55 protein-coding genes (2 of these 55 cut by a window edge) are annotated in these 57,191 nt (G+C 69.5%); 29 read left to right on the plus strand and 26 right to left on the minus strand.

The window, feature by feature from the left end; translation table 11 throughout:
- The 3 genes in view from mptB to A5757_RS07960 are tightly spaced (at most 5 nt apart) and all read left to right on the plus strand, a layout consistent with a single transcriptional unit that may run on beyond the window.
- Positions 1-1,519, plus strand: the 3' portion of a protein-coding gene (gene mptB / locus A5757_RS07950) for a polyprenol phosphomannose-dependent alpha 1,6 mannosyltransferase MptB (RefSeq protein ID WP_066831051.1). The gene continues 191 nt to the left of window position 1, outside the view; only the last 1,519 of its 1,710 coding nucleotides appear in the window; its start codon lies off the left edge, out of view; it ends in the stop codon at positions 1,517-1,519.
- Positions 1,520-1,524: 5 nt separating this feature from the next.
- Complete coding sequence (locus A5757_RS07955; protein ID WP_197497299.1) at positions 1,525-2,448, plus strand: ABC transporter ATP-binding protein; 924 nt, start codon at positions 1,525-1,527, stop codon at positions 2,446-2,448.
- Positions 2,445-3,215, plus strand: a complete 771-nt coding sequence (locus A5757_RS07960; protein WP_066831055.1) for an ABC transporter permease — start codon at positions 2,445-2,447, stop codon at positions 3,213-3,215. The genes A5757_RS07955 and A5757_RS07960 overlap by 4 nt, the downstream gene beginning before the upstream one ends.
- On the opposite strand, the gene A5757_RS07965 is transcribed toward A5757_RS07960, so the two are convergent.
- Positions 3,183-3,812 (minus strand): hypothetical protein, encoded by a 630-nt coding sequence (locus A5757_RS07965; protein ID WP_066831057.1) that lies wholly within the window; start codon positions 3,810-3,812, stop codon positions 3,183-3,185. The two genes, A5757_RS07960 and A5757_RS07965, sit on opposite strands and share 33 nt — an antisense overlap.
- An 89-nt stretch (positions 3,813-3,901) precedes the next feature.
- Between A5757_RS07965 and A5757_RS07970 the strand changes: the two genes are divergently transcribed.
- The 4 genes from A5757_RS07970 to A5757_RS07985 all read left to right on the plus strand — a co-directional run bounded on the left by A5757_RS07970 (position 3,902) and on the right by A5757_RS07985 (position 8,201).
- Positions 3,902-4,495, plus strand: coding sequence for a TetR/AcrR family transcriptional regulator (locus A5757_RS07970; protein WP_066832255.1), 594 nt, complete (start codon positions 3,902-3,904; stop codon positions 4,493-4,495).
- Positions 4,496-4,515: 20 nt separating this feature from the next.
- Positions 4,516-5,544, plus strand: a complete 1,029-nt coding sequence (locus A5757_RS07975; protein WP_066831060.1) for a heme A synthase — start codon at positions 4,516-4,518, stop codon at positions 5,542-5,544.
- 833 nt (positions 5,545-6,377) lie between these two features.
- Positions 6,378-7,352 (plus strand): quinone oxidoreductase, encoded by a 975-nt coding sequence (locus A5757_RS07980; protein ID WP_066831063.1) that lies wholly within the window; start codon positions 6,378-6,380, stop codon positions 7,350-7,352.
- Positions 7,353-7,400: 48 nt separating this feature from the next.
- Complete coding sequence (locus A5757_RS07985; RefSeq protein WP_066831066.1) at positions 7,401-8,201, plus strand: DeoR/GlpR family DNA-binding transcription regulator; 801 nt, start codon at positions 7,401-7,403, stop codon at positions 8,199-8,201.
- Here A5757_RS07985 and A5757_RS07990 read toward each other — a convergent pair.
- Together A5757_RS07990 and A5757_RS07995 are read right to left on the minus strand one after the other, a co-directional pair.
- Complete coding sequence (locus A5757_RS07990; RefSeq protein WP_066831069.1) at positions 8,184-8,927, minus strand: inositol monophosphatase family protein; 744 nt, start codon at positions 8,925-8,927, stop codon at positions 8,184-8,186. The two genes, A5757_RS07985 and A5757_RS07990, sit on opposite strands and share 18 nt — an antisense overlap.
- Entirely contained in the window at positions 8,924-9,739 is an 816-nt protein-coding gene (locus A5757_RS07995; RefSeq protein ID WP_066831072.1) for a BtpA/SgcQ family protein, read from the minus strand. The genes A5757_RS07990 and A5757_RS07995 overlap by 4 nt, the downstream gene beginning before the upstream one ends.
- A 152-nt stretch (positions 9,740-9,891) precedes the next feature.
- On the opposite strand from A5757_RS07995, the gene A5757_RS08000 reads away from it, so the two are divergent.
- The 7 genes from A5757_RS08000 (at position 9,892) to arfB (ending at position 16,754) form a co-directional block, all read left to right on the plus strand.
- Complete coding sequence (locus A5757_RS08000; protein ID WP_066831074.1) at positions 9,892-11,379, plus strand: FGGY-family carbohydrate kinase; 1,488 nt, start codon at positions 9,892-9,894, stop codon at positions 11,377-11,379.
- A complete protein-coding gene (locus tag A5757_RS08005; RefSeq protein ID WP_066831075.1) occupies positions 11,376-12,152 on the plus strand; it encodes an SDR family NAD(P)-dependent oxidoreductase in 777 nt (258 codons plus the stop codon). The genes A5757_RS08000 and A5757_RS08005 overlap by 4 nt, the downstream gene beginning before the upstream one ends.
- Positions 12,153-12,215: 63 nt before the next feature.
- Positions 12,216-13,532, plus strand: a complete 1,317-nt coding sequence (locus A5757_RS08010) for an ABC transporter substrate-binding protein (RefSeq protein ID WP_066831077.1) — start codon at positions 12,216-12,218, stop codon at positions 13,530-13,532.
- Between the two features lie 37 nt (positions 13,533-13,569).
- Positions 13,570-14,436 carry a carbohydrate ABC transporter permease gene (locus tag A5757_RS08015; RefSeq protein WP_066831080.1) on the plus strand — a complete coding sequence of 289 codons (867 nt, stop codon included), beginning with the start codon at positions 13,570-13,572 and terminating at the stop codon, positions 14,434-14,436.
- Complete coding sequence (locus tag A5757_RS08020) at positions 14,433-15,248, plus strand: carbohydrate ABC transporter permease (RefSeq protein ID WP_066831082.1); 816 nt, start codon at positions 14,433-14,435, stop codon at positions 15,246-15,248. Before A5757_RS08015 ends, A5757_RS08020 begins: the two co-directional genes overlap by 4 nt.
- Positions 15,249-15,265: 17 nt before the next feature.
- A complete protein-coding gene (locus A5757_RS08025; protein ID WP_066831085.1) occupies positions 15,266-16,315 on the plus strand; it encodes an ABC transporter ATP-binding protein in 1,050 nt (349 codons plus the stop codon).
- Positions 16,316-16,325: 10 nt separating this feature from the next.
- Complete coding sequence (gene arfB / locus A5757_RS08030; RefSeq protein ID WP_369815922.1) at positions 16,326-16,754, plus strand: alternative ribosome rescue aminoacyl-tRNA hydrolase ArfB; 429 nt, start codon at positions 16,326-16,328, stop codon at positions 16,752-16,754.
- On the opposite strand, the gene A5757_RS08035 is transcribed toward arfB, so the two are convergent.
- Entirely contained in the window at positions 16,751-17,680 is a 930-nt protein-coding gene (locus tag A5757_RS08035; protein ID WP_066831088.1) for a heme o synthase, read from the minus strand. The two genes, arfB and A5757_RS08035, sit on opposite strands and share 4 nt — an antisense overlap.
- Before the next feature lie 163 nt (positions 17,681-17,843).
- On the opposite strand from A5757_RS08035, the gene tkt reads away from it, so the two are divergent.
- Genes tkt through A5757_RS08070 form a run of 7 tightly spaced genes read left to right on the plus strand, consistent with a single transcriptional unit; the run spans position 17,844 to position 26,177 of the window.
- Positions 17,844-19,934 carry a transketolase gene (gene tkt / locus A5757_RS08040; protein ID WP_066831097.1) on the plus strand — a complete coding sequence of 697 codons (2,091 nt, stop codon included), beginning with the start codon at positions 17,844-17,846 and terminating at the stop codon, positions 19,932-19,934.
- Between the two features lie 20 nt (positions 19,935-19,954).
- Positions 19,955-21,073, plus strand: coding sequence for a transaldolase (tal, locus tag A5757_RS08045; protein WP_066831099.1), 1,119 nt, complete (start codon positions 19,955-19,957; stop codon positions 21,071-21,073).
- A 5-nt stretch (positions 21,074-21,078) separates the two neighbouring features.
- A complete protein-coding gene (gene zwf, locus A5757_RS08050; protein ID WP_066831103.1) occupies positions 21,079-22,605 on the plus strand; it encodes a glucose-6-phosphate dehydrogenase in 1,527 nt (508 codons plus the stop codon).
- A 31-nt stretch (positions 22,606-22,636) separates the two neighbouring features.
- Positions 22,637-23,548, plus strand: coding sequence for a glucose-6-phosphate dehydrogenase assembly protein OpcA (gene opcA / locus A5757_RS08055; protein WP_066831105.1), 912 nt, complete (start codon positions 22,637-22,639; stop codon positions 23,546-23,548).
- 35 nt (positions 23,549-23,583) lie between these two features.
- Positions 23,584-24,318: a 6-phosphogluconolactonase gene (gene pgl, locus A5757_RS08060; protein WP_066831108.1), complete on the plus strand. Its 735-nt coding sequence runs from the start codon at positions 23,584-23,586 to the stop codon at positions 24,316-24,318.
- A 36-nt stretch (positions 24,319-24,354) separates the two neighbouring features.
- Positions 24,355-25,782 (plus strand): HNH endonuclease signature motif containing protein, encoded by a 1,428-nt coding sequence (locus A5757_RS08065; protein WP_066831112.1) that lies wholly within the window; start codon positions 24,355-24,357, stop codon positions 25,780-25,782.
- Positions 25,783-25,805: 23 nt separating this feature from the next.
- Positions 25,806-26,177, plus strand: a complete 372-nt coding sequence (locus A5757_RS08070) for an ATPase (RefSeq protein ID WP_066831115.1) — start codon at positions 25,806-25,808, stop codon at positions 26,175-26,177.
- On the opposite strand, the gene ppc is transcribed toward A5757_RS08070, so the two are convergent.
- From ppc to A5757_RS08100, 6 genes are read right to left on the minus strand one after another with little or no spacing between them, the layout of a single operon-like run.
- On the minus strand, positions 26,174-28,945 hold the full coding sequence (gene ppc, locus A5757_RS08075; RefSeq protein WP_066831118.1) for a phosphoenolpyruvate carboxylase: 2,772 nt from the start codon (positions 28,943-28,945) through the stop codon (positions 26,174-26,176). The two genes, A5757_RS08070 and ppc, sit on opposite strands and share 4 nt — an antisense overlap.
- Positions 28,946-28,993: 48 nt before the next feature.
- Positions 28,994-29,227, minus strand: a complete 234-nt coding sequence (secG, locus tag A5757_RS08080; RefSeq protein ID WP_066831121.1) for a preprotein translocase subunit SecG — start codon at positions 29,225-29,227, stop codon at positions 28,994-28,996.
- Positions 29,228-29,258: 31 nt separating this feature from the next.
- Positions 29,259-30,044 (minus strand): triose-phosphate isomerase, encoded by a 786-nt coding sequence (tpiA, locus tag A5757_RS08085; RefSeq protein WP_066831124.1) that lies wholly within the window; start codon positions 30,042-30,044, stop codon positions 29,259-29,261.
- A complete protein-coding gene (gene pgk / locus A5757_RS08090; RefSeq protein WP_066831126.1) occupies positions 30,041-31,273 on the minus strand; it encodes a phosphoglycerate kinase in 1,233 nt (410 codons plus the stop codon). Before pgk ends, tpiA begins: the two co-directional genes overlap by 4 nt.
- 5 nt (positions 31,274-31,278) lie before the next feature.
- Complete coding sequence (gene gap, locus A5757_RS08095) at positions 31,279-32,298, minus strand: type I glyceraldehyde-3-phosphate dehydrogenase (RefSeq protein ID WP_066831128.1); 1,020 nt, start codon at positions 32,296-32,298, stop codon at positions 31,279-31,281.
- Positions 32,299-32,344: 46 nt separating this feature from the next.
- Positions 32,345-33,043, minus strand: a complete 699-nt coding sequence (locus A5757_RS08100; RefSeq protein ID WP_066832260.1) for an ABC transporter substrate-binding protein — start codon at positions 33,041-33,043, stop codon at positions 32,345-32,347.
- Between the two features lie 23 nt (positions 33,044-33,066).
- Between A5757_RS08100 and A5757_RS08105 the strand changes: the two genes are divergently transcribed.
- Positions 33,067-33,786 carry a class I SAM-dependent methyltransferase gene (locus A5757_RS08105; RefSeq protein WP_231983918.1) on the plus strand — a complete coding sequence of 240 codons (720 nt, stop codon included), beginning with the start codon at positions 33,067-33,069 and terminating at the stop codon, positions 33,784-33,786.
- A 6-nt stretch (positions 33,787-33,792) separates the two neighbouring features.
- On the opposite strand, the gene whiA is transcribed toward A5757_RS08105, so the two are convergent.
- From whiA to uvrC, 4 genes are read right to left on the minus strand one after another with little or no spacing between them, the layout of a single operon-like run.
- Positions 33,793-34,770: a DNA-binding protein WhiA gene (gene whiA, locus A5757_RS08110; protein ID WP_082929378.1), complete on the minus strand. Its 978-nt coding sequence runs from the start codon at positions 34,768-34,770 to the stop codon at positions 33,793-33,795.
- Positions 34,767-35,789 carry a uridine diphosphate-N-acetylglucosamine-binding protein YvcK gene (yvcK, locus tag A5757_RS08115; protein WP_066831133.1) on the minus strand — a complete coding sequence of 341 codons (1,023 nt, stop codon included), beginning with the start codon at positions 35,787-35,789 and terminating at the stop codon, positions 34,767-34,769. Before yvcK ends, whiA begins: the two co-directional genes overlap by 4 nt.
- Positions 35,786-36,694, minus strand: a complete 909-nt coding sequence (gene rapZ, locus A5757_RS08120) for an RNase adapter RapZ (RefSeq protein WP_066831136.1) — start codon at positions 36,692-36,694, stop codon at positions 35,786-35,788. Before rapZ ends, yvcK begins: the two co-directional genes overlap by 4 nt.
- Positions 36,687-38,732, minus strand: a complete 2,046-nt coding sequence (uvrC, locus tag A5757_RS08125) for an excinuclease ABC subunit UvrC (RefSeq protein ID WP_066831138.1) — start codon at positions 38,730-38,732, stop codon at positions 36,687-36,689. Before uvrC ends, rapZ begins: the two co-directional genes overlap by 8 nt.
- Before the next feature lie 72 nt (positions 38,733-38,804).
- Here uvrC and A5757_RS08130 point away from each other — a divergent pair, with 72 nt between their 5' ends.
- The gene (locus A5757_RS08130; protein ID WP_197497290.1) at positions 38,805-40,769 is read left to right on the plus strand and encodes a gamma-glutamyltransferase family protein; all 1,965 of its coding nucleotides are present in this window, start codon (positions 38,805-38,807) and stop codon (positions 40,767-40,769) included.
- Entirely contained in the window at positions 40,766-41,230 is a 465-nt protein-coding gene (locus A5757_RS08135; RefSeq protein WP_066831140.1) for a GNAT family N-acetyltransferase, read from the plus strand. The genes A5757_RS08130 and A5757_RS08135 overlap by 4 nt, the downstream gene beginning before the upstream one ends.
- Here A5757_RS08135 and A5757_RS08140 read toward each other — a convergent pair.
- From A5757_RS08140 to A5757_RS08155, 4 genes are read right to left on the minus strand one after another with little or no spacing between them, the layout of a single operon-like run.
- Positions 41,216-41,677: a PH domain-containing protein gene (locus tag A5757_RS08140; RefSeq protein WP_066831143.1), complete on the minus strand. Its 462-nt coding sequence runs from the start codon at positions 41,675-41,677 to the stop codon at positions 41,216-41,218. The genes A5757_RS08135 and A5757_RS08140 overlap by 15 nt on opposite strands.
- Positions 41,674-42,156, minus strand: a complete 483-nt coding sequence (gene ribH, locus A5757_RS08145; RefSeq protein WP_066831146.1) for a 6,7-dimethyl-8-ribityllumazine synthase — start codon at positions 42,154-42,156, stop codon at positions 41,674-41,676. The genes A5757_RS08140 and ribH overlap by 4 nt, the downstream gene beginning before the upstream one ends.
- On the minus strand, positions 42,153-43,469 hold the full coding sequence (locus tag A5757_RS08150; protein WP_066831149.1) for a bifunctional 3,4-dihydroxy-2-butanone-4-phosphate synthase/GTP cyclohydrolase II: 1,317 nt from the start codon (positions 43,467-43,469) through the stop codon (positions 42,153-42,155). The genes ribH and A5757_RS08150 overlap by 4 nt, the downstream gene beginning before the upstream one ends.
- A 60-nt stretch (positions 43,470-43,529) precedes the next feature.
- On the minus strand, positions 43,530-44,162 hold the full coding sequence (locus A5757_RS08155) for a riboflavin synthase (protein WP_066831152.1): 633 nt from the start codon (positions 44,160-44,162) through the stop codon (positions 43,530-43,532).
- A 67-nt stretch (positions 44,163-44,229) separates the two neighbouring features.
- Here A5757_RS08155 and A5757_RS08160 point away from each other — a divergent pair, with 67 nt between their 5' ends.
- On the plus strand, positions 44,230-44,937 hold the full coding sequence (locus A5757_RS08160; protein ID WP_066832268.1) for an LppX_LprAFG lipoprotein: 708 nt from the start codon (positions 44,230-44,232) through the stop codon (positions 44,935-44,937).
- Entirely contained in the window at positions 44,937-46,583 is a 1,647-nt protein-coding gene (locus A5757_RS08165; RefSeq protein WP_066831156.1) for an MFS transporter, read from the plus strand. The genes A5757_RS08160 and A5757_RS08165 overlap by 1 nt, the downstream gene beginning before the upstream one ends.
- 1 nt (position 46,584) lies before the next feature.
- Here the strand turns inward: A5757_RS08165 and A5757_RS23130 are convergent, their stop codons facing one another.
- The gene (locus tag A5757_RS23130) at positions 46,585-46,746 is read right to left on the minus strand and encodes a hypothetical protein (protein ID WP_156618247.1); all 162 of its coding nucleotides are present in this window, start codon (positions 46,744-46,746) and stop codon (positions 46,585-46,587) included.
- Between the two features lie 275 nt (positions 46,747-47,021).
- Here A5757_RS23130 and A5757_RS08170 point away from each other — a divergent pair, with 275 nt between their 5' ends.
- From A5757_RS08170 to A5757_RS08180, 3 genes are read left to right on the plus strand one after another with little or no spacing between them, the layout of a single operon-like run.
- Positions 47,022-48,221 (plus strand): 4-hydroxybenzoate 3-monooxygenase, encoded by a 1,200-nt coding sequence (locus tag A5757_RS08170; RefSeq protein ID WP_066831159.1) that lies wholly within the window; start codon positions 47,022-47,024, stop codon positions 48,219-48,221.
- Positions 48,222-48,229: 8 nt separating this feature from the next.
- Positions 48,230-49,069 carry a 2-amino-3,7-dideoxy-D-threo-hept-6-ulosonate synthase gene (locus A5757_RS08175; RefSeq protein ID WP_066831162.1) on the plus strand — a complete coding sequence of 280 codons (840 nt, stop codon included), beginning with the start codon at positions 48,230-48,232 and terminating at the stop codon, positions 49,067-49,069.
- A 17-nt stretch (positions 49,070-49,086) separates the two neighbouring features.
- Positions 49,087-50,262, plus strand: a complete 1,176-nt coding sequence (locus A5757_RS08180) for a 3-dehydroquinate synthase II family protein (RefSeq protein WP_066831165.1) — start codon at positions 49,087-49,089, stop codon at positions 50,260-50,262.
- On the opposite strand, the gene ribD is transcribed toward A5757_RS08180, so the two are convergent.
- The 7 genes in view from ribD to A5757_RS08215 are tightly spaced (at most 52 nt apart) and all read right to left on the minus strand, a layout consistent with a single transcriptional unit that may run on beyond the window.
- A complete protein-coding gene (gene ribD / locus A5757_RS08185) occupies positions 50,263-51,282 on the minus strand; it encodes a bifunctional diaminohydroxyphosphoribosylaminopyrimidine deaminase/5-amino-6-(5-phosphoribosylamino)uracil reductase RibD (RefSeq protein WP_066831168.1) in 1,020 nt (339 codons plus the stop codon). It abuts the gene before it with no gap.
- Positions 51,279-51,956, minus strand: coding sequence for a ribulose-phosphate 3-epimerase (gene rpe / locus A5757_RS08190; RefSeq protein WP_066831171.1), 678 nt, complete (start codon positions 51,954-51,956; stop codon positions 51,279-51,281). The genes ribD and rpe overlap by 4 nt, the downstream gene beginning before the upstream one ends.
- A gap of 5 nt (positions 51,957-51,961) precedes the next feature.
- A complete protein-coding gene (locus tag A5757_RS08195; RefSeq protein ID WP_066831174.1) occupies positions 51,962-53,335 on the minus strand; it encodes an RsmB/NOP family class I SAM-dependent RNA methyltransferase in 1,374 nt (457 codons plus the stop codon).
- A complete protein-coding gene (gene fmt / locus A5757_RS08200) occupies positions 53,332-54,267 on the minus strand; it encodes a methionyl-tRNA formyltransferase (protein ID WP_066831177.1) in 936 nt (311 codons plus the stop codon). The genes A5757_RS08195 and fmt overlap by 4 nt, the downstream gene beginning before the upstream one ends.
- A 20-nt stretch (positions 54,268-54,287) precedes the next feature.
- On the minus strand, positions 54,288-54,824 hold the full coding sequence (locus tag A5757_RS08205; protein ID WP_066831180.1) for a LemA family protein: 537 nt from the start codon (positions 54,822-54,824) through the stop codon (positions 54,288-54,290).
- On the minus strand, positions 54,818-56,644 hold the full coding sequence (locus A5757_RS08210; RefSeq protein WP_066832270.1) for a DUF2207 domain-containing protein: 1,827 nt from the start codon (positions 56,642-56,644) through the stop codon (positions 54,818-54,820). Before A5757_RS08210 ends, A5757_RS08205 begins: the two co-directional genes overlap by 7 nt.
- A gap of 52 nt (positions 56,645-56,696) precedes the next feature.
- Positions 56,697-57,191: the end of a primosomal protein N' gene (locus A5757_RS08215; protein WP_066831183.1), read on the minus strand. Its footprint extends 1,500 nt past the window's final position; 495 of the gene's 1,995 nt are visible here — the last part of the coding sequence; its start codon lies beyond the right edge, outside the window; its stop codon occupies positions 56,697-56,699.

Below are 57,191 nucleotides of genomic sequence, written 5' to 3' on the forward strand. Positions count from 1 at the left end.
CGGCGCAGGCGCCCGCCCGGTGGTCCAGGACCCGACCTTCGGCGTCCGGCTGCTCAACCTGCCCTCGCGCATCCAGACGGTGTCGCTGACGATGACCACCACCGGCGCGGTGATGATGGCGCTGGCCTGGCTGATGCTGGGTCGCTTCGCCCTCGGCCCCCGCCGCATGTCGCGCAGCCAGGTCGACCGCACCCTGCTGCTGTGGGCGCTGCCGCTGCTGATCGCGCCGCCGATGTACAGCAAGGACGTCTACTCCTACCTCGCGCAGAGCGAGATCTCGCTGCAGGGCCTGGACCCGTACGAGGTCGGCCCGGCCACCGGGCTGGGCCTCGACCACGTCTTCACCCTGTCGGTGCCGAGTCTGTGGCGAGAGACACCCGCGCCCTACGGCCCGCTGTTCCTGTGGATCGGCCAGGGCATCTCGGCGATCACCGGCGAGAACATCGTCTGGGCGGTGCTGTTCCACCGGCTGATCGTGCTGCTGGGCGTCGGGCTGATCGTGTGGGCGACCCCCCGGCTGGCGCGCCGCTGCGGTGTCGCTGAGGTCAGCGCGCTGTGGCTGGGTCCCTGCAATCCCCTGCTGTTCATGCATCTGGTCGCGGGTATCCACAACGAGGCGCTGATGCTCGGGCTGATGCTGGCCGGTACCGAGTTCGCGCTGCGCGCCATCGACTCGACGCGTCGGCTGATCCCCCGCCCGCTGCACTGGCCACGCGACCGGGCAGACTGGATCCGCTGGTATCCGCTGGCGATGCTGCTGGCCGGCACGGTGCTGATCGCGATGTCGAGCCAGGTGAAGCTGCCGTCGCTGCTGGCGCTCGGATTCGTGGCGATGGCGCTGGCGTGCCGCTGGGGTGGCACGGTGAAGGCGTTCATCCTCGCGAGCGGTTCGCTCGGCGCGGTCGCCCTCGCGGTGATGGCGCTGATCGGCTGGGCCAGCGGGCTGGGCTTCGGTTGGCTGTTCACGCTCGGCACCGCCAATGTGGTGCGCAGCTGGATGTCGCCGCCGACGCTGATCGCGCTGGGCACCGGACAGGTCGGCATCCTGCTGGGCCTGGGCGACCACACCACCGCGATCCTCGCCCTCACCCGCGCCATCGGCGTCAGCATCATCGCCGTCCTGGTCAGCGGTCTGCTCATCGCCGTGCTGCGCGGCAAGCTGCACCCCGTCGGGGGCCTCGGCGTCGCCCTGGGCGCGACGGTGCTGCTGTTCCCGGTGGTCCAGCCCTGGTATCTGCTGTGGGCGATCATCCCGCTGGCCGCCTGGGCCACCCGGACCGGATTCCGCAGCGCGACCATCGCGATCACGCTGATCGTCGGCATCTTCGGGCCCACCGCCAACGGTGACCGCTTCGCGCTGTTCCAGATCGTGATGGCGACGCTGGCCAGTGCGGTGATCGTCCCGCTGCTCATCGGGTTGACCTGGCGGCGGCTGCCCTGGCGACCGCTGCCCGAGAGCACGGTTGCGCCACCGCGGAACCGGGCCGCCGTGCCGGGCGAATACGCTGACTCTTCGTGACCTCCATGTCGGACCCCGTCGTGCGCCTGCGCGGCGTCACCAAGCGCTACGGGTCGACGACGGCGGTCGCGGGTCTGGACCTCGACGTCCACCGTGCGGAGGTGTTCGCGCTCCTGGGGCCCAACGGCGCGGGCAAGACCACGACCGTCGAGATGTGCGAGGGCTTCCTGCGCCCGGACTCCGGCAGTATCGAGGTCCTCGGCCTGGATCCCACCGCGCACAACACGAGGGTGCGGGAACGCGTCGGCGTCATGCTGCAGGGCGGTGGCGGCTATCCGGCCGCGCGTGCCGGCGAAATGCTCGACCTGGTCGCCGCCTACGCCGCCGACCCCCTCGATCCGGCCTGGCTGATGGAGACGCTGGGGTTGCGTGACGTCGTGCGCACCACCTACCGGCGACTGTCCGGCGGTCAGCAGCAGCGGCTGGCGCTGGCCTGCGCCGTCGTCGGGCGTCCGGAGCTGGTGTTCCTCGACGAACCGACCGCGGGGATGGACGCGCACGCACGGATCGTGGTGTGGGAGCTGATCGACGGGCTGCGCCGCGACGGCGTCACCGTCGTGCTGACCACCCACCAGCTCACCGAGGCCGAGGAGCTGGCCGACCGGCTGATGATCATCGACCACGGCGCGCCGGTGGCCACCGGCACTCCGGCCGAGCTCATGCGCAGCGGCGCCGAGAACCAGCTGCGGTTCAGCGCACCTCCGAAGCTGGACCTGACGTTGCTGGTGACGGCGCTGCCGGAGAGCTATCGCGCCACCGAGACCGCACCGGGTGAGTATCTCGTCGAGGGGCACGTGGACCCGCAGGTGCTGGCCACCGTCACCGCGTGGTGCGCACGGCTGAACGTGCTGGCCACCGATATGCGGGTCGAGCAGCGCAGCCTCGAGGATGTGTTCCTGGACCTGACCGGACGGGAGCTGCGCTCGTGACCAGATTCGCCCCGGGCACCTTCACCCCGGACCCGCGGCCGGCGCCGGTGCCGAAGATGCTCGCCGCGCAGTTCGGCCTGGAGTTGCGCCTGCTGCTGCGCAACGGCGAACAGCTGCTGCTGACGATGTTCATCCCGATCACGCTGCTGATCGGGCTGGTGGTTCTGCCGCTGGGCGATTACGGGGATGACCGCGCCGGCACCTTCGTCCCCGCGATCATGGCGCTGGCCGTCATCTCGACCGCGTTCACCGGCCAGGCCATCGCGGTCGCGTTCGACCGTCGCTACGGAGCGCTGAAAAGGCTTGGCGCCACGGCACTTCCGGTGTGGGGCATCATCGCCGGAAAATCGCTCGCGGTGGTGGCGGTGGTGTTCCTGCAGTCGGTGCTGCTCGGCGCGATCGGACTCGCGCTCGGCTGGCGGCCGGAGGTCGGCGGACTTGCGCTTGGCGCGGTGATCATCGCCCTGGGCACTGCCGGTTTCGCCGCGCTCGGCCTGCTGCTGGGCGGCACCCTGCGCGCCGAGATCGTGCTCGCCGTGGCCAACCTGCTGTGGTTCATCTTCGCGGGCCTGGGCGCGCTGACCCTCGGCGGGCCTGCGGTACCCGCGGCCGTCGCGTGGGCGGCGCGGCTCACCCCGTCCGGTGCGCTGACCGAGGCGCTGACCCGCGCGATGGAGCTGTCGGTCGATTGGTTCGGCATCGCGGTGCTCGCGGGCTGGGGTGCGGTCGCGGCGCTAGCCGCCCTGCGCTGGTTCCGCTTCACGTGAGCACAGCGCCGGCAGCAGATACTCGAGCTGGCCGACCTCCTCGATGTTGTGCCGCACCCACGCCCGCAGTTTCTCGTCGTGCATCTTGGCCAGCACCGCACGGTTGACCGGCGCCAGCAACTGCGACCGCGCGCCGAGATCCATCACGGTCACGTAGTGAGCGCCGTCGGCGCCGGCCGACCAGGTGTGCTCGAGCTGGAACACCACGATCCCGGCCACGCGCTTGACGAGCCGGATGCCGGTCTCATCGAGCTTCTCCACCCGGGCCACCTCGTCGATGGTGAACTCCGGCCGCCCCCCGAAGGCCTCCACCATGCGGAAGCGGGCGCCGTCGGCCGCACCGCCGCCCGGGGCAGGCCGCGCCAACTCCCAGCGGATGTGGTCGATCGGATGCCACGCCAGGTAGCGGTCGATCACCTCGCCGCCATAGGAGATCGTGCCGCCGAGGTGGGTGAACCAGTCGAGCAGCATCGCCGGGGTGACACCGGCGAGCGGCCGGTGATCGATGGTGACGCGGCGGCGGTGCCGGGCGGGCGCACTCACCCGGACCGTCGCCGTGTCGACGGAACGTAGCGGATACAGCACCGGACGTGCCATGACAGACCTCCAAGATACGTTTGCGTTTCTTATGGCTTACGCTAAACTCCGACGCGTAGATACGCAAGCGTTTCTTGAAAGGTGGCGTGATGGCCCGTCGGCGAGGCGAGGAACTCGATGCCGCGATCCGGGCGGCGGTGTTGCGCCTGCTGGCCGACCACGGACCGGCCGGCGTCACGATGGAGGCCGTCGCCGCGGCCGCCGGGACCAGTAAACCCGTGCTCTACCGGCGCTGGCCCGACCGCGCCCACCTGCTGCGCGACACGCTGATGGGTATCGCCACCACGGCGATCCCGCACACCGACACCGGCTCGTTCCGTTCCGACATGCTCGCCGTCCTGCGCGGGTGGGCGGCATTGTTCACCGGCCCGGATGCCGCCCTGTTGCGCGCGGCGGTGGCCGCCGCCGCCCACGACCCCGAGCTGACCACCGCGTTCCGGCGGGATGTGATCGGGTGGCGCAAACAGGAAATGGCCGCGCTGCTGCGGCGCGGCGTCGAACGTGGCGACGTGCGGGCCGACGTCCCCGTGGAGATCGCGCGGGAACTCGGACAGAGCGTGTTGTGGCACCGGCTGCTGATCACCGGCGACCCGATCACCGACGATCTGGTGGTGGCACTGGTCAACGAGGTCCTGGTGCCGTTCGTCTCCCCTACTACATCCCCTACTACGGCCGGTAGTTGAGCTTCCTCTACGATCGACCCGTGGCCGTCGGACGACTCTTCCTGCGGCTGGTCGACCGTCTCCCGGAGCCCAGCCTGCGGACGCAGCGCGCGATCGCCGCGGCCGTCATCCTCACCCAGGGCGGTATCGCCGTCACCGGCGCGATCGTCCGCGTCACCGCGTCGGGGCTCGGTTGCCCCACCTGGCCGCAGTGCTTCCCCGGCAGCTTCACCCCCGTCCCCCACGCCGAAGTGCCCGGCATCCACCAGGCCGTCGAGTTCGGCAACCGGCTGATCACGTTCCTGGTGGTGTTGACGGCCGCGGCCGCGGTGCTGGCCGTCACCCGCGCGCGGCGGCGCCGCGAGGTGCTGGGCTATGCGTGGCTGATGCCGGTGTCCACGGTGGCGCAGGCGGTGATCGGCGGGATCACGGTCCTGACCGGGCTGCTCTGGTGGACGGTGGCCATCCACCTGCTGGTGTCGATGGCGATGGTCTGGCTGGCGGTGCTGCTGTACGTCAAGATCGGCGAGCCGGACGACGGTGTGCCGGTGCGGCAGGCCCCGAAACCGTTGCGGCAGTTGACCGCCCTTGCCGGTGTGGCGCTCGCCGCGGTGCTGGTCACCGGAACGCTGGTGACCGGCGCGGGCCCGCACGCCGGGGACAAGAGCGTCGAGGAACCGGTGCCGCGGCTGATGGTCGAGATCACCACCCTCGTGCATCTGCACTCGTCGCTGCTGGTGGCCTACCTCGGACTGCTCGTCGGGCTGGGCTTCGGATTGCTCGCGGTCCGCGCTCCGCGGCCGGTGCGCCTCCGGTTGGGGGTGCTGATCGCGTTGACGGCCGCACAGGGTCTGGTGGGTGTGGTCCAGTTCGTCAACGACGTGCCCGCGGCGCTGGTGGCCGTCCATGTGGCTGGCGCGGCCGTGTGCACCGCGGCCACCGCGGCGCTATGGGCCTCGATGCGACAGCGGACCGAGCCCCAGCCGCTCGAGCGCGACCTCGACCGCGACGGCGAAGTCGCGCTGGCGCAGCGCCCGGGTGTCGGCGTCGAGCTGCCGCCAACCCAGTGACGGTTCGACGAGTTCCACCTCGAGCACCCGCGGATCGTCGTATCCGCCGATGACGTCCACCCGCGCGTAGAGCAGATCGGTGACGCCGATGCCGATCGCGTCGGCGGCCGCGTCCAGGGCCGCGTGCCCGACGTCCCACAGCTCGAAGTCCGGCTCGGCGGGTGAGAGCGTTTCGGCGGCGAAGACACCCGACTCGTCGAACACCGGCGTGCCCTCGGCGGGCAGGATCGCCGCCTTGGTGAACGCGTGCGACTGCTTACCGCCTAGGAACACCAGCGCCGTCTCACCGTCGGCGATACGCGGGTCGTACGGCTGCACCACCACCGCCCCGCCGCGCGCCTGCAGCGTCGCGGCGTGCGCGGCCGCCGCCTCGGCGTCGGCGAAGCGTTGCGCCCCGACAGACCCCATCCCGATCGCCGGCTTGACCACCACCTCGCCGGCCGGGATCTCGACGGGCTGGCCGGCCTCGACGATCCGCGTCGGCACGATCGGGACGCCGCGGCTTTCCAGGTCGAGCAGGTAGTGCTTGTCGGCGTTCCACGCCACGACGTCGGGTCCGTTGAGCAGCTGGCGCACCGCGCGCGTATAGGCCAGGAACTCCTCGAGGCGGTCGATGTAGTCCCAGGTCGCCCGCAGGATCACCACGTCGGCGTCGGCCGTGGCCGGGTCGTCCCAGGACAGCCACCGGGCGTGCAGCCCGCGGGTGGCCAGCGCCTCGACCAGCCCGTCGTCGTCCCCGTCGCTGCGCGGCAGCGCCGGACAGGCGGCCAGCACGATCTTCGGATGGAACACGTCCGGGCGCGCGAGCCTCATGGTCGGCAATGATAGAGCTCATGTACGCCATCGAAGTCGCCGAGACGGGCGGTCCCGAAGTCCTCAACCACGTCGAGAAGCCACAGCCCACCCCTGGTCCCGGGCAGGTGCTGATCAAGGCCGAAGCGATCGGCGTCAACTTCATCGACACCTATTTCCGGTCCGGCCAGTATCCGCGGGAGACCCCGTTCATCGTCGGCAGCGAGGTCTGCGGCCGGATCGAGGCCGTCGGTGACGACGTGCCGGCGCTGCAGGTCGGCGACCGGGTGGTCACCGACAAGGCGCTCGGGGCGTATGCCGAATACTGCGTGGCGCCCGCCGATTTCGTCGCCTATGTGCCCGAGGGGGTGGCGTCCGATGCGGTGGCCTCGGCGCTGCTCAAGGGGATGACCGCGCACTATCTGATCAAGTCGACCTATCCGGTGCAGCAGGGCGACTTCGTGCTGGTGCACGCCGGCGCGGGCGGGGTCGGGCTGCTGCTGACCCAGTGGGCGACGAGTATGGCGGCCAAGGTGATCACGACGGTCTCGACGCCCGAGAAAGCCGAATTGTCCCGGCAGGCGGGCGCATTCGAGGTGCTCGACTACCCCGACGATCCGCAGGAGTTCGGCGCGAAGATCCGGGAGCTCACGGGCGGCAACGGTGTCGCGGCGGTCTACGACGGGGTGGGCGCCGCCACGTTCGACGCCAGCCTGGCCAGCCTGGCGGTACGGGGGACGCTGGCGCTGTTCGGTGCGGCCAGCGGTCCGGTACCGCCGGTGGATCCGCAGCGGCTCAACGCCGCCGGGTCGGTGTTCCTCACGCGGCCCAACCTCGCGCACCACACCCGCACGGCCGACGAATTCTCCTGGCGGGCCGGGGAGCTGCTCGACGCCATCAACTCCGGCACGCTCACCGTGACGGTCAGCGAACGCTATCCGCTGGCCGACGCGGCCCGCGCGCACACCGATCTGCAGGGCCGCAAGACGGTCGGCTCGGTGGTGCTGGTGCCGTGATCTTGTGATCGATGTGAGAAATTCACATCGGTGACCTAGGCTCGGGGGGTGGCCGCCGGTCTGAATGCACACGCGCGACGGTCGGCGATCGCCGCCCGTATCCAGGCCGACCGCGAGGTCGACTTCGCTTCGCTGGCCGAGGAATACGGCGTTTCGGAGATGACGATTCGCCGTGACATCGAGCGGCTCGAGGATCAGGGCATCGCGCGGCGGGTGCTCGGCGGGGCCATTGCCTACGGCGGCAAGAGCACCGAACCGTCGTTCGCTGCCAGGGCCGCCGAGGCGGCCGACCAGAAGACCCACATCGCGGCCGCCGTCGCCGATCTGGTCGCGCCGCAGGAAACGATCATCCTCGACAGCGGCAGCACGGTGCTGGCGGTCGCGCGCGCTCTCAAGGGCCGGGAGCTGGGACTGACCGTGATCACGCCCAGTGTGCTGGTGGCCGTCGAATTGGCCGACGAACCCGACACCACGGTCCTGCTGACCGGTGGCAAGGTGCGACCCGGCGAGCTCAGCCTGATCGGCGCCGAAGCCGAGGACTTCTACCTGCGGTACAACTGCGACACCTACGTGATGGGCATCGCCGGAGTGGACGGGCGTCGGGGGGCCTCGGAGTACCACCGCGAGGAGGGCAACGTGAAACAGGCCGCGATGCGCTCGGCGGACCGGGTCATCGTCGCGGCGGACGCCACCAAGCTGGGCCGGGTGCAGTTGATCAACGTCGCGCCGGTCTCGGGGATCTCGGTCCTGGTCACCGATGGGTCGCCGACCCATCCGACCGTGACGGCGCTGCAGCGCGCCGGCGTAGACGTGCGGTGCGTGAACGCCCGGTCAGCGCCAGTGGGCTGACATCGCGTCGCGCCCCGGACCCGGGCGCGACACCGTCGCCCCGGCCTCCGCAGCGATCAGGGCGCCCGCCGCCCAGTCGTGAACGGCCAGATCGTCCTCGAAGAAACCGTCCAGGCTGCCCTGGGCCAACAGGCACAGATCGATCGCCGCCGCCCCGAACCGGCGCATGTCGGTGTACCCGGTGAGCAGCCCAGCCAGCTCGCGCACCTGACGCGCACGGTGGTCCGGATCGTACGACAACCCGGTGCCGAGCACCCGTGCCGAAGTCGGCGCCAGCCCGAGCGGCAGGCGCTGGACACCCTCGTCGGTGGCCACCTGTGCGCCCCCGCCGGACACCGCGCTCCATGTCATCGACAGTGCCGGAGCGCACACCGCACCGGCCAGCCACAGTCCGTCCGACACGCGTCGCACCGCGACGGATGTGCCGAAGAACGGAATCCGCCGCGTGAAGTTGGTAGTCCCGTCGAGCGGATCGACCACCCACTCCAGCCCACTGTTCCCCGGCTGCGGCGCCAATTCTTCGCCGAGAATCGCATCGTCGGGCCGTGCGGCAGTGAGCACGTCGCGCACCGCGCTCTCCGCCTCGCGGTCGACGGCGGTGACGACGTCACCCGCTGCGCTTTTGGTCTCCGCGGTGAAGTGGGTGGTCAATCGACGTGCACAGACATCGGCGCCGCGCTGCGCGGCCTCGACGGCGAGGCCGCGCAGGTCCTCGCGCGGTTTCACAGCGTGGTGCGGAACTCTTTGACGGCGCCCATCAGCTCCCGCACCCGCGAAATGACCGCGCGGTTCTCGAAGACGCCGTCCTGCTTGAAATAGGTCCCGACGACCGCGCCGTCAGCGATCGCCAACTGATTGGCCGCGTTCTCGGCCCGCACGCCGGTGTTGACGAAGACCGGCACCGCCCCCGCCGACCGCTTGACCAGAGCCAGCGCCTGCGTGTCGGTCGACGATCCGGCGGTCAGCCCGGACACGCAGATCGCATCGGGTTTGGTGGCGAAGACCGTTGTCTTCGTGATCGATTCGAGGCCGCGTTCGGCGAGATAGGTCGCCGACTCCGGGACGATGTTGAACAGCAGCTTGACGCCGGCGCCGCCCACACGGTGCCGGTGGCGGGCGACCTCGCCGACGTTGGTGTCCCACAGGCCGAAGTCGCTGGCGTACACGCCGGTGAAGATCTCGCGGACCCACTGCGCACCGGTGGCCACTGCCAGGTCGATGGACGCACGGCCGTCCCACAGCACGTTGACGCCGTAGGGCAGCGTCAGCTCGCCGAGCAACTCGCCGATCACCCTGGCCATGGTGATCGCGGTGATCGGCTCGGTCTTCGTCAGATAGGGCAGGCTGAACTCATTGGAGATCATCACGCCGTCCACACCGCCGTCGCGCAGTGCGGCCAGCTCCTCCTTTGCGCGGTCCACGACCGCGCGGACACCGGCGGCCGAATCGAAGGCGGGGTCTCCCGGCAGCGCCGACAGGTGCAACATGGCGATCACCGGTTTCTGCACACCGAAAACCTCATCGAGCCAACTGGTCATCAGATCCTCCGGGGTTGTCGCGGTCGCCGGTCTTGTTATTAGATAACATCTCGATCGAGCTTGCCGCGTCTTTTACGTGACGGTTACACACAACGTGTGAGAATCTAACAGATAGACGCTACGGTTGGCTCCACGCCAGCAGAGAGGACGGGATGGCCCAGTTCACCATCGGTGTCGACATCGGGACCACGGGCACCAAGACCGTGCTCGTCGATGTCTCCGCCGGCCGCATCGTGGCCCAAGCCGCCCGTGACACCCGCCTGATCGCCGACCGCGCCGGACATGCCGAAGCCGATCCTGGTCAGTGGATCGATAACGCGCACAGCACGATTCGCGAGGTACTCGCAGCATCCGGGGTCTCACCCGCCGATGTCGGCGCGCTGGCGACGACGGGCATGGTGCCCGCCGTGGTCCCCGTGGACGCGCACGGCGACCCGGTTCGGCGCGCGCTGCTGCAGAACGACGCCCGCGCCACCGCGGAGATCGAGATGCTCCGCACCACAATGGATCCCGAGTCGGCCCTGGCCGCGACCGGTTCCGCGATCACGCAGCAATCGGTTGCCCCCACCGCAATGTGGTTGCGGCGCAATGAATCACGGCAGTGGCGCGATACCGCACGCCTTGTCGGCTCCTACGACTGGGTGCTGATGGCGCTCGGCGCCGACCCCCACGTCGAGTTGAACTGGGCGATCGAATCGGGGTTGGGGACTCTTTACGGCAGCCTGTACGGACCCGCCTTCGCCGCCGCCGAACTGTCCACAGACCTGGTCCCGCACGTGCTCGCGCCCGGGGCGACGGCAGGCGCCCTGCACCCCGACGCCGCGGCCGCGACGGGGCTACCCGTCGGCCTCCCCCTGGTCGTGGGCGGCGCCGACCACGTGCTGTCAGCCTATGCGGCCGGGGTGAACGCCCCCGGTGACTGGCTGGTCAAGCTCGGCGGCGCCGGTGACGTGCTGGCCGCCAGTGACACCCCTGTCGTCGACGCCCGCCTCTACCTGGATGCGCACCCGGTCCCGGGCCGGTGGCTGCCGAACGGGTGCATGGCCACCAGCGGCAGCCTCATCCGGTGGTTCCAGACGCTGGTCGGCGGGGTCGAACTGACCGATCTGGACGACGAAGCCGCCGGGCGCGGCCCCGCGGAACTACTCTGTCTGCCCTACTTCCTCGGCGAGAAGAGCCCGCTGCACGACCCGGATCTTCGCGGCGCATTCGTCGGACTCGACCTCGTCCACACCCGCGCCGATATGTATCGCGCCGTGCTCGAGGCCATCGCCTTCGGCTTCAAGCACCACACCGAGGTGTTCGCCGACATCGGCGTCCGTCTCGGACCGGCGATGGTGACCAACGGCGGTAGTAAGTCGGTGCTCTGGAAGCAGATCCTGGCCGATGTGCTCGACGCCCCGCTCTGGCCGGTGATCGGCCATCCGGGCGCGTCCCTGGGCGCGGCACTGGCCGCCGCGGTGGGCGTGGGCATGGTCGACGGCTGGGACGACATCGGCAGATTCCGTACGCTCGGCGACCCGGTACAACCCGAGCCCACCCGCGCAGGCCGGTACGCAGAGGCCTACGGACAGTGGCGCGAACTGGGCGACCTGCTCACACCGGTTTCACACCGGTTGGCTCGAAAGGACAAGCAGTGAAACACGATTCGACAGGCACCGTCGTGGTGACCGGAGCGGGATCCGGTATCGGCCGGGCGATCGTCACCACGCTCGCCGACCGGGGCTGGCGGGTCATCGTCACCGACCTCGACACCGCGGCCGCAGAACAGTCGGTGGCCGGGCTGAGCGGATCCGGCCACGAAAGTCATCACCTCGACGTGACCGACGCCGGTGCAGCCACCCGGCTGGCCGACGACGTGGCCGACCGGCTCGGACTCGACGCCTGGGTCAACAACGCCGGAATCTCGGCCATGGCGCCCTTCCTCGACGTGACCGGCGAACAATACGACCGCAGCCTCGAGGTCAACCTGCGCTCGGTCTTCTTCTGCGGCCAGGCTGCGGCACGGGCCATGGTGCGCACCGGACGTGAAGGCACAATCGTGAACACGGCGTCGATGGCCGCCAAGCAGGGACGGGTGCCGTTCCTGTCGGACTATGTCGCCTCCAAGTTCGGCGTGCTGGGCCTGACCCAGGCCATGGCCTACGAGCTCGCCGCCCACCGGATCACCGTGAACTGCGTGTGCCCGGGCTTCGTCGCCACCCCGATGCAGAGCCGAGAGCTGGAATGGGAGGCCCGGCTGACCGGATCCACTCCGGAGGCGGTGCGTGACGGCTGGGTCGAGGCCACCCCCCTGGGCCGGTTGCAGACACCCGACGACGTCGCCCGCGCGGTGGCGTTCCTGGTGTCCGACGACGCCCGTTTCATCACCGGCGAAGCGCTGTCCGTCAACGGCGGCGCATACATGGACTGACGCCGGCAGGCCCGGCCTCTCCGACCCGATTCCGCCCGTCCCACCCAACAGGAAGTGAGAACGATGAAAATTCCCAAGCTACGGCCGCGTTCGGCGCGGTGGTTGCCGGCCGCAGTGACAGCCGCCGGGCTCGTGCTGACGGGATGCGCCGGCAGCGGCGGATCGGGCGGCGAGCAGCAGTCGTCCGGGCTGGGCGACGTCCCCACCGACACCAGTGCCACCGTCCGGGTGCTGATGGAGAACGTGCCCGACACCGAGATCGTGCAGAATATGGTCGGCCGGTTCAACGAGAAGTACCCGCAGGTGAAGGTCGACATCGAGACCATGACCTTCGATCAGATGCGCGACCGGCTGGTGTCGTCGTTCCAGGCCGCCGAGCCCACCTACGACCTCATCGTCGTGGACAACCCGTGGATGGACGACTTCGCGGAGGCGGGCTTCCTGGAGCCGCTCGGCGAGCGCATCGCCGCCACCACCGATTACCGGCCCGACGACTTCTTCCCGTCGCTGACCGAGATCACCGACGTCGACGGCACCACCTACGGCGTGCCGTTCTACAACTACGCGCTGGGCTACATCTACAACCAGCCCGATCTGCAGTCGGCCGGGCTGCAGGTGCCCACCGACCTCGACGCGCTGGTCAGCACGTCGCAGCGGCTCAAGGCCGGTGACCGGGCGGGCATCGCGATGCAGCCGCAACGGGGCTACAAGATCTTCGAGGAGTGGGCCAACTGGCTGTTCGCGGCCGGTGGGTCGATCTATGGCGAGGACGGCAAGCCCACACTGGACACCGCCGAAGCCGCCCGCGCGCTGGACGCCTACATCGAGACCTACCGCACCGCCGCGCCGGCGAACAGCCTGTCGTGGGGATTCGACGAGGCCTTCCGCTCCGTGTCGAGCGGGAAGGCGGCATCGATGATCGGCTACAACTGGAATCTGCCGGCGCTCAACGATCCGGTCGGGGCCTCCGGTGAGCGTGCCGGACAGTTCTCGCTGGCGCCGATCCCGGGCGGCAAATCCGCACTGGGCTCCTGGAGTTGGGCGATCCCGGCCAACTCCGCGGCCTCCGACGGCGCGTGGGCGTTCGTCTCCTGGATCACCTCCCCCGACGTCGACGCCCAGCGTGTGGCCGACGGCGGCGCGGTGATCCGGCAGAGCTCGCTGACCGACGCCAAGGTGCTGGCCGACGGATACGGCGAGGCGTACTACCGCACCGTCGGGGAGATCCTCCAGGACGCCGCCCCGCTGACGCAGGGCAAGGGCGGCGAGGAGATGATCCAGGCCGTGGGCACCGAGTTGAACGACGCTGTCGCGGGCAACAAGAGCGTCGCCGACGCACTGCGCGACGCCCAGGCCGCCGCAGAGCGGATCCAGCAGTGACAGTGGGGAATCCGGCGGCCGCCGCGGTGGTGGGCGGATGAAGCTCGGCTTCAAGTACGGAATGGTCGCGCCGCTGCTCGCGCTCTTCGCGGTGGCCGTCGGGTTCCCCCTCTGCTACGCGGCATATCTCTCGGTCACCGACTACCGGTTGACCGATCGCACTCCGCCGGATTTCGTCGGGGTCGGCAACTTCACCAGCGCGCTCGGCAACGGCGCCTTCTGGGAGGCGTTCGCCACCACGGCGACGTACGTGGTGATCGCCGTGGTGCTCGAGCTGGTCTTGGGCTTCGGGGTGGCGCTGGCGCTGCATCAGCAGCGCTGGGCGAAGGATCTGTCCCGGGCGCTGGTGTTGGCGCCGATGTTCATCACGCCGATCGCCGTCGGCCTGATCTTCCGGTTCCTGCTCAACGACCAGATCGGTGCGGTGCCGGCGCTGCTGCACGCCGTCGGTGCCGACTATGACTTCTTCGGGTCCGGACGGGCACTGCTCACACTGGCGTTCATCGACGTCTGGCAGTGGACGCCGTTCATGGTGCTGCTGATCCTGGCCGGCCTGGAGTCGATGCCCAAACAACCCATGGAGGCCGCGCGCGTGGACGGGGCCGGGCCGGTCTACCGGCTGCGTCGCGTCCTGATCCCGATGCTGGCCCCGGTGTTGACGGTGGCGGTCCTGTTGCGCAGCCTCGACGCCCTGCGGGTGTTCGAGTACGTCTACGCCACCACCAGGGGCGGCCCCGGCACCGACACGCAGACCCTGCAGTACTTCATGTACCTGGAGGGCATCCAGTTCTTCCGGCTGGCACAGGCCAGCGCTATGGCGTTCATCGTGCTGGCGCTGGTGCTCGTCGTCATCGTCGTGGCGTTCCGCACGATGGAGCGCACCCGGACGGGAAGCAACCGATGAATCGATCGCGTCCGCTCGACGTCCTGCGGATCACCGTGCTGACCACGGCGCTGGTGTTCGTGCTGTTCCCGATCGCCTGGGTGGCGCTGGCCAGTCTCAAGACGCCCGAACAGATGTCGGAGCCCTGGCTGCTGGCCTTCACGCCGACGTTCGACAACTGGGCCGCGGTGCTGGACTCCGGCATCTTCGCCGCCGCCGGCCGCAGCGCCCTGGTCGGCGTGGTGACCGTGGCGGTGAGCCTGGTCGTGGGCAGCATGGGCGCCTACGCCATCGCCAAGTACCGCGCCGGCGGTTCGCTCACCCGGTTCGGCATGCTCGCCGCACAGGTGGTGCCCCCCGCGGTGATGGTCTTCCCCTTCCTCACCATGGCCCAGGCGCTGCGGCTGACCGACACGCTCGCGCCGGTGATCTTCGCCCACCTGAGTTTCGTGCTGCCGCTGGTGACCTGGTTCCTGATCGGCTTCTTCGAGGCTGTGCCCTCGTCGCTCGAGGAGCAGGCCAGGGTCGACGGATTCAGCCGGTGGCAGGCCTTCCGGCTCGTGGTGCTGCCCCAGGTGTACCCGGGCATCGGCGCGGCAGGCATCTTCGGCTTCACGCTGTCGTGGAACGACCTGTTCTACGGGCTGATCCTGGCGCCGGGCAATGCGGCGATCCTGCCGGTGGCCATCGCCAACTTCAACACCTTCCGCGGCGTGCAGATCGGCACCATGAGCGCCGCCATCATCATCGCGATCGTGCCGGTCGTGGTGGCCAGCTTCTTCATCCAGCGCCGCTTGGTCCAGGGGATCAGCGGCGGCGCGGTCAAGTACTAGTAGCGAGGAACCCCTCCATGGCATCGGTCTCGTTCTCTGCGGTCACCAAGGCGTTCAACGACACCACTGTGGTCTCCGACCTCGACCTCGAGCTCGCCGACGGCAGCATGACCGTCCTGGTCGGCCCGTCCGGCTGCGGCAAGACCACGTCGCTGCGCATGCTCGCGGGCCTCGAGGACGTCACGTCGGGCACCATCCGCATCGGTGACCGGGATGTCACCCGGCTGGAACCCAAGGACCGCGACATCGCGATGGTGTTCCAGAACTATGCGCTCTATCCGCATCTGACGGTGCGCGAGAACATCGCGTTTCCGTTGCGCGCCACCCGGGTTGCCCGTGCCGAGGCACTGCGCCGCGCCGACGACATCGCGGCCTCGCTCGGGCTCGGCGCACTGGTGGCCCGCAAACCCAAGGATCTCTCCGGCGGCCAGCAGCAGCGGGTGGCGATCGGTCGGGCCATCATCCGCGAACCGTCGGTGTTCCTGTTCGACGAACCGCTGAGCAACCTGGACGCCAAACTGCGCGTCGAGACCCGCACCGAGTTGCTCCGGCTGCAGCGCCGCCTGGGCGTCACATCCCTCTACGTCACTCACGACCAGGAGGAGGCCATGACGTTGTCCGACCGCATCGTGGTGATGCGCGACGGGCGGATCGCCCAGGCCGGTCCGCCGGCCGAGGTCTACGCGCGGCCGGCCGATGTGTTCGTCGCGACGTTCGTCGGCAGCCCGAAGATGAATCTCGTCACCGGTGCCGTCTCCGGCGGGGAGGTACGCACCCCGGGTGGACTGAGGATCGCGGTGGGGGGACCGGACGCGGCGGCGGTCACCGTAGGCGTGCGCCCCGACGATCTGCTGCTCAGCCCGGACGCCGACGGCACCGCGCGCGTAGAGCTAGTCGAACTGCTGGGCCCCCGGGCGATCGTGACGGTGCGCTGCGGTGAGGAACAACTCACCAGTGTCGTCCCGGCAGCGGCTCTGTCCGCGATCGCCACCGGAACGTCGGTACGACTGTCCGCCCAACCGGCTGACGTGCACCGGTTCGACCCGGAGACCGGTCGGCGCCTTTAATCTGGGTCCGGTGCAGGACCTCGTCGTGACGCCCGCGTTCGTGGTGCCCGGGTCGGAGCTGAGCGAACGCTTCTCCCGCTCGTCGGGTCCCGGCGGCCAGGGGGTCAACACCACCGACAGCCGCGTCGAGCTGTCGTTCGACGTCGCAAACTCCCCCGCGGTGCCGCAGCATCTGCGCCACCGGATGCTGTGTCGGCTGCGCGGGCGGCTCAGCACAGGTGTCCTGACGGTGACGGCGAGTGAGCATCGCGCTCAACTGCAGAACCGCACCGCCGCGCGTGAGCGGATGGCACGGCTGCTGCGCGACGCGGCGGCGGCTCCCCCGCCGGCGCGCCGTCCGACCCGGCCGACGCGGGGTTCGAAGGAACGCCGGATCGGCGAGAAGAAGCGTCGCGGGACGCTCAAACAGGGCCGCCGCGGCGGCTGGGATCAGACCTAGAAACTCAGCAGCGTGGGCAGGGCCAGCGCGGAGTCCACCGCCAGCGCGCAGAACACCACGGCCAGGTAGTTGTTCGATTGCAGGAACAGCCGCAGCGGCTTGACCGGCTCACCGCGCTTGACGCCGCTGTAGAGCTGGTGGGCCATCACCAGGAACCACGCCCCGGCCAGCAGCGCGACGGCGGCATACAGCCAGCCGGTGGCCAGCGCGAGCGCCAGTGTCGCGATCACCGTCAGCCACGTGTAGATGAGGATCTGGCGGGTCACCTGGCGCTCGGTGGCGACGGCAGGCAGCATCGGCACGCCGGCCGCCTTGTAGTCGTCCTTGTAGCGCATCGCCAGCGCCCAGGTGTGCGGCGGCGTCCAGAAGAAGATCACGAGGAACATGACCAGCGCCGGCCACTGGATGGTGCCGGTGACCGCCGACCAGCCGATCATCACCGGCATACAGCCGGCCGCGCCGCCCCACACCACGTTCTGGGACGTCCGCCGCTTGAGCAGCAGCGTGTAGACGAAGACGTAGAACGCGATGGTGGCCAGGGCGAGCAGACCCGAAAGCAGGTTGCTCGACCACCACAGCCAGAAGAACGACGTCGCGGACAGCACCAGCCCGAACACCAGAGCGTTGCGGGTGGGCACCGACGCACGGGCCAGCGGACGGCGTGCCGTGCGCTTCATCACCTTGTCGATGTCGGCGTCGGCCACGCAGTTGAGCGTGTTCGCGCCCGCGGCGGCCAGCATGCCGCCGATCAGCGTGTTGAGGATCAACAGCGGATCGACGGTGCCGCGGTCGGCCAGCAGCATGGCTGGGATCGCGGTGACCAGCAACAGCTCGATCACCCGCGGCTTCGTCAGAGCCACGTAGGACAGGAGCGTGTTGACGATGCCCCCAGCCCCGGCGAGGAGGGAGCGCTCGCGGATGCTCACGCAGGTAACTCCTCACAGGTGGCTTCACGCAGACTTCTACTACAGGCGATGGTAGACCCGGACGGCGAGCAGGCGACAGCTGGGTGGACGGCACTGCGCTCCCTCGCGCGTCGGCACTAGGGTGGACGTCGGGATACGCCGATTTGATCGAGGAGCACCTGTCGTGACGACAACCGAAGAGATCACTGCACTCACCCGGCCGCATCACCCCGACGACTGGACCGAGCTGGACACCGTCGCGGTGGACACGGTCCGGGTTCTGGCGGCCGATGCGGTGCAGAAGGTCGGCAACGGTCACCCCGGGACGGCGATGAGCCTCGCGCCGCTGGCCTACACGCTGTTCCAGCGGCAGATGCGCCATGATCCGAGCGACGTGCACTGGCTGGGCCGCGACCGCTTCATCCTGTCCTGCGGGCACTCCAGCCTCACGCTGTACATCCAGCTGTATCTCGGCGGCTTCGGCCTCGAGCTCGAGGACATCGAGGCGCTGCGCACCTTCAAGTCCAAGACCCCGGGCCACCCCGAGTTCCGGCACACCAAGGGTGTGGAGATCACCACCGGCCCGCTGGGCCAGGGTCTGGCCTCGGCGGTCGGCATGGCGATGGCGGCGCGCTTCGAGCGCGGGCTGTTCGATCCGGACGCGGCGCCGGGCACCAGCCCGTTCGACCACTACATCTACGTGATCGCCTCCGACGGCGACATCGAGGAGGGGGTGACCAGCGAGGCCAGCTCGCTGGCCGGCACCCAGCAGCTGGGCAACCTGATCGTCTTCTACGACCAGAACCAGATCTCGATCGAGCACGACACCAACATCGCGCTCAGCGAGGACGTCGCGGCCCGCTACCGCGCCTACGGGTGGCACGTGCAGGAGGTCGAGGGCGGCGAGAACGTCACCGGAATCGAAGAAGCCATCGAAGCCGCCAAAGCGGTGACGGACCGCCCGTCGTTCATCGCGGTGCGCACAATCATCGGCTACCCCGCGCCCAACAAGATGAACACCGGCGGCGTACACGGTTCGGCGCTCGGCGACGAGGAAGTGGCCGCCACCAAGAAGATCCTCGGCTTCGATCCGGACAAGACCTTCGAGGTGCGACCCGAGGTCATCGAGCACACCCGCAAACTGGTCGATCGCGGCCGGGAGGCCCACGAGAAGTGGCAGCCCGAGTTCGACGCATGGGCCGAGCGCGAGCCGGAGCGCAAGAAGTTGCTCGACCGGCTGACCGCCGAGGAACTACCCGACGGCTGGGATGCCGACATCACCTACTGGGAGCCGGGCAGCAAGGCCGTCGCCACCCGCGCAGCCTTCGGTCAGGTGCTCAACGACGTGGCGCCGCACCTGCCGGAACTGTGGGGCGGTTCGGCCGACCTCGCGGGCAGCAACAACACCACGATCAAGGGCGTGAACTCGTTCGGTCCGCCGTCGATCTCGACCGACGACTTCACCGCCGACTGGTATGGCCGGGTGTTGCACTTCGGCATCCGCGAACACGCGATGGGTTCGATCCTGTCGGGCATCGTGCTACACGGCCCCACCCGCGCGTTCGGGGGGACGTTCCTGCAGTTCTCCGACTACATGCGGCCTGCGGTCCGGCTGGCCTCGCTGATGGACATCGACACCATCTACATCTGGACCCACGATTCGATCGGTCTCGGTGAGGACGGCCCCACCCACCAGCCGATCGAACACCTCGCTGCGCTGCGCGCGATCCCGAACCTGTCGGTGGTCCGCCCGGGTGATCCGAACGAGACGGCGTACGCGTGGAAGAGCATCATCGCCCGCGGCAACGGCAGCGGTCCGGTCGGATTCATCCTGACCCGCCAGGGCGTTCCGGTCCTCGAGGGCACCGACGCCGAGGGCGTCTCCCGCGGCGGCTATGTGCTCGGCGGCGGTGACGCCACCGGTGCCGACGTGATCCTCATCGCCACCGGTTCGGAGTTGCAGCTGGCCGTCGAGGCCAAGAAATTGTTGGCCGACAAGGACATCGCGGCTGCAGTCGTTTCGATGCCCTGCGTCGAGTGGTTCGAATCGCAGCCCAAGGAGTACCGCGACCGCGTGCTGCCCCCCAACGTCTCCGCGCGCGTCGCCGTGGAGGCCGCCGTCGCCCAGAGCTGGTACAAGCTCGTCGGCGACACCGGCGAGATCATCTCCATCGAGCACTACGGAGAGTCCGCCGACGACAAGACGCTGTTCCGCGAATTCGGGTTCACCCCCGAGGCAGTGGCCGCCGCCGCGGAGCGCTCGATAGCGAACTGATTCTTCCGAAAGGGAACACCATGACACAGAACGAGAATCTCGCCGCTCTGTCGGCGGCGGGGGTATCCGTATGGCTCGACGACCTGTCCCGTGAGCGTCTGCAGACCGGCAACCTGCAGGAACTCATCGACACCAAGAGCATCGTCGGGGTGACGACGAACCCGTCGATCTTCCAGGCCGCGCTCTCGAAGGGCGACGCGTACGACGGTCAGATCCAGGAACTGGCCGAACGTGGCGCCGATGTCGACGCGACGATCCGCACCGTCACCACCGACGACGTGCGCAACGCCTGCGACGTCTTCGCCAAGACCTACGAGCGGTCCGGCGGCGTCGACGGTCGGGTGTCCATCGAGGTCGACCCGCGGCTGGCGCACGACACCGACAAGACGATCCTGCAGGCCATCGAGCTGTGGAAGATCGTCGACCGGCCCAACCTGCTGATCAAGATCCCCGCCACCGAGGCCGGCATCCCGGCCATCGCCTCCGTTCTGGCAGAGGGCATCTCGGTCAACGTGACGCTGATCTTCTCGGTCGAGCGCTACCGCCTGGTGATGGACGCCTACCTGCAGGGTCTGGAGAAGGCCAAGGAGGCCGGCCACGATCTGGCCAACATCCACTCCGTCGCCTCGTTCTTCGTCTCCCGCGTGGACACCGAGATCGACAGCCGGCTGGAGAAGATCGGCTCGGAGGAGGCGCTCGCACTGCGCGGTCAGGCCGGTGTCGCCAACGCCCGCCTCGCCTACGCCGCCTACGAGGAGATCTTCGTCGGCGGTTCGCGGTTCGAGAAGCTCAAGGCCGACGGTGCGCGCGTCCAGCGTCCGCTGTGGGCGTCGACCGGCGTGAAGAACCCCGACTACGCCGACACCCTCTACGTCACCGAGCTCGTCGCGCCGAACACCGTCAACACGATGCCGGAGAAGACGCTCGACGCGGTGGCCGACCACGGCGTCGTCACCGGCGACACGGTGACCGGCCGCGCCGGTGAGGCCCAGGAGGTCTTCGACAAGCTCGACGCGCTCGGCGTCGACCTCACCGACGTCTTCCTGGTGCTGGAGAACGAAGGCGTGGAGAAGTTCGAGAAGTCGTGGCAGGAGCTGCTGGAAGCCACCCAGGGTCAATTGGACGAGAAGAAGTCCTAACTCAGATGGCCGAGTGGCGGAATCCTCTGCGGGACAAACGCGACAAGCGGATGCCCCGGATCGCCGGGCCGTGCAGCGTGGTGATCTTCGGTGTGACCGGCGATCTGGCGCGCAAGAAGTTGATGCCGGCCATCTATGACCTGGCCAACCGGGGCCTGCTGCCGCCGACGTTCTCGCTCATCGGGTTCGCCCGACGGGACTGGGCGGATGAGGATTTCAGCCAGGTCGTCCACGACGCCGTCAAGCAGCACGCCCGCACCCCCTTCCGCCAGGAGGTGTGGGACCGGCTCTCGGAGGGGATCCGCTTCGTCCAGGGGACCTTCGACGACGAGAAGGCGTTCGAGCAGCTGGCCGAGACGCTGAGCAAACTCGACACCGAACGCGGAACCGGCGGCAATCACGCGTTCTACCTGTCGATTCCGCCGAAGTCGTTCCCACAGGTGCTCGAACAGCTGGCCCGGACCGGCCTGGCGAAGAAGTCCGAGGGTCACTGGAGCCGGGTTGTCATCGAGAAACCCTTCGGCCACGACCTCGAGAGCGCCGCGGAACTCAACCACATCGTCAACGAGGTCTTCCCCGAGTCGTCGGTGTTCCGCATCGACCACTACCTCGGCAAAGAGACGGTCCAGAACATCCTCGCGCTGCGGTTCGCCAACGAGCTGTTCGAGCCGGTGTGGAACAGCCACTACGTCGACAGCGTGCAGATCACCATGGCCGAGGACATCGGATTGGGTGGTCGCGGCGGCTACTACGACGGGGTGGGCGCGGCCCGCGACGTCATCCAGAACCATCTGCTGCAGCTGTTGGCGCTGACGGCGATGGAGGAGCCCGTCAGCTTCTCCCCCGAGGAACTGCAGGCCGAGAAGATCAAGGTGCTCTCGGCGAGCAGACTGGCCGAGCCGTTGGACCAGACCACCGCCCGCGGTCAGTACACCGCCGGATGGCAGGGCGGCGAACGCGTGGTCGGCCTGCTGGAGGAGGAGGGCTTCTCCAAGACCTCCACCACCGAGACGTTCGCCGCCATCACGGTGGACGTCGACACCCGCCGCTGGGCCGGCGTCCCCTTCTATCTGCGGACCGGAAAACGGTTGGGCCGCAGAGTGACCGAGATCGCGCTGATCTTCAAGCGGGCCCCGCATCTGCCGTTCGACGCGACCATGACCGAGGAGTTGGGCCAGAACGCGCTGGTGATCCGGGTCCAGCCGGACGAGGGCATCACGCTGCGGTTCGGGTCCAAGGTGCCGGGCAACCAGATGGAGGTACGGGACGTCAGCATGGACTTCTCGTACGGGTCGGCGTTCGCCGAGGAGTCACCCGAGGCCTACGAACGGCTGATCCTCGACGTCCTGCTCGGCGAGCCGTCGCTGTTCCCGGTCAACGAGGAGGTCGAGTTGGCCTGGAAGATCCTCGATCCGGCGCTGGACTACTGGGCGTCCCATGGCAAACCTGACCCATACGAATCAGGCGGCTGGGGACCGGATTCGGCGTTCGAGATGTTGCACCGGAGCGGCCGCGAATGGAGGCGCCCGTGATGAGCGTCAGCGAAGAACGGAGTGTGCTGAGGTGATCATCGACCTACCCGACACCAGCACCGGCGCCATCAACAAGAAGATCCAGGCTCTCCGCGAAGAGGGCGGCGCAGTCACACTGGGCCGCGTTCTGACGCTGGTCATCGCCCCCGACACCGAGTCCATCCTCGAGGAATCGATCGACGCGGCCAATGCCGCCAGTCGCGAACATCCGTGCCGCGTGATCGTGGCAGCACCCGGTGACCGTCGCGCGGAGAAGGCGCGGCTGGACGCGCAGGTCCGGGTCGGCAGCGATGCGGGCGCCAATGAGGTTGTCGTACTTCGCCTTTCGGGACCGCTGGCCAACCACGCGAGCAGCGTGGTGATGCCGTTCCTGCTGCCCGACACGCCCGTGGTGACGTGGTGGCCGGACGTGGCGCCGCCCGTTCCCGCCGAGGACCCGCTGGGACGGCTGGCGCTACGCCGGATCACCGACGCCACCAACGTCGCGGATCCGTTGTCGGCGATCAGGAGTCGGTTGCAGGGCTACACGCCGGGCGACACCGATCTGGCATGGAGCCGGATCACCTACTGGCGGGCGCTGCTCACCGCGGCGGTCGATCAGGCACCGCACGAACCGATCAACTCGGCGCTGGTGTCCGGCCTGGCAAGCGAACCTGCGCTGGACGTGCTGGCCGGCTGGCTGGCGAGCCGCATCGAGGGACCGGTGCAGCGGACCGTCGGCGAACTCAAGGTGGAGCTGGTCCGCGACAGCGAGACCATCACGCTGAGTCGTCCGCAGGACGGTCTGACCGCCACCATCAGCCGCACCGCGAAACCGGATGCGCTGGTTCCGTTGGCGCGCAGAGAGACTCGCGAATGCTTGGCCGAGGACATGCGCCGCCTCGATGCCGACGATATCTACCTCGAGGCGCTGCAGGGAATCGAGAAGGTGCAATATCCATGAGCGGCGGGCAGGAGCGAAGCGACCGGGGGAAGAACATGAGCATTGCGGTGCGCAGGTATCCCGACAGTGACGCGCTGGTGGCCGCGGTCGGTGACCGGTTGGCCGACGAGATCGTCGGCGCCGTCGATCAGCGGGGTCGCGCCGACATCGTACTGACCGGTGGCGGAACCGGCATCAAGGTGCTGGCGCGGCTCGCCGGGCAGAGCGACCGCATCGACTGGGACAAGGTGCACCTCTACTTCGGCGACGAACGGTTCGTGCCCGCCGACGACGACGAGCGCAACGACAAGCAGGCCCGCGAGGCGCTGTTCGACCCGGTGGGCGTCCCGGCGGCGAACGTGCATGCGATGGCCGCCACCGACGGTGCGTTCGGCGACGACCTGGAGGCGGCCGCCGAGGGCTACGAACAGGAACTGGCGAAGCTGGGCGGCGGGGAGGCCACGCCGGTGTTCGATGTGCACCTGTTGGGCATGGGGCCCGAAGGGCATGTCAACTCGTTGTTCCCGCACACCCCCGCGGTTCAGGAGACGAGCCGGATGGTCGTCGGGGTCCCGGACTCCCCCAAGCCCCCGCCGCGGCGCATCACGCTGACGCTGCCCGCGGTGACCCGGTCCCGCGAGGTATGGCTGATCGTCTCCGGCGAGGGCAAAGCCGAGGCGGTGGCGGCCGCGGTGGGTGGCGCCGCGGCCGACGACTGGCCCGCCGCCGGGGCGGTCGGCCGTGAGGCGACGGTGTGGTTTCTCGATGAGGGTGCCGCTTCTCAGCTCTGAGCCATCTTGTCGGTGTGCCGTGGCACAATAGAACACATGTTCGATGACCTGTTCTTCGTCGCGGAGGACACCCCGGCATCGCGGGCGGCGTTGTCCGCGGTGTCGGCGGCCAGCCGCGCCGAGAACCGGGCTGCTGCCGCGAGGCTGGTGGCGGTGGGCGAGCTCTGGTCGATCCGGCTCCGTGAATGCGGCGACCGCGCGGACTGGATCGTCGACGCCGAGGCGGCCGTCACCGCGGAGATCGCCGCCGAACTGCGCATCAGCCAGGGTCTCGCGGCCAGCGCACTGCGGTACGCGCAGTCCATGCAGCGCATCCCGAAGGTCGCCGACGTGTTCATCTCGGGCGCCATCCATTTCGCGCTCTTCAGGACAATCGTCTACCGCACCGACCTCATCATCGACGCCGATGTGCTGGCCGCGGTCGACGCCGAACTGGCCGTGACGGTTCCGGGCTGGCCGTCGATGACGCGGTCCCGCCTCGCGCAGCGCCTAGATAAAATCGTGCGGCGGCATGACAGCGACGCGGTGCGGAAGTCGCGCGAGAAGTCCACCGATACGCGCGAGGTGTGGATCAGCGACCGCTTCGACGGGCTGTCGGAGATCAGTGCAACGGTCCTGACGCCGCACGCACACGCCTTCGGCCGCCGACTCGCCGCGCTGGCGGCCACGGTGTGCGAGCACGATCCCCGCACGCGCGAACAACGAATGGCCGACGCGGTCGACGTCCTCACCGCCGGCGGGGACCGCATCAGATGCCGGTGCGGGCGGCTCGAGTGCACCGCCGCCGCGAACCCGCCGGCGGGGTCGGTCGTCATCCACGTCGTGACCGACGGCACCGGCGATTCGGGTGGCGCGGAGATCGGCGACGACGGGATGCTTCCGCCGGAGGTCATCGAGGAGCTTGCGCCGTCGGCCAAGACCCGCCCGGTCATCTCACCGGTCGACGAGGCGCCCGAACCGCAGTACGCACCGTCGCAAGCCCTCGCCGAATTCGTCCGGTGCCGAGACATGACATGCCGCTTCCCGGGTTGCGATCGTCCCGCCACCACCTCGGATATCGATCACACACTGCCGTACGCCGACGGCGGACCCACGCAGGCGTCGAATCTGAAATGTCTTTGCCGCCTTCATCATCTGCTCAAAACCTTCTGGGGCTGGCAGGACCGGCAGCTGACCGACGGCACGGTGATCTGGAAGTCGCCCATCGGCCAGGTGTACGTCACCACCCCGGGTTCAGCGCTGCTGTTCCCCGCGCTGTGCCGGCCCACCGCACCGATCGTGGGTGATGCGTCCGCGGCCGAGCCCCGGCCCGGTGGGCGTACCGCGATGATGCCCAGACGCCGACGCACTCGCGCGCAGGATCGGGCCGCGCGGATTCTGGCCGAACGCCGTCACCACCACTCCCGACACCGCGAGAAGGCCGACCACCGGCCCGACTACGGCGACGATCCCCCACCATTCTGAGCGGGGCACGTCATACTGGCCGGGTGGCAGACAAAGGGGGCAGACCTGTCCGGACCGGACCTGAACGCATCAGGAAGCTCGCGCAGGCGGCGCTGAACGCCGATGTCACCGTCGAGCAGGTCGACACCATCCTGGAGGGTCTCAGCGAGACGCTCGAGGACCTCAACAGTTCGACCGCCAAAATCGACGCGACCATGGAACGGTTCAACGCCACCATCAACCAGATCGACGCGCTCGCACCTCGACTCATCGCCGTCGTGGACCGGATGGAGGGCATCGTGACACGGGTCGAGAACCTCGTCGGCATGGGTGAGGCGGTGCTCGGCCCGCTGGTCGCCACCGAGAACGTGGTGCGCAGCGGCGTGAACGCGATGCGCCGGACGATCGGGCTCTAACCGCTGTTGCGCAGCGCGGTGGCCAACCCGCTCATCGTCAGCAGGATCCCCCGCTGCACCAGCTCGTCCTCGTCGCCAGACCGGTAGCGCCGCAACAACTCCACCTGCAGGTGATTGAGCGGCTCCAGGTATGGGAACCGGTTGAACACCGACCGCGCCAACGCCGGGTTGTCGGCGAGCAGATCGTCCTGACCGGTGATCAGGCTGTGCATCCGCAGTGTGCGGGCGTGTTCGTCGGCGATTTTGTCGAACACCCTGCTGCGCAACGCCTCGTCCTCCACCAGCTCCGAATACCGGGCGGCCAGACCGAGATCCGACTTCGCCATCACCTGCGCCATGTTCGACAGCACGGTCCGGAAGAACGGCCAGCGCCGGTAGAGATCCTGAAGCGTCTCCAGTCGGCTCTCGTCCTCTGCGATGTACTGCTCGAACGCGCTGCCCGTGCCGTACCAACCGGGCAGCATCACCCGCGACTGACTCCACGCCAGCACCCACGGGATCGCCCGCAGATCGGAGATCGACGTCGTCGGCTTCCGCGACGCCGGCCTGCTGCCGATGTTGAGCGCCCCGATCTCGCTGACCGGCGTCGAAGCCTTGAAGTAGTCCACGAAACCCGGTGTCTCGTGGACGAGTTCGGCATAGGCCCGCTGCGCGCGGGCGGCCAGATCGTCGAGCACCTCGTAGGCACTCGAGGCGAGATCCCCCAGGCCCTCGATGTCGAGCAGCGTCGATTCCAGCGTCGCCGCCACCAGCGTCTCGAGGTTGCGGTGCGCGATCCGGGGTTCGGCATACTTGGCGGCGATCACCTCGCCCTGTTCGGTGAGGCGCAGCGAACCGTTCACCGCACCGGGCGGTTGCGCGAGGATCGCCTCATAGCTCGGCCCACCGCCACGGCCGACCGTCCCACCGCGACCGTGGAAGAGCCGCAACCGGATTCCGGTCTTACGGGCCGATTCCACGAGGTCGAGTTCGGCCCGGTACAGCGCCCAGTTCGCCGCGAGGTATCCGCCGTCCTTGTTGGAGTCGGAGTACCCGAGCATCACCTCCTGGCTGTCCCCGCGCGCGGTCACCATGGCCCGGTACAGCGGGAGATCCAGCGCCGCCTCCAGGATCGACGATCCGCGTTGCAGGTCGTCGATGGTCTCGAAGAGCGGGACCACCCCCACCGGGGCGTACGGCTCGTCCCCCGAGACGTCCAGCAGCCCGGCCTCTTTGAGCAGGATCGCGGCCTCGAGCATGTCCGATACGGACTCGCACATCGAGATGATGTAGTTGGGCACCGCCTGGGGCCCGAACACCCGCACCGCGCGGGCGCCGGCCCGCACGATGTCCAGTTCCTTGCGCGCCAACTCGGACAGTTCCGCACCCTCGCGGGTCAGCGGCCTGCGGGTGGCCAGTTCGGCGGCCAGCAGGTCCACCCGCTCCGGCTCGGACAGCGAGGCGTAGTCGTCGTGCACTCCCGCCCAGGCCAGCAGCTCGGCCACCACCTCCTCGTGCACGTCGGAGTTCTGGCGCATGTCCAGCCCCGACAGGTGAAAACCGAAGACGCGCACGGCTTCCCGCAACCGCAGCAACCGGTCGTCGGCGAGCACCGAGCTGCCGTGGGCGCGCAGCGAGGCGTCGACGACGTCGAGGTCGGCCAGCAGTTCGCCGGGGCTGTCGTAGCGGGTCAGGCCGAGGTCGAGTTCGTGTTCGGGCTGCCGGTCGAGGATCGCGGTGGCGGTGGCGGTCAGCCGGCCGTGGATCACCCGCAGCGCCCGCCGATACGGTTCGTCCGCGCGGGCGGCCTCCTCGCAGGCGTCGGCCAGTGCGGAGAGCTCATCGGTGATGGTCACCAGCCGCGCCGACATCGACAGCTCCTGCTGCAGCGCCGTCAGTTCGGTGAAGTAGTGCGCGAAGGCGGTGTAGGCCGCCCGTGAGGTGGCCTGCCGCACCACGTCGGCAGTGACGTTGGGGTTGCCGTCGCGGTCGCCGCCGATCCACGACCCTGGCCGCAGGAGGGGTTCGCTGAGCAGTTCGGCGCCGGGCCAGCGGGCCTGCAACGCGGCGCGCACCTCACCGTTGACGCGCGGGATCACCTCGAACAGGGCCGCGGGATAGTAGCGCAGCCCGGTCTCGATCTCGTCCTGGATCTTCAGACGCGACAACCGGACCAGCGCCGTCTGCCACAGCGTCAGGATGTGCCGGCGCAGCTCCAGGTCGACGTCCTCACCGAGTGCCCGCAGCCGCATCAACTCGGTGATCCGGTGTTGGGTGTCGAAGACGGTGCGCCGACGCGTCTCGGTCGGATGAGCGGTGATCACCGGCGACACCAGTGCCCCGGCCAGCGCTTCGGCGACCTCGGCTGCGCTCAGGTCGGCTGAGTCGAGCTTGGCGTACGTCGCGGCGAGGGTGCTGTCCTGCGGCGGGTCGCCCGCCGCGACGTGGATCGCGCGCCTGCGTTCGCGGTGGATGTCCTCGGCGACATTCGCCAGCAGCGCGAAGTGGGTGAAGGCACGGATCACGGGGATCGCCGCGCGGGCCTCGATGCCGTCGAACAGCTGGGACAGTTCCGCGCGGTCGATCTCGGAGCGGCGCACCCGGAAGGACTCCACCCGGGCGCGTTCGACGAGGTCGAAGACCTCATCGCCGTTCTGTTCGCGGACCGTGTCGCCGAGAATGGTGCCCAGCAGCCGGATGTCCTCGCGCATCGGTTCGGTGGCCTCGCGGCCGACCTTGGTGCGGGTCACCGAGCCGATGGGCTCCAACGCGTCGGGGAGATCAGACATCGTTCCAGTATCGACGCATGCCCCTGGCGACGCAGGACGGGAGGCGCGTCAGCTGAACTTGATCTCCAGCGCCACACCGACGATCGCGACGATCCAGATACCGGTCACGAACAGCGTCAACCGGTCGAGGTTCTTCTCGACGACCGTGGAGCCGGACAGGCTGGACTGCACACCGCCACCGAACAGCGTGGACAGGCCACCGCCCTTGGCGCGATGCAGCAGCACCAGGAGCACCACCAGGAAACTGGTGATGATCAACGTGATCTGCAGCGCGAGCATCATGGCGGACAGCCTACAGGCCTGCGACGACCGCTCAGGGCAGGGGCCCGCCGGCTGCGATCGCCGACAGGGTGGCGAACTGCTCCCCGTCCAGCGAGGCACCGCCGACCAACGCGCCGTCGACATCCTCCTGCGCGACGATCTCGCCGACGTTCTTGGCGTTGACCGAACCGCCGTAGAGCACCCGCACCCCCGCCGCGATCTGCGGCGACGCCAGCTCACCCAGCAGCGCCCGCAGCGCCTTGCAGACCTCCTGCGCGTCGCCCGCACTGGCCACGCGGCCGGTGCCGATCGCCCAGACCGGTTCGTACGCGACGACGGTCTGACCGATCTGCTCGGCTGTCAGGCCGGCCAGCGATCCGCGCAGCTGTTCCACACAGTGTTCGACGTGGTTGCCGGCCTCGCGCACCTCGAGGTGCTCGCCCATGCAGACGATCGGGGTGATGCCGTGCCGCAGCGCCGCTGCGGCCTTGGCGGCGACGAGCGCGTCGTCCTCGTGGTGGTAGGTCCGACGCTCGGAATGTCCGACCACGGCGAAGGAGCAGCCCAGCTTGGCCAGGAACGCGCCGCTGACCTCGCCGGTGTAGGCGCCGGAATCGTGCTGGCTGATGTCCTGCGCACCGTAGGTCAGCTTCAGTCGGTCGCCGTCGACCAGGGTCTGCACGCTTCGCAGATCCGTGAACGGCGGGATCACCGTGACGTCGACCTTGTCGAAGTACTTCTCGGGCAGCGAGAAGGCGATCTTCTGCACCAGGGCGATGGCCTCGAAATGGTTGAGGTTCATCTTCCAGTTGCCCGCGATAAGCGGCTTACGGCTCACTGCTGACCCTCCAGAACCTCGATGCCCGGCAATTTCTTGCCTTCCAGATACTCCAGGGATGCGCCGCCGCCGGTGGAGATATGGGAGAACCCGTCCTCCGGCAGACCGAGCTGACGCACGGCCGCGGCGCTGTCGCCGCCACCGACCACGCTGAACGCACCCTTACCCGTCGCGCCGATGATCGCCTCGGCCACACCCTTGGTGCCCGCGGCGAACGCCGGAAACTCGAATACGCCCATCGGACCGTTCCAGAAGATCGTCCTGGCGTTGGACAGCAGTGCGGTGAACCGCTTCACCGACTCCGGCCCGATGTCCAGACCCATCTTGCCGTCCGGGATCTGATCGGCGGCAACGGTTTCCGAGTCGGAGTCGGCGGAGAACTCGGTCGCGGCGACGATGTCGACGGGCAGGTGGATCACGTCGCCGTACTTGTCGAGCAGGTCGCGACAGGTGTCGAGCATCTCCTCCTGCAGCAACGACTTGCCCACCGAAACCCCCTGTGCGGCAAGGAAGGTGAAGCACATGCCGCCGCCGATGAGGATGCTGTCGGCCTTGGTGGCGAGGTTCTCGATGACCGCCAGCTTGTCGGAGACCTTCGACCCGCCGAGCACCACCGCGTACGGGCGGTCGGTGGAGCTGGTCAGCTGCTCGAGCACCTTGACCTCGGCGGCGACGAGCGTGCCGGCGTAGTGCGGCAGCAGCGTCGCGACGTCGTAGACCGAGGCCTGCTTGCGGTGCACCACACCGAAACCGTCGGACACGAACGCCGCCGTCGGCCCACCTGGGGAGTCGACCAACTCGACCAGCGCCTTGGCCAGCTTCATCCGTTCGGCGTCGTCCTTGCTGGTCTCACGCTCGTCGAAGCGGATGTTCTCCAGCAGCAGGATGTCACCGTCGGTGAGCCCCTCGGCACGGGCCAGCGCGTCGGTGCCGACGACGTCGCCGGCGAGCTGCACGTGCCGGCCCAACTCGTCGCCGAGCGCCTTCGCGACCGGCTTGAGGGAGAACTTCGGATCCACCCCGCCCTTGGGCCGGCCCAGATGCGCGGTGACCACAACCTTGGCGCCGGCCTCGGCCAGCGCTTTGAGCGTGGGCACCGACGCGTGGATCCGGCCAGGATCGGTGATCGCACCGGAGTCGTCGAGCGGCACGTTGAGGTCGGAGCGCACCAAGACGCCCCGACCCTCGACGCCGTCGTTCAGGAGATCCTCAAGCGTCTTGACGCTCATCGCGCTTAGAGAGACTTGCCGACGAGGGCGACCAGATCGACGAGCCGGTTGGAGTAGCCCCACTCGTTGTCGTACCAGGAGACGACCTTGGCCTGATTGTCGATGACCTTGGTCAGACCCGAGTCGAACAGCGAGCTGTGCGGGTCGGTGACGATGTCGCTGGAGACGATCGGGGCGTCGTAGTACTTAAGAATCCCTTTCAGCGGTCCCTCGGCGGCGGACTTGAACGCGGCGTTGATCTCGTCGGCGGTGGCCGACTTGTTCAGCTCGGCGGTCAGGTCGGTGACCGAACCGGTCGGGATCGGGACGCGCAGCGCGTAGCCGTCGAGCTTGCCCTTGAGCTCGGGCAGCACCAGGCCGATCGCCTTGGCGGCGCCGGTCGAGGTGGGGACGATGTTGATGGCGGCGGCGCGGGCGCGACGCAGGTCCTTGTGCGGGCCGTCCTGCAGGTTCTGATCCTGGGTGTAGGCGTGGATCGTCGTCATCAGGCCCTTGGCGATGCCGAACTCGTCGTTGAGGACCTTGGCCAGCGGGCCGAGGCAGTTCGTGGTGCACGAGGCGTTGGAGATGATGTTCTGGCTGCCGTCGTACTTGTCGTCGTTGACGCCCAGCACGATGGTGATGTCCTCGTCGCTGGCCGGCGCGCTGATGATGACCTTCTTGGCACCCGCGTCGAGGTGGCCCTGAGCCTTGTCGCGCTTGGTGAAGATGCCGGTCGACTCGACGACGACGTCAACGCCCAGGTCACCCCACGGCAGCGCCGACGGGCCTTCCTTGATCGACAGGCCCTTGAGCTTGTGACCGCCGACGTTGATGTCCTCGCCGTCGACGCTGACGTCGTACGGCAGCCGGCCGAGGATCGAGTCGAATTTCAGCAGATGCGCGAGGGTCTCGTTGTCGGTGAGGTCGTTGACGGCCACGATCTCGATGTCGGAGTTCTTGCCCTCACGCTTCTGCGCGTCCAGGGCGCGGAAGAAGTTGCGTCCGATGCGGCCGAAACCGTTTACGCCTACGCGGATGGTCACGTCGATGTCCCCTTGTCTGCCTCTGGTGTATTACTCGCCGTCCAGCCTAGTGGGTGGCCAGGCTCTGGTCGGCGTAGGGATTGCCCAGCCACCGGCGGCGGATCTGCTGCAGCGTGCCGTCGTCCTCGAGTTCGGCCTGGGCGACGGTGATGCGGCTGAGCAGCTGGGTGTCGCCGACGGCGACGGCGATCGCGATGTGCTCGGTGGACAGGCCCTGCTGTACGACGTCGACGGTGGTCATCGGCTTGACCACTTCGGCCAGCACGGGGCTCAGCGCGATGAACGCGTCACAGTCACCGACCCATTCGCCCGGACGGTCGTAGCGCCGGACGGCACCCGCCTTGCCGTCGGCGACGAGCTGGTCGGCGACGATCCCGGCGCTGCTGCCGCGACACACCCCGACGGTCAGCCCCTCGAGGTCGTCGACGGAGCGGACCTCGGGCTGCCGGGCGGTGTCGACGGCCAGCGCCTGTCCGCTGATCAGGTACGGCGGGACGAACGCCGCCATCTGCTCGCGTTCGGGGGTGACGGTGATGCCGGCGGCCACGCAGTCGTAGACCGTGCCGAGCCGGGCGAGCACCGCGTCGAAGTCGCCCTCGCACGCGACGAACTCCACCGTCTCGGAGAGACGCTCGGCGATCGCGGTCATCAGGTCGATGTCGAGCCCGGCTGGCGCGTCCCCGTCACCCGACATGCTGCTGAACGGAGGGTCGGGCACGACGACACCGACCCGGAGAGTGCCCATGCGTTCCACGGTAGCCGGGTTACATGGGAACGATGCACGATGCCGTCGGTCCCCATCCGCAATATGACACCTTCGCCGACGACTTCCTCGACCACGCCCGCGGCGGCCTCTACAACGCGCATTACGACAGACCGGCGTGTCTCGCGCTGCTCGGCGATGTCGCGGGGCGGACGGTTCTGGACGCCGCCTGCGGGCCGGGGCTCTACGCCGAGGAACTCAGCGCCGCCGGCGCCCACGTGATCGGGTTCGATCAGAGTCCCCGGATGACTGAATTGGCCCGGCTACGAGCACCATCGGGCCACTTCCGCACTCACGATCTCGCCGATCCACTGACGTGGCTCGCCGACGAGTCGGTCGATCTCGCCCTGCTCGCTCTGGCCCTGGAGTACGTCGACGACAGAGTCCGGGCGCTTCGGGAACTGCGCCGGGTGATTCGTCCTGATGGCGCCTTGGTGCTGTCGCGAATGCACCCTACCGGCGACTGGCTCCGCCACGGCGGCAATTACTTCGCGGCACGGGTGATCGAGGAGACGTGGAGCCGCGGCTGGCGAGTTCGTTACTGGCTGACGCCACTCGAGCAGACCTGCGAAGAGCTCAGATCCGCCGGCTTTCTGATCGAAAGACTCACCGAACCGCGCCCCACCGCCGCGGCCGAAGACATCGACCGCGAGGCGTACGAGCGGCTGTCACGCGAACCGACCGGTTTCCTCGCCATTCGCGCGGTCCCCGATCCAAGAGGGTGAACGCACTCAGGCGTCCTCGAGGAGATCCGGCGTGACGGCCGATTCGGTGTCCGGGATGCCGTCCTGTTTGGCCTTGCGGTCAGCCATCGACAGCAGCCGCCGGATGCGCCCTGCCACGGCGTCTTTCGTCATCGGCGGATCGGCGAGCCGACCCAGCTCCTCCAGCGACGCCTGGCGGTGCTCCACACGCAGCTTGCCCGCCGTGGCCAGATGATCGGGCACGGTGTCGCCGAGGATCGCCAGCGCCCGCTCCACCCGCGCCGCCGCCGCCACGGCCGCCCGCGCCGACCGGCGCAGATTCGCGTCGTCGAAGTTGGCCAGCCGGTTGGCCGTCGCGCGGACCTCGCGGCGCATCCGCCGCTCCTCCCACGTCAGCCGGGTGTCCTGAGCGCCCATCCGGGTCAGCAGCGCGCCGATCGCCTCGCCGTCGCGCACCACCACGCGATCGCTGCCCCGCACCTCGCGGGCCTTCGCGCTGACCCCGAGCCGCCGCGCCGCGCCCACGAGCGCCAGCGCGGCCTCCGGACCGGGGCAGCTGACCTCCAGCGCCGACGACCGGCCCGGTTCGGTCAGCGAGCCGTGCGCGAGGAACGCGCCGCGCCAGGCCGCCTCCGCGTCGCCGACGCTGCCGCCGACCACCTGGGCGGGCAGACCGCGCACCGGCCGGCCTCGCATGTCGAGCAGTCCCGTTTGCCTCGCCAAGGCTTCTCCGTCTTTGGCGACCCGCACCACATATCGGGTGCCCTTGCGAATACCGCTGGCGGACAACATGTGTACGACCGCCTGGTAACCGTAGAGGTCGTAGATGTCCTTCTTCAGCCGGCGGGCGATGTTGCCGAGGTCGACTTCCGCCTCGACCACCACCCGGCCCGACACGATGTGCAGACCGCCCGCGAACCGCAGCAGCGAGGCGACCTCGGCGCGACGGGCGCTGACCGAGTTGACCACCAACCGGCTCAGCTCGTCCTTCACCTCGGCTGTCATCGCCACGGGTCGTCACCTCTCGATTGGTTCAGTGTCGGTGCGGGTGCTGCCGGCGCCTGGACCGGGTCTGCGGCCTGCCCGCGGAGCCGCACCCCTTCCAAGGTCGCGGCCAGCTTCGCCGGGTCATGTAAAGGTGTACCAGGTCGGGACACGTCGGCGAACTCGACTCGGGCACCCAGGATGGTCGCCGTCCGGCTCAGCTGCTCGCGTTCCCGGTCGCTGGGCACGTGGCCCGCGTCGACGACGATCTCGTCGATGGTGAACTCGGGGGCGTGCTGCGCCAGCACGTGGATGTGCCGCTCGGCGGAGAACCCCGCGGTCTCCCCCGGCTCCGCAGCCAGATTCAGCACCAGCGCACGCCGCGCCGTCGTGGAACGCAGCGCCGCCGCCAACTCCGGAACCAGCACGTGCGGGATGACGCTGGTGAACCAGGACCCGGGCCCGAGCACCACCAGATCCGCCGCCATGATCGCGTCGACGGCCTGCCGGGTGGCGGGCGGATCGCCGGGCAGCAGCCGCACCCGCCGGACCTTGCCGACGGTCGTCGCGATCGCCACCTGGCCGCGGATCACCCGGCTCATCCGCGGATCCGCCTCCAGGCCGGCCACGTCGGCCTCGATCTGCAGCGCGATCGGGCACATCGGCAGCACCCGGCCCTTCACCCCGAGCATGCGGCCCAACTCGTCGAGGGCGGCCACCGGATCGGCCAGCACCTCCGACAGTCCGGCCAGCATCAGGTTGCCGATCGGATGCCCCGCCAGCGCCCCGCTGCCCCCGAACCGGTGCTGGATGATCGTCGCCCACAACCGGCCGTGCGGGCTGTCGGATGCCAACGCCGCCAACGCCATCCGCAGATCACCCGGCGGCACCACGTCGAGTTCGGAGCGCAACCGGCCCGAGGAGCCTCCGTCGTCGGCGACCGTGACGACGGCCGTCACATGCGGGCTCAGGCGCCGGGCCGCGGACAGTGTGGCGTAGAGCCCGTGTCCACCGCCGAGCGCGACGATGCGGGCACTCATTCGCGACCCAGATCCCGGTGCAGCACCCGCACCGTGAGGTCGTCACCGCCTTGCAGTCGGCCGGCGAGAGCCTCGGCCATCGCGACGCTGCGGTGCTTACCGCCGGTGCAGCCGATCGCGACGGTCATGTAGCGCTTGCCCTCCCGCCGGTATCCGTCGATGACCACGTCGAGCAGCCGGTGGTAGGTGTCGAGGAACTCCACAGCGCCGGGCTGTCCCAGCACGTAGTCGCGGACACCGGGGTGCTGACCGGTGTGCCTGCGCAACTCGTCCACCCAGTGCGGATTCGGCAGGAACCGGACGTCCATCACGGTGTCGGCGTCCATCGGCAGTCCGTACTTGTAGCCGAAGGACTCCACGGTCACGTTGGTGTGCGCGACGGTCTCCTCGCCGAACGCGCGCTCGATGCTCTCGCGCAGGGCGGGCACCGACAGCGACGACGTGTCGATCACCAGATCGGCCGATGCCCGGACCGGCGACAGCAACGCGCGCTCCCGCGCGATGCCCTCGGCGAGGGTCTGACCACCCTGCAGCGGATGGCTGCGCCGGTTCTGTTCGTACCGGCGCACCAGGATGTCGTCGCTGGCCTCGAGGAACAGCACGCGCGGGGTGATGCCGCGCAGCGCGAGGTCGCTGCGCACCCAGTCCAGGTCGCCGGTGAACCCGCGGGACCGGACGTCCATCACGACCGCGAGCTGGGTGATCCGCGATCCGGCGGCCAGGCCGAGCTCCACCATGCGGGCGATCAGTTCGGGCGGCAGGTTGTCGGCGACATACCAGCCGAGATCCTCGAGGACCTTCGCCGCGGTACCGCGACCCGCCCCCGACAGTCCCGTCACCAGCACGACATCGATGCCCCCTTCCCCCTGGTGATCGATGTCGCCGGCCTGCACCTGCTCACTCATTCGTCGTCTCTGCCATTTCGATATCCACCCCGGAGGCCTGTACTGAATCATCGCCGATAACCGGCTTGGGCGCGTCCGATTCGGCGCCCAGGGCCTCCAGCACCGCCCGGGCCGTGGCCACCCCGATCCCCGGCACCGCGGTGATGTCCTCGACGCTGGCCTCCTTCAGACGCGCCACCGAACCGAAATGGGTGACCAGGGCCTTGCGCCGGTGTTCCCCGAGCCCGCGCACCGAATCCAGCGCCGAGGCCGTCATCCGCTTGGACCGCTTACTGCGGTGGTAGGCGATCGCGAACCGGTGCGCCTCGTCGCGGACCCGCTGCAGCAGATAGAGACCCTCGCTGTTGCGCGGCAAAATTACGGGATCCGGCCCCAGATCTGACCCTGATGGCACCCACACCTCCTCGAGGCGTTTGGCCAGCCCGATCACCGCCACGTCGCTGATGCCCAGGTCGTCGAGCACCGCCTGCGCGGCGTTCACCTGCGGTGCGCCGCCGTCGACGACGAACAGGTTCGGCGGATAGGCGAACTTGCGCGACCGGCCCTCCGGTGACAGCTCCGTCGGATGCTGGGTGTCGTGCAGGTGGCGGTAGAAGCGGCGCCGGGTCACCTCGGCGATGGAGGCGACGTCGTCGGACCGGCCGTCGCCGGCGGCCTCTCGGATTGCGTAATGGCGGTAGTCGGATTTGCGGGGCAGCCCGTCCTCGAACACCACCAGCGACGCGACCACGTCGGTGCCCTGGACGTGGCTGATGTCGACGCACTCGATGCGCAGCGGCGCGTCGGCCAACCCGAGCGCGTCCTGAATGCTCTGCAGCGCAGCGGTTCTCGCGGTGAAGTCACCGGCCCGCTTGAGTTTGTGCTGGGCCAGCGCGTCCTGGGCGTTGCGTCTGACGGTCTCGGCCAGCGCCTTCTTGTCGCCGCGCTGCGCCACCCGCAGCGCCACCCGGGAGCCGCGCAGCGTGCTCAGCCACGTCGTCAGCTCGTCGGCGTTGTCGGGTAGACACGGCACCAGCACCTGACGCGGCACCGGATTGGTCGCCTCGTCCCCGTCGACGGCGCCCCCGCCGTCGCCGGCGCCCGCGAGCTCGGCCTGCTCACCGTAGAACTGGGTGAGGAACTGTTCGACCAGCTGACCCTCGCCGGAGTCCCCGGGCTCTCCCGACTTCTCGACGATCCAGCCGCGTTGGCCGCGCACCCGGCCACCGCGCACGTGGAACACCTGCACGGCGGCCTCGAGATCGTCGGCGGCGAAGGCCACCACGTCGGCGTCGGTACCGTCGCCGAACACCACGGCCTGCTTCTCCAGCGCACGCTTGAGCGCGCCGATGTCGTCGCGCAGCCGCGCGGCCCGCTCGAAGTCGAGCTGTTCGGCCGCCTCGGTCATCTGCTGTTCCAGGTCGCGGGCCAGGCGGTCGGTCTTACCCGCGAGGAAGTCGCAGAAATCCAAGACGATCTTGCGGTGTTCCTCGGCGGTGACGCGTCCGACGCACGGCGCCGAGCACTTGTCGATGTAGCCGAGCAGGCAGGGCCGCTCGATCTGGCTGTGCCGCTTGAAGACTCCGTTCGAGCACGTGCGGGCCGGAAACACCCGGGTGAGCAGGTCGACGGTCTCGCGGATCGCCCAGGCGTGTGAGTAGGGGCCGAAGTAGCGGACACCCTTCTTGCGTGGGCCGCGGTACACCTTCAGCCGCGGGTACTCCTCGTTGAGGGTGACCGCCAGCACCGGATACGACTTGTCGTCGCGGTAGCGGATGTTGAAGCGCGGATCGAATTCCTTGATCCAGTTGTACTCGAGCTGCAGCGCCTCGACCTCGGTGTTGACGACGGTCCACTCGACGCTGCCCGCGGTCATCACCATCTGGCGGGTGCGGGGTGCCAGCCCGGAGATGTCGGCGAAGTAGGAGTTCAGTCTGCTGCGCAGGCTCTTGGCCTTGCCCACGTAGATGACCCGGCCGTGCGGATCGCGGAACCGGTAGACCCCCGGCTGCACCGGTATGGACCCGGGCGCGGGGCGGTATGTCGCGGGATCGGGCACGTGGACAAGGTTACTGTTCAATACCGACGGGAGTTCCGGACAGGTCGCGGGGCCCTCAGCTACCTTCGAGAGGTGCGGAATACGGTGCCGACCCGGAAGGTCACCGCTGCGCTCGCGACTCTGACGCTGCTCGTGGCGGGCTGCGCGGCGAACGAGCGACGGTCCGCGCCGCCCGATCCGCCCTGCGAGATCGTGTCCAACGGCACACCGACCCCCAAGACGTCGACCGCTCGCGCCGGGGGCAGCCTGGCCGAGAATCCGGAGATCACCACCGGCTACCGCAAGGACATGACACCGGTGCGGACCGCGCGGTACTCGGTCGCAACCGCGAATCCGCTGGCGAGTCAGGCCGCCTGCCGGGTGTTGCGCGACGGCGGCACCGCGGCAGACGCCCTGGTCACCGCACAGGCCATGCTGGGCCTGGTCGAACCTCAGTCCTCGGGCATCGGCGGAGGCGGGTTCCTGCTCTACTTCGACGCCGCCTCCGGCGCCGTGCAGGCCTACGACGGGCGAGAGACCGCGCCGGCCGCCGCCACGGAGAACTATCTGCGCTGGATCAGCGACACCGACCGCACCGCGCCCAAACCCGACGCGCGGGCCTCCGGCCGGTCGATCGGCGTTCCCGGCATCGTGCGCATGCTGGCCGACGTGCACGCCGCCCACGGCAAGACGGCGTGGCGGGAGCTGTTCGGCCCGGCGGTCCGGCTCGCCGACGACGGTTTCGACATCAGCCCCCGACTCGCCGCCGCCATCGCCGACAGCCGCGACGAACTGCGTGTCGACCGGGCGGCCGCCGCCTACTTCCTCAACGCCGACGGCGGTGCGAAGACCCCGGGCAGCCGGGTGACGAACCCGGCGTACGCGAAGACGCTGGGCGCCATCGCCACCGACGGACCCGACGCCTTCTACACCGGGCCGATCGCCGATTCGATCGTCGAGGCCGTCGCCGATGCGTCCGGCGGCCGCACGCCCGGCGCGATGACGCTCGAGGATCTCGCCGGTTACACCGCCAAGGTCCGCACTCCGCTGTGCCGCCCGTACCGCGGTAAGGACGTCTGCGGGATGCCGCCGCCGTCGTCGGGCGGGATCGCCGTGCTGGCCACGCTCGGGATGATCGAACGCTTCGACATGGGTGAGCACCGGCCGACCGACATCGACCTCAACGGCGGCCATCCCGCGGTGCTGGGTGTACATCTGATCTCCGAGGCCGAACGCCTCGCCTACGCCGACCGCGACCGGTATGTGGCCGACACCGATTTCGTCGAACTGCCCGGCGGCAATCCCGATGCGCTGCTGAACAGCCAGTACCTCGCCGGCCGGTCGGCGCTGATCAATCCGCAGCGCAGTATGGGCACCGCCCGGCCCGGCGAGTTCGGGCCGCCGGCCGCGCCGGTCCCTCAACCCCCCGAGCACGGCACCAGCCAGGTCAGCATCGTCGACTCGTACGGCAATGCCGCCTCGCTGACCACCACCGTCGAATCGGCGTTCGGCTCGTTCCACATGGTCGACGGTTTCCTGCTCAACAACCAGCTCACCGATTTCTCCGCCGAACCCGTCGGGCCGGACCAGGTCCCGGTGGCCAACCGGCTGCAGCCGGGAAAGCGGCCGCGCAGCACCATGTCCCCCATGCTGGTGTTCGACCCGGCGCCCCCGGGCCCACCCGGGACGCGCGGTCCGCTGTACGCGGTGCTCGGATCGCCCGGCGGTTCGGTGATCATCCAGTTCGTCGTGAAAACGGCGGTGGGACTGCTGGATTGGGGTCTGGATCCCCAGCAGGCCGTGGGTATGGTCGATTTCGGCGCCGCCAACACTCCGGAGACCAACGTCGGCGGCGAGCACCCGGACGTCGACATCAGCGATGACGGCGATCACGATCCCCTGATCACGGGTCTGCGCAGACTCGGCCACGTCGTCGACTTCGCCGACCAGTCCAGCGGACTGTCCGCGATCGTCCGCGAACAGGACGGCTGGATCGGGGGCGCCGACCCCCGGCGTGAGGGCATGGTGATGGGCGACCCCCGGCAGGCGGGTGCGTGACGGTCACCCGGGTGGCGCGGCTGACCGAGGCGGACTGGCAGGTGTTCGCCGTCATCCGACTGCAGGCGCTGACCGATTCGCTCGGCCCGACCGATCCGCAGTACCGCCGGGAGGCGTCGTTCACCGCCGCCCAGTGGCGACGGCGGCTGCGCGACCACGTCGCGTTCACCGTGCTGGTCGACGAACGGCCGATGGGACTGATCAGCGCGCAGCACCAGTCGGTGGATTCGGTGTATCTGTACTCGCTGTGGCTGGCACCCGAGGCCCGCGGCCTCGGGCTGGCCGGCGATCTGCTCGACGCGGCGGTGCAGTGGGCGCGCAGCAAGCACGTGCACACCGTGACGCTGCGGGTGGCGCCGGACAACGACGTGGCGCGCGGAATCTACGAGAAGGCGGGGTTCAGGGTCGCGGCCGCGACCGTCGGACCGCGCCGCGAACTGGCGATGTCACTGACTGTGTGAGTGATACCGCGCCATGGTCTCGCGCAGCCGTTCCATCGCCTCCACGGCGCGCAGCTTGTCGACGGACTGGATCGCCATCAGCGGGATGTACTCGTCGTCGGGGAGATCGAGCCGGGCCCAGCGCGCGCCGCGCGGGAACGACACCCCCTCCACGTCGGCCCACCTGATCACGCGGTCGGACCACAGGTTTCGCACCGCCACCCCGGCGGCCCCCGCGCGCAACCGCGGCCGGGCGAACAGCAGCACCACAGCGCCGATGATGCAGCCGACCAGCGCGATCGCCACCTGGTCGGCGGTCTGGAAGATCACCCCGCTGGAGCCGACCTTCAGTAACAGGCCGACCGCGACGTGAACGGCGACGATGAGAGCCGCGGCGGCGTAGGCGAAGTACGGCGTGAGCTTCGGCCGGATCTCCAGCTCCCACTCCGGCGTTCGGTCGACGGTCATGATCGCTCGCGCAGATCCCGCAGCGTCAGCGCGGTCGACAGCGCGGCGGCCGCGGCCTGGGCGCCCTTGTCCTCGGCCGAACCGGGCAGACCCGCCCGATCGAGCGCTTGCTGTTCGGTGTCGGTGGTCAGCACGCCGTTGGCGACCGGGGTCGAGGCGTCCAGCGACACCCGCGTCAGCCCCTGGGTGACGGCGTCACACACGTAGTCGAAATGCGGTGTCTGACCACGGATCACGACGCCCAGCGCGACGACCGCATCGTGGTCGGCCGCGAGCGCCTGTGCCACGACGGGAATCTCGATGGCGCCGAGCACCCGGACCACCGTCGGCTCGGTCACTCCGGCGTCGGTGGACACCCGGCGGGCACCCTCGAGCAGTGCGTCACAGATCTTCTCGTGCCAGGTGCTCGCGACGATGCCGAGTTTGAGTTCGGAGGCGTCGAGGTCCGGTAGGTCGGGGATCCCTGCGCCGCCGCTCAACGGGCACCGCCCAGATCGGGCCTGCGCTCACCGAGCAGGTACACACCCTCGTCGAAATCGTCCATGCTGGTGGCTTCGTCGTATTCGTCGAGGCCGGTCAGATCGTGGCCCATGCGATCGCGTTTGGTCATCAGATAGCGGATGTTCTCGGAGTTGACCCGCACCGGCAGCGGAACCCGCTCGATGATGTGCAGGCCGTACCCGTCCAGCCCGACCCGTTTGGCGGGGTTGTTCGTCAGCAGCCGCATCGACCGCACGCCCAGGTCGACGAGGATCTGGGCGCCGATGCCGTAGTCGCGGGCGTCGGCGGGCAGCCCCAGTTTGAGGTTCGCGTCGACGGTGTCGTCGCCGGCGTCCTGCAGCTGGTAGGCCTGCAACTTGTGCATCAGCCCGATGCCGCGGCCCTCGTGGCCCCGCATGTAGAGCACCACTCCGCGGCCCTCACGGGCCACCATGGCCATCGCCGCGTCAAGCTGCGGACCGCAGTCGCAGCGCCGCGACCCGAACACGTCGCCGGTGAGGCATTCGGAGTGCACGCGCACCAGCACGTCGTGTCCGTCACCCTGCGGCCCGGCGACATCTCCGCGCACCAGGGCCACGTGTTCGACGTCCTCGTAGACGCTGGTGTAGCCGACCGCGCGGAACGGGCCGTGCCGGGTCGGAATCCGCGCCTCGGCGATGCGCTCGATGTGCTTCTCGTGTTTGCGCCGCCATTCGATCAGGTCGGCGATCGAGATCAGCGCCAGGTCGTGGTCGTCGGCGAAGACCCGCAGCTCGTCGGTCTGGGCCATCGCGCCCTCGTCCTTCTGGCTGACGATCTCGCAGATCGCGCCGGCGGGTTGCAGGCCGGCCAGCCGGGCCAGGTCGACGGCGGCCTCGGTGTGGCCGGGGCGGCGCAGCACGCCGCCGTCCTTGGCGCGTAGCGGGACCACGTGGCCAGGCTTGGTGAAGTCGTCGGCAACGGCCTCCGGGTCGGCGAGCAGACGCATCGTGGTGGCCCGGTCCATTGCCGAAATGCCAGTTCCCACACCTTTTTTCGCGTCGACGGTGACGGTGTAGGCGGTCTGGTGCTTGTCCTGGTTCACCGCATACATCGGCAGCAGACCGAGCCGGTCGCAGATCGCACCGTCCAACGGCACGCACAGATACCCGGAGGTGTAGCGCACCATGAACGCGACGAGTTCGGGGGTGGCCTTCTCGGCGGCGAAGATCAGATCGCCTTCGTTCTCGCGGTCCTCGTCGTCGATCACGACGACGGCCTTACCTGCCGCGATGTCCGCGATCGCCCGTTCGACCGAATCGAGCCTGGTCATTGTCTGCCACCCTTGCTCAGGAGTACTCGCCTCCCAGTATGAACCAACGGAAAACGACGATTATTGCGCGCCGCCACCGGCCGGCCTGCTCATCAACCGTTCGACGTACTTGGCGATCACGTCGACCTCCAGATTGACCGGGGTGCCGACCGGGGCCGAGCCCAGGGTGGTCAGGCCCAGCGTGGTGGGGATCAGCGATACCTCGAACCAGTCGGAATCCGCTGTGCCAGCGACAGAAGACACGGAAGAGACCGTCAGCGACACCCCGTCGACGGTGATGGAACCCTTCTCCACCACGTAACGCGAAAGCTCCGGCGGCAGGGCGATCCGCACCACTTCCCAGTGTTCGGAGGGTGTGCGCGCAATCACATGACCGGTGCCGTCGACGTGGCCCTGGACGATGTGTCCACCGAGGCGGCTGTTGACCGCGGCGGCGCGCTCGAGGTTGACGTGACTGCCCACTCCTACCGCGCCCAGACTGGACCGGTCGAGGGTCTCGCCCATCACGTCGGCACTGAACACCCCGTCGGGCAGCACCTCGACAACCGTCAGACAGACGCCGTTGACCGCGATGGAGTCACCGTGCCCGGCGTCGGCGGTGACCACGGGGCCGCGGATGACCAGGCGCGCGGAGTCGGCCAGATCCTGTTTGCCGACGACCTCGCCGACCTCTTCGACGATTCCGGTGAACATCACGTCAGCCTATGCCCGGGCTCGGTGGCACCCCGGAGTGGACGTACAGACCCTCTACGATGCACTCATGCCGACGAGCCCACGCCATGCCGCCCAGGCCCTGATCGCCGTTCTCCTCGCCGCCGCGATGTTCGTCGCCGGGTGTTCGTCGTCATCGGAATCCAGCGAGCCGCTGCCCGAGGCGGCGCCGCTGCTGTCCGACGCGACGCAGACCACCCGGGATCTGCAGAGCGTGCACCTGCAGCTGAGCGTGCAGGGCAGCTTCCCCGAGCTGCCGATCGAATCGCTCGAGGGCGATCTGACCAACAGCCCGGCGGTCGCCGCCACCGGATCGGCCAACATCGTGTTCCTCGGCCAGCGCCTCGAGGGCGTGCAGTTCGTGGTGGTCGACGGCATCCTCTACGGCGCGATCACCGCAGGCAGCTTCCAGGACTTCGGTCCGGCCGTCGACATCTACGACATCGCATCGATCCTGAGCCCGGATAAGGGCCTGGCCAACGTGCTGGCCAACTTCTCCGATCCCAAGGCCGACGGCCGCGAGACCCTCAACGGCGTCGGCACTGTCCGGCTGACCGGCACGGTGACCGCCGAGGCCGTCAACGCGATCGCCCCGCAGCTGCAGGCCACGGGTCCGGTCCCCGCCACCGCGTGGGTCCGCGAGGACGGTTCGCACGATCTGGTGCAGGTCAAACTCGAGCCCACCCCGGGCAACAGCGTCACGATGACGCTGTCGGACTGGGGTAAGCAGGTCACCGTCACCAAGCCCGCCGTCTGATGTCGACCGCCCAGGACACGGGGCGCAGCAGGCGCATCGCGATCAGCGCCGGCGGCCTGGCCGTACTGCTCGGTGCCCTCGACACCTACGTGGTGATCGCGATCATCCGCGACATCATGATGGACATCGGTATCGCGGTGAACCAGCTGCAGCGCGTCACGCCGATCATCACCGGGTATCTGCTCGGCTACATCGCCGCGATGCCCCTGCTCGGCCGCACCTCCGACCGGTTCGGCCGCAAGATGGTGCTGCAACTCAGCCTGGCCGGATTCGCCATCGGGTCCGTCGTCACGGCACTGTCGAACGATCTGACCCCCATGGTCATCGGCCGCTTCATCCAGGGCTGCGCCAGCGGCGCGCTGCTACCGGTGACCCTGGCGCTGGCGGCGGATCTGTGGGCGACCCGCAACCGGGCCTCGGTGCTAGGCGGGATCGGCGCCGCCCAGGAGCTCGGTAGCGTGCTCGGCCCGCTGTACGGCATCGCGGTGGTGGCCGCGCTGAACACCTGGCGCGACGTGTTCTGGATCAACGTGCCGATGGCCCTGATCGCGATGGTGATGATCCACTTCAGCCTGCCGGCCCGGTTGAAATCCGACCAGCCGGAGAAGGTCGACGTGGTCGGTGGCGTACTGCTGGCCATCGCGCTGGGTCTGATCGTCGTCGGCCTCTACAACCCGGCGCCCGACGGGAAGAAGATCCTGCCCGACTACGGGCTGCCGATGCTGCTCGGCGCGATCGTGGTCCTGGTCGCCTTCTTCGTCTGGGAGCGGTTCGCCCGCACCCGGCTGATCGAACCGGCCGGGGTGCACTTCCGGCCGTTCCTGGCGGCGCTGGGTGCCTCGCTGTGCGCGGGTGCGGCACTGATGGTGACGCTGGTCAACGTCGAACTCTTCGGTCAGGGCATACTCGGCAAGGATCAGACCGACGCGGTGCTGCTCCTGCTGCGCTTCCTGATCGCGCTGCCGATCGGCGCGGTCATCGGCGGCTGGATCGCCAGCCGGGTCGGCGACCGCATCGTCACGTTCGTGGGTCTGTTGATCGCGGCGGGCGGCTACTGGCTGATCTCGATGTGGCCGGTGGATCTGCTCTCCGCGCGCCACGACCTCGGTCTGTTCACGCTGCCGGTGCTCGATACCGATCTGGCGATCGCCGGCATCGGGCTGGGCCTGGTCATCGGGCCGCTCACGTCGGCGACCCTGCGGGTGGTGCCCGCAGCACAGCACGGCATCGCCTCGGCCGCGGTCGTCGTCGCCCGGATGATCGGCATGCTGATCGGCCTGGCCGGATTGACGGCGTGGGGTCTGTACCGGCTCAACCAGTACCTGCAGACGCTGCCGTTCCCGCCGGGGGCGAACACCCTGGCCGAACGACTGGCCGCCGAAGCGGACCGCTACCGGACCGCCTACGTGATGCAGTACGGCGACATCTTCATCGCCACCGTGGTGGTGTGCGTCGTGGGCGCCTTCCTGGGGTTGCTGATCGCCGGTAAGGACGAGCATGCCGACGATCCGGCCACCGGGGCGTCCGTCGACGACGATGATCCGCCGACGGAGTTCATCGACGTACACGGCATGTCGGCGCCCACGCAGGCGATACCGCGTCAGGCGCCGCCGCAGGCCGGTCGGCACCACCTGCCGGAGCCCTGAGCTAGCAGCGCTCCAGACCCGAGTCCATCAGCGGGATCTCGGTGACTTCGTCACGATCGTCGTCTCTGCTCGGCAACACCGCGCGCAAGGGGTCGCGCAGGAACGATCGGACGGTTTCCGGGGTCCCCGGGGGCAGGCTCAGCCAGTCGGCAAGTGCGGTCACGCTGTTCTCCCTATGTTCTGCTCTCGCGGTGCGCAGACTTCGGTGAAGGCGCTTCGGGACGAGTCTACGGGTTGGTACACCGGCGTTCCACTTCTCCGCGGGACACGGAGCGTCCGCGTCGACTTTGCCAACGTCGCCGGGACCGTCGCCATTCCCACCGAATGACGCATACTGCGAGGTCGAGCGGATTCGCTGGTCGCCAGATATGACAACGGTCACCTTCTTAAGTTAGCCTCGCCTTAGTTTGGGTCACGTTCCCGATCCCAGGAGGTGCGGTGCGCTGCCAGGTGGCCATCATCGGTGCCGGGCCCGCGGGCCTCGCGCTCGGGCAGATGTTGCACCTACAGGGCATCGACAGCGTGATCGTCGAACGTCGCTCGCGGGAACACGTCACCGCCCGGGTCCGCGCGGGCGTCCTCGAACAGGTGACCGTCGACCTGCTCGGCGCGATCGGCGTCGGCGACCGACTGGCCCGCGAGGCGCTCGTCCACAACGGTTTCTATCTGCGCTTCGACCACCGCACCCACCATCTGGACTTCCACGCCGACTCCGGCCGCCACGCCTACGTCTACGGACAGAGCGAGATCGTCGCCGACCTCATCGACGCCCGGATCGCCTCCGGAGCGCCGCTGGTGTTCGACGCCGACGACGTCACCATCGCCGGGGTCGAATCCGTGCGGCCCCAGGTCACCTACGTCGCCGACGGCAGGCGACACACCCTCGACGCCGATTTCGTCGCCGGCTGCGACGGTCAGCACGGGGTGAGCCGGTCCGTGCTGCCCGCAGGCGCCACCACGGAGTACTCCCGGACGTATCCCGCGGCCTGGCTGGGCATCCTGGCCCACAGCACCCCGGTGGCCGAGGAGGGGATGTACTCGGTGCATCCGGACGGACTCGCGCTACACAGCATGCGCGGACCCCGAATCAGCCGGCAGTACCTTCAGGTGCCGCCCGGCACCGAGGTATGGGACTGGCCCGACGAGCGGATCTGGAAGGAACTGCTGCGCCGCAGCGCGAGCGACGACGCCGGCGATCTGGAAACCGGCCCCATCGTGGACAGGGGCGTCTCGGCGCTGCGCAGCAGCGTCATCATCCCCATGCAGTACGGCTCGCTGTTCCTCGTCGGCGACGCCGCCCACATCGTGCCGCCGACCGGCGCCAAAGGGCTCAACATGGCGGTCTCGGATGCCTGCGTGCTGTCCCACGCGCTCGGCGCGTACTACGCGAGCCGTGAAAAGGGAGGCCCCACAAGAGCCCACCTCGACGCTTACAGTGACACCGCGCTCGCGCGGACCTGGCAGGTCCAGTCGTTCGCCGCCACCCTCACCGAGGTGCTGCACCGGTTCAGCGACGATCCGCTCGAGTGGGAGCTGCGGCGGGCACGGCTGCAGCGGTGGGTCAGCTCTCCCGCCGAACGACAGGCGCTCGGCGAGGTCTACCTCGGCCTCCCCTTCCCGACGCCGTGGGACTACTAGGAGAAGAGATGTTCGACTTGCGTAGCCGGCATCATCGCGCGAATACCGGCACCCGGATTCGGTTGTCCCGCATCTTCCATCCGGAGTCCGGTCGGGCACTGGTGGTGCCGATGGACCACTCGGTCACGATCGGTCCGCTCGGTGGCGGCGACCATGCCGACCGCACGGCAGGCCTGCTGGCCGCCGCCGGCGCCGACGCGGTCGTGGTCCACAAAGGCCGCGCCCGCACCATCGACCCGGGCCGCTTCGCGGACATGGCACTGATCGTGCACCTGTCCGCGGGCACGGATTTGTCCCTGGACCGCACCTCCAAGGTGCTCGTCGGTTCGGTCGAGGAATGTCTGCGCCTCGGCGCCGACGCGGTCAGCGTGCACGTCAACGTCGGATCGCCGACCGAGGCCCGGCAGCTCACGGATCTCGGCGCGGTGGCCTCGGAGTGCGAAACCCTCGGTGTGCCGCTGCTGGCGATGATGTACGCCAGGGGCCCGGAGATGGGATCGCGCACCGAGATCGTGGAGACCCTCTGCCATCTGGCCGCCATCGCCACCGATCTCGGCGCCGACATGGTCAAACTCGACTACGCCGGGTCGGTGGCGGGGATGAACCGCGTCGTCGACACCTGCCCGTTGCCGATTCTGGTCGCCGGGGGACCCACCGTCAGCTCGGACGACGAAGCGATCGCGTTCGGCAGCGAGGTCGCCGAGTCCCGCGTGGCCGGCCTGAGCTTCGGCCGGCTGATCTTCGACGCGGACAACCCGCGCCGCGTCGCCGCCGAGCTCACCGGCCGGTTGCACGCCCCGCAGGCACTGACCACGGCGCCGCTCACCGCGGCACTCGAATCCGCTTAGACAGGACCGACTTTCGCATGACCGACGTGACCGACATCGTCACCGACCACATCACTCCCCTGGCCGCCGCCGAGCGTTCCGCGCCGCAGGCCCGCGCCGGCCATTTTGCGTGGATCGACGTGCGGGGGCTCTCCGACGAGCTGCGTACCGCGGTCGTCGAGGCGGCGATCCACCAGCGCGTCGACGGAATCGTCAGTGACGACACGTCAGTGCTGGCCGAGCTGCCGCCGACCATCCGGCGCATCCTCGCGACCGGCGCCGCCGACGCCGACCCGCGCGACGTCGATCTGATCCTCGGTGATTCGGCGCCCGCCGGTGCGTTTCGATCCGGCGCTGAGCGTCGTGTCGAACGGGGGGTCCACGTGGTCGTCTCCGACGCGGCCACCCTGCACGACGCGTGCTCGGTGGTGCGGCAGGTCGCGTGGACCGTGCTGACGTTCACCGACCCCACCAAGATCCCGCTGGAGATCGTCATCGCCGCGGCGGAGAACTCGGGCGGGCGCACCATCACGGTCGTCGACGACATCCAGGACGCCGAGATCGTCAAGTTGGTTCTCGAACACGGCAGCGACGGCCTGCTGCTGGCGCCGACCGGCCCCGACGATGTCGCCACGCTGGCGCGCCTGGTCGAGGACCGGCCCGGCCACCTCGACCTCGTCGAGCTGACGGTGTCGTCGGTGGAGCACATCGGCATGGGTGAGCGGGCCTGCATCGACACCTGCTCGCTGCTCGAACTCGACGAGGGCTGCCTGATCGGCTCTTTCGCCACCGGAATGTTCCTGTCCTGCAGCGAAACCCACCCGCTGCCGTACATGCCCACGCGGCCGTTCCGGTGGAACGCCGGCGCGGTGCACTCCTACGTGCTGACCCCCGACAACCGCACCCGCTATGTCAGCGAACTGCGCGCCGGCCAGCCGATCCTGGCCGTGCGCACCGACGGCAGTGTGCGCGAGGTGCGCATCGGCCGGGTGAAGATCGAACGGCGGCCGCTGATCTCGATCAACGCCACCACCCCCGGCGGCGCGACCATCAACGTGATCGCCCAGGACGACTGGCACGTGCGGCTGCTCGGACCGGGAATGACCGTCAACAACGTCACCGAGCTGAAGCCCGGCGATACGCTGCTCGGCTACGTGCCGACGGCCTCGCGGCACGTCGGACTGCCGATCTCCGAATTCTGCGACGAGCGCTGATCAGACCGATCCCGGCACCAGCGACAGCATCACGTCCGGCCCGATCGGGCTGATGCCGTCGAACCGCCACCGCTGCGCCTGCGCGATGGTGGGCACCCCGACGTCGTCGACCGCGGTGATCGGCCCCCCGAGCAGAATCGGCGCCACGTAGGCGATGATCCGGTCGATCGCCCCGGCCCGCAGGAAGGCCCCGGCCAGGGTCGGACCGCCTTCGAGCAGCACATCGGTGCGGTCGGACAGCGCCCGCAGCACCTCGAGCGGATCGTGCGTGCGAATCACCATGGTGCGGGATTTCTCGTCGAGGACGCGGGCATCCGGGGAGATCTCGCGGTGGCCCACCACCACCCGCAGCGGTTGACGCTCGTGCAGGCTGCCGTCGGGCCGCCGCGCCGTCAGCGCGGGATCGTCGACCAGAACCGTGCCGGTGCCGACGATGATCGCGTCGACGACCGCACGGCGCCGGTGCACGTCGGCGCGGGCGGCGTCACTGGTGATCCACTGGCTGCTGCCGTCGGTGGCGGCGCTGCGGCCGTCCACGCTCGTCGCGAACTTCCATGTCACGTGCGGCAATCCGGTGCGCTGGCGGTGCAGCCACTCGCGCAGCGGTCCGCCGGACACCTCGTCGGCGAGCACACCGCCGGTGACCTGCACACCCGCCTCGGCGAGGCGCTGCGCGCCGCCGGCAGCCACCGGGTTGGGATCGGCCACTGCGTACACCACGGATCCGATGCCCGCGGCGAGCAGCGCGTCGACGCACGGCGGGGTTCGCCCGTGGTGCGGGCACGGTTCCAGCGTGACGACGGCGGTACCGCCCGCGGCGCGCGTCCCGGCCCGGCGCAGCGCCATCACCTCGGCGTGCGCTCCCCCGACGGGCTGGGTGGCGCCGACGCCGGCGACGGCGCCGTCGGCGTCGAGGATCACCGCGCCGACGGGCGGGTTCGGATAGGTCGACCCCTTGACGCGGTCGGACTGCTCGACGGCCAGCCGCATGGCTGCGGCGATGGCGTCCGCCTCGCTCATAGGGTCAGATGCTGGGACGCCCCCGCGGCGCTGCGGCGCAGCGCCTTCACGGCTTCGGCCGGATCGTCGGCGCTGTAGACGGCCGATCCGGCCACGAAGCAGTCCACCCCGGCCTCGGCGGCCGCGGCGATGGTGTCGGCGTTGATGCCGCCGTCGATCTCGACCAGGACGGTCAGCTCACCGGAGTCGACGAGGCGCCGCACGGCGGTCACCTTCGACAGCACATCCGGGATGAACTTCTGTCCGCCGAAACCGGGCTCGACCGACATCACCAGCAGCGTGTCGACGTCGCGCAGGATCTCCAGGTACGGCTCGATCGGGGTGCCCGGTTTGACCGCGAGGCCGGCCTTGGCACCGGCGGCGCGGATGTCGCGGGCGACCTTGACGGGGTCGTCGGTGGCCTCGGCGTGGAACGTCACGTTGTACGCGCCGGCCTCGGCGTAGGGCGGCGCCCAACGCTGCGGATCCTCGATCATCAGATGGCAGTCCATCGGGATGTCGGTCACTTTGAGCAGCGATTCGACCACCGGCAGCCCGAGGGTCAGATTGGGCACGAAGTGGTTGTCCATCACGTCGACGTGCAACCAGTCCGCGCCCGCCACCGCGGCGGTCTCGTCGGCCAGGCGGGCGAAGTCGGCGGCCAGGATCGAGGGCGCTATCAGGGGTGCCGGCATGCCGATCAGGTTACTTGCAGCGCCGCGGCGAACATCGCGTCGGTGCCGTGCCGGTGCGGCCACAGCTGGACGTAAGGGCTGTCCCCGGTCTGCGCCCCGACGTCCTCGGCGGGCGCGAACAGCGGGCGGGTGTCCAGCGCGGTCACCGGGTGGCGGCGCAGCGCGTCGGCGACCACGCCGACCGTCTCGGCCAGGTGCGGGGAACAGGTGGCGTAGAGCACCACCCCGCCGGGCCGCGTCAGCCGGATTGCCGAGGCCAGCAGCTCGCGCTGCAGTTTGGCCAGAGCGGGCACGTCGCCTGGCTGGCGGCGCCACCGTGCCTCGGGCCTGCGCCGTAGCGCGCCCAGCCCGGTGCACGGCGCGTCGACCAGCACCCGGTCGAAACCCGGCTCCAGACCCGGTTCGCGGCCGTCGACGCGCAACACCTCGACGTCGAGCCCGCGGGTGTTCGCCTCGACGAGTTCGGCACGCCGGGGTGCGGGTTCCACGGCGGTCACCCGGCCCGGCGACAGGGCGGCCAGCATGGCGGTCTTACCGCCGGGCCCGGAGCACAGATCCAGCCAGCGACCGGTGTCGTCGCCGACGAGCGGAGCCAAAGTCAGGGCCCGGGCCACCAGCTGGCTGCCTTCGTCCTGCACCAGCGCCCGCCCGTCGCGGACCGGTTCCAGGCCGCCCGGATCGCCACCGGCCAGGTACACCGCGTAGGGCGAATACCGGCCGACGGTGCCGCCGACCGCCTCGGCCAGTTCCTGGGCCTCGAGGACGCCCGGGCGCGCCGCGAGGTGCACGACCGGGCGGGCGTCGTCACTGGCCAACAGCTCCCGGAGCTCCCCGGCGCGCGGACCGAGGGCGTCGGTGAAGGCCTGGGCCACCCAGCGGGGGTGGGCGTGGGTGAATGCGATGTGCCCGACCGGGTCGGTGTCGGCGGGCGGCGCGAGTTCGGCCACCCACGACGCCTCGTCCCGGCGGCCGATCGTGCGCAGCACGCCGTTGACGAAACCTGCTCGCGTGGTGTCGAACTCGATCCCGGCCTGCTCGACGGTGGTGGACACCGCGGCGTGCGGTTCGACCCGGGTGCGCAGCAGCTGATAGGCCCCGAGCCGGAGCAGCTCCAGCAGCACCGCGTCGATCCGCTCGATGGGCCGGCCCGCCGCGGCGGCGATGATCGCGTCGAGCAGACCGCGACTGCGGCAGGTGCCGTAGGTGAGTTCGGTGGCGAAGGCGGCGTCGCGCCCGGTGATGCCGCGCTCGTGCAGCAGGGCGGGCAGCGCGAGGTTGGCGTAGGCGTCGCGTTCGGACACCGCGCGCAGCACGTCGAACGCGACCTGGCGGGCGGGGTCGAGCGGACTGCGTCGACCGCGCTTCGGGGGCCGGGTCACTGTGCCCTCTGCGTGGTGTCGAGGCGGGCGCCGCGCGCCCAGTCGGCGGCGTTCATCGGCTTCTTTCCCGGGGGCTGGACGGTGCCGAGCAGCACGGGCTCGGACGCGGTGCCGATGCGGACCCCCGATTTCGCGACGTCGAGCTGTCCGGGCTCCAGCGCAGCGGTCGCGCCGGAGGCGTCGATGGTGACGGGGCCGAGCTTGACCCGCAGGTCACCGATGAGTGTCCAGGCGCCGGGAGCCGGTGTGACCGAACGGATTCGGCGCTCAACCACGTGGGCGGGCAGATCCCACCGCACCCGCGCCTCCTCGACGGTGATCTTGGGCGCGACGGTCACCCCGTCGGCCGGCTGCGGGACGGCCTGCAGTGTCGCGTCGGCGATGCCGTCGAGGGTGCGCTCGAGCAACGCCGCGCCTGAAACAGCAAGGCGGTCAAGGAGATCCCCGGAGGTGTCGGAGGGTTGCACGGTCTCGGTCACCACCCCGTACACCGGGCCGGAGTCCAGCGCCGGCTCGATGAGGAACGTGGTGGCACCGGTCACGGTGTCCCCCGCGGCGATCGCGGCCTGCACGGGTGCCGCGCCGCGCCAGGCCGGGAGCAGCGAGAAGTGCAGGTTGATCCAGCCGTGGGCGGGGACGTCGAGCAGCTTCTGCGACAGCAGTGCGCCGTAGGCCACCACGGCGCAGCAGTCGGGACCGAGTTCGGCGAGTTCGGCGACGAATTCGTCGGCGTTCGGTCTGGGCGGGCGCAGCACCGGGATGCCGTGGTCGAGGGCCAGCCGGGCCACCGGCGAGGGGGCGGGCTTACCGCGCCGGCCGGCGGCCGCGTCGGGGCGGGTCAGCACCGCGACCACGTCGTGGCGCGGCGAGTCGATGAGCCGCTGCAGCGAGGGCAGGGCCGGTTCGGGGGTGCCGGCGAAGACGAGGCGCACCGCGACAGTCTAGGGAGCACTCATCGCGGCGTTTGGTAGTACTCGCGTTCGGACACCCCGGCGGGCCCGGCGACGAACATCCACGGGATGCTGGTGACGGTCCGGTTCAACGTCGCGACGGCGTCGTTGTAGTACTGCCGGGCGAAGGCGAGTTTGTCCTCGGTCTCGGTGAGATTGCGCTGCAGATCGAGGAAGTTGTTCGACGAGTTGAGCTGCGGGTAGGCCTGGCCCAGCGCCAGCACCTGGCCGACGGCGGTGTCCAGCTCCCCCTCCGCGGCGGAGCGCTGGGCGACCGATCTGCCGGTGGTCGCGGCGGTGACGGCCGCCCGCGCGGAGGTGACGTGGTCGAGGATCGCCTTCTCGTGGGCGGCGAAGGTCGACACGGTGTGGACGAGGCTGGGGATCAACGACGCCCGCCGGGTCAGCTCCACGTCGATGCCGGCCAGCGCCTCGGCGACCCGGATGTCGGCCGAGCGCAGCCTGTTGTACCCGGTGACGAAGACGAGTAGCGCCGCGACGGCGACGACCAGCACGAGCACCAGCAGAAAACTCACCACGAGCCGCCACCTCCTCCGCCGCCGCCTCCGCCGCCACCGCCGCCGGAGAAGCTGCTGCTGCTACTGCTCCCGCTCGACGAGGACGACGACTGCGAGGCGGTGTACGCGCTGATCGACGACGTCAGCGCAGATTCGAAACTGTCGAACGAGCCGTCGGCGCCGAAGGAACCGCCCGAATCCGACCCGCCCGAATCCGACGACGACGTGTGGTACCAGACCGGTTGGGGCGCAGGCGATCCCATCACGGTCTCATACTTCGCCGCCCACAGCGCGGCGGTGCCCGCGGCCACCGCGTACGGCAGGTAGGCGGTGTAGAGGTCCTTGCGGGCGGCGAAGTCGAACCGGGTCTCGGCCGAATCGGTCGAGATGAGCCGGTGGAACCCACCGACCCGCGACCACAGCTCGCGTCCGGCGGTGGTCCGGCGGGTGCCGACGCCGCCCGCCCAGGACGACACGGAGCACAGGAAGAAGGCGACGAACGGCAGGGCCCAGCCGGTCGCGGGCAGACCCCACCGGAAGAAGCCGCACACCGCGACGATCAGCGCCAGGCCGTTGGCGCTGCGCAGCCACAACTCGGATCGGCGGTGCACCATCAGACCCTCGTCGAACGCCCACTTCTTGGCGGCGGCGGCCATATCGGTGCCGGCGTTCTGGAGCCGGCGACCCGCACTGACATTGCCCTTGGCGTCGAACTCCCAGCCCGGAGCATCGACCTTCAGCGCCGATCCGACGGCGATGCTCACCGGGTCGAGGTCTGCCCACTCGGCTCGTTGCGCCTTGCCTCGCACGGTCCACTTCTTCGCGCCTTCCTGGCGCAGCGTCACCAGACCGCGTTCGGCGAGGTACAGCAGGGTGGCGATGAGGCCGTCCTTGGGCAGCGTCTCGGTGCGGATGTATTCGGCCTGGACCGGGCCGATGCCCGGCGGCGGCGCGTACTGCAGCGGGAACGGCGGGCGCCGCTCCCAGACGGCGCGCGACCACAGCAGCGCCGCGGCGGCGGCCGCCGCGGCCAGTGCGAGCATCGTCACCAGCCCCGACGCGGACCGTCCGACGATGCGGTCCCACTCGAACGGCCACGGCAGTTCGGCGCGCGGGGGTGTCGGGATGTCGACGCCGGCGCGCACGGTGACGGGGGTGCGCGGCGGCAGGTTCAGCGCCTGGAACCGCACATTGCCGTCGGTGACGGTCAGACCGGTGCAGGCCCGGCCGATGCCGCTGCCGACACTGCACTGGGCGCCGGTGACGTCTCCGGGCAGGTCGATGGAGATGTCGGCCCGTTCGATGGTGTTGTTCCACGACGGCGCGATGACGTTCCAGAAGAAGACCGACGCCGCGTTCGGGTCACCGGTGGTCTCGGCGAAGCGCCGGTCGGCGCCGGTGTCGCCGGGGTCGAGCACGCCGGGGATGGTGTAGCGGATCTCGTAGACGTGTTCGCCGTACGGCAGCGTGCTGTCCGGGTCCCCGATCTTGGCGACCCGGAAGCGGTCGGCGTCCTCCCAGAGCAGGTCGTAGGGTACGGGGCCGCCGTCGAGGGAGACCGAGTCGATGTCAGGTACCTGCCGGATGCGGGAGTCATTGGGGTTGAGGACATCCCAATAGCGGAAGATGCCGTGCCTGCCGGAGGGGAACCGGCCCGTGATGGTCTCTTTGGCCTCGAGTTCGCCGTCGTCGCCGACGACGTAGTCGGCCCGGTAGTCGGTGATCACCACGGGATCCTCGACCGGGTCCGCGGTGCCCGACCCGCCACCTGACGCCAGCGGCCACAGCAGCCCGATCGCGACGAGCCCCACTGTGATCGACCAGCCGATCAGTCGTCCCACCGGCACCTACCCTTCGAACATCGGCCCTTCGCTTTCTGGCCAGGATGTGCGCTCAGCCTATGTGCAACGGGTCGATCTGGACGCGGGATGGATCGGTGTCGTGGCGGGCGCTGAGGACGCCGGTCGCGCGGCGCAGCGCGGCCGCGAGGGCGAGTCCGCGCTGCCGGGGCACCCGGACCAGCATCCGGCTCACCGGCTGCTGGGCCGTCATGCCGGGCGGCCTGCGGGCGCCGATCGGCAGGTCGACGGGTCCGAGGGGTTCGGCGTCCTCGGGGAGTTCGGCGGTCGCGAGAAGCGCGGTCACCGCGTCGTACGGGCCGTCGACGGCGGCGATGTGGACCGCGGGCGGCAGCCCCACCTCGGCGCGGGCGTCGAGTTCGAGGTCGGCGTGGCCGACCGGATCCCAGCGGATCAGCGACTGCACGGTCGGGATCGCCGCCTCCGCGATCACGGCGACCACTCCCCCGTCGGATCGCGGGCGGACCTGGGCGGCCGCGGCCATCCAGCGGCGCAGGGTGTCCTCGGCGGCGCGCAGATCCTGGCGGCC

It is taken from the genome of Mycobacterium sp. 852013-51886_SCH5428379 (assembly GCF_001665575.1).
GTDB lineage: Bacteria > Actinomycetota > Actinomycetes > Mycobacteriales > Mycobacteriaceae > Mycobacterium.

Excerpts from the sequence above, each read along its gene's own strand:
- A5757_RS07955 (WP_197497299.1), top strand. The coding sequence starts at position 1,525 with ATGTCGGACCCCGTCGTGCGCCTGCGCGGCGTCACCAAGCGCTACGGG.
- A5757_RS07965 (WP_066831057.1), bottom strand. The coding sequence starts at position 3,812 with ATGGCACGTCCGGTGCTGTATCCGCTACGTTCCGTCGACACGGCGACG.
- A5757_RS07970 (WP_066832255.1), top strand. The coding sequence starts at position 3,902 with ATGGCCCGTCGGCGAGGCGAGGAACTCGATGCCGCGATCCGGGCGGCG.
- A5757_RS07980 (WP_066831063.1), top strand. The coding sequence starts at position 6,378 with ATGTACGCCATCGAAGTCGCCGAGACGGGCGGTCCCGAAGTCCTCAAC.
- A5757_RS07995 (WP_066831072.1), bottom strand. The coding sequence starts at position 9,739 with ATGACCAGTTGGCTCGATGAGGTTTTCGGTGTGCAGAAACCGGTGATC.
- A5757_RS08000 (WP_066831074.1), top strand. The coding sequence starts at position 9,892 with ATGGCCCAGTTCACCATCGGTGTCGACATCGGGACCACGGGCACCAAG.
- A5757_RS08010 (WP_066831077.1), top strand. The coding sequence starts at position 12,216 with ATGAAAATTCCCAAGCTACGGCCGCGTTCGGCGCGGTGGTTGCCGGCC.
- A5757_RS08015 (WP_066831080.1), top strand. The coding sequence starts at position 13,570 with ATGAAGCTCGGCTTCAAGTACGGAATGGTCGCGCCGCTGCTCGCGCTC.
- A5757_RS08020 (WP_066831082.1), top strand. The coding sequence starts at position 14,433 with ATGAATCGATCGCGTCCGCTCGACGTCCTGCGGATCACCGTGCTGACC.
- A5757_RS08025 (WP_066831085.1), top strand. The coding sequence starts at position 15,266 with ATGGCATCGGTCTCGTTCTCTGCGGTCACCAAGGCGTTCAACGACACC.
- tal (WP_066831099.1), top strand. The coding sequence starts at position 19,955 with ATGACACAGAACGAGAATCTCGCCGCTCTGTCGGCGGCGGGGGTATCC.
- zwf (WP_066831103.1), top strand. The coding sequence starts at position 21,079 with ATGGCCGAGTGGCGGAATCCTCTGCGGGACAAACGCGACAAGCGGATG.
- pgl (WP_066831108.1), top strand. The coding sequence starts at position 23,584 with ATGAGCATTGCGGTGCGCAGGTATCCCGACAGTGACGCGCTGGTGGCC.
- A5757_RS08065 (WP_066831112.1), top strand. The coding sequence starts at position 24,355 with ATGTTCGATGACCTGTTCTTCGTCGCGGAGGACACCCCGGCATCGCGG.
- ppc (WP_066831118.1), bottom strand. The coding sequence starts at position 28,945 with ATGTCTGATCTCCCCGACGCGTTGGAGCCCATCGGCTCGGTGACCCGC.
- secG (WP_066831121.1), bottom strand. The coding sequence starts at position 29,227 with ATGATGCTCGCGCTGCAGATCACGTTGATCATCACCAGTTTCCTGGTG.
- pgk (WP_066831126.1), bottom strand. The coding sequence starts at position 31,273 with ATGAGCGTCAAGACGCTTGAGGATCTCCTGAACGACGGCGTCGAGGGT.
- A5757_RS08100 (WP_066832260.1), bottom strand. The coding sequence starts at position 33,043 with ATGGGCACTCTCCGGGTCGGTGTCGTCGTGCCCGACCCTCCGTTCAGC.
- A5757_RS08105 (WP_231983918.1), top strand. The coding sequence starts at position 33,067 with ATGGGAACGATGCACGATGCCGTCGGTCCCCATCCGCAATATGACACC.
- whiA (WP_082929378.1), bottom strand. The coding sequence starts at position 34,770 with ATGACAGCCGAGGTGAAGGACGAGCTGAGCCGGTTGGTGGTCAACTCG.
- yvcK (WP_066831133.1), bottom strand. The coding sequence starts at position 35,789 with ATGAGTGCCCGCATCGTCGCGCTCGGCGGTGGACACGGGCTCTACGCC.
- rapZ (WP_066831136.1), bottom strand. The coding sequence starts at position 36,694 with ATGAGTGAGCAGGTGCAGGCCGGCGACATCGATCACCAGGGGGAAGGG.
- A5757_RS08140 (WP_066831143.1), bottom strand. The coding sequence starts at position 41,677 with ATGACCGTCGACCGAACGCCGGAGTGGGAGCTGGAGATCCGGCCGAAG.
- A5757_RS08150 (WP_066831149.1), bottom strand. The coding sequence starts at position 43,469 with ATGACCAGGCTCGATTCGGTCGAACGGGCGATCGCGGACATCGCGGCA.
- A5757_RS08155 (WP_066831152.1), bottom strand. The coding sequence starts at position 44,162 with ATGTTCACCGGAATCGTCGAAGAGGTCGGCGAGGTCGTCGGCAAACAG.
- A5757_RS08160 (WP_066832268.1), top strand. The coding sequence starts at position 44,230 with ATGCCGACGAGCCCACGCCATGCCGCCCAGGCCCTGATCGCCGTTCTC.
- A5757_RS08165 (WP_066831156.1), top strand. The coding sequence starts at position 44,937 with ATGTCGACCGCCCAGGACACGGGGCGCAGCAGGCGCATCGCGATCAGC.
- A5757_RS08175 (WP_066831162.1), top strand. The coding sequence starts at position 48,230 with ATGTTCGACTTGCGTAGCCGGCATCATCGCGCGAATACCGGCACCCGG.
- A5757_RS08180 (WP_066831165.1), top strand. The coding sequence starts at position 49,087 with ATGACCGACGTGACCGACATCGTCACCGACCACATCACTCCCCTGGCC.
- ribD (WP_066831168.1), bottom strand. The coding sequence starts at position 51,282 with ATGAGCGAGGCGGACGCCATCGCCGCAGCCATGCGGCTGGCCGTCGAG.
- rpe (WP_066831171.1), bottom strand. The coding sequence starts at position 51,956 with ATGCCGGCACCCCTGATAGCGCCCTCGATCCTGGCCGCCGACTTCGCC.